The organism is Microcoleus sp. w1-18aA5 (genome assembly GCF_036701705.1).
GTDB lineage: Bacteria > Cyanobacteriota > Cyanobacteriia > Cyanobacteriales > Microcoleaceae > Microcoleus.
Map to the genome: position 1 here is coordinate 57,672 of NZ_JAUPTE010000016.1, position 43,606 is coordinate 101,277.

A 43,606-nucleotide genomic window follows, 5' to 3' on the forward strand; every position below is an offset into this window, starting at 1 on the left:
CACGCAAGGCGGAGGCATCATGATTATAATTACTGCTACCGATCCCAAGAAAACAGGGAACTATATCCGCAATATTAAAGTTGTTCACTCCCAAGATGAACAGCTTTTTCAACGTGGTGAAATATTTAATCCGCTGTTTATAGACAAGATTAAAAAATTTAGAGTCTTGCGTTTTATGGACTGGATGGGGACAAATGGTTCAGAACAAAAAGAATGGTCAAACAGACCTAAACCAGAGAGTATATCCTATGCTGACAGAGGAAATGTTCCCATAGAAGTTATGGTGAATTTAGCTAACAAAGTCCAAGAAGAACCCTGGTTTAATATGCCACATCAGGCTACGGATGAATATATGACTAACTTTGCTAAAATGGTCAAAGATAGTTTAGATACCAAGCTGAAAGTTTATGTAGAGTATTCTAATGAGGTTTGGAATTGGTCATTTCCACAATCGAATTATGCTTTGGAACAAGGTAAAGCGAAGTGGGGAGATAAAGGCGATGCTTTTATGCAATGGTACGGAATGCGTACGGCTCAAATGTGCGATATCTGGAAAGGTGTTTTTGGGGATCAAAAGAATCGAGTTGTCTGCGTGTTAGGAACTCAAAGAGCCTGGAGAGAGTTAGAAACTTATGCTTTAGAGTGTTCCTATTGGGTAGCTGAGGGCAATAAACCTTGTTATCAACACGGGATTGATGCCGTAGCCATAGCGGGATATTTTAGCGGAAACTTGGGCGCGAAAGAAAGTGTTAGTACAGTAGAGTCTTGGTTGAATGACGCAGATGGCGGATTTAGCAAAGCTTTTAAGCAATTAAGAGAGGGCGGGTTACTGCCGGGGTTCAAAGATAGTTTGCCCGATGTTGAGAATGACTTTAAGTATTTCTTAGATGTGGCTCAAAAAAAAGGCCTCAAGTTATTTGTTTACGAGGGCGGTCAACATATTGTAGGTATTGAAGGAGTTGAGAATAACGAAAAACTGACTCAGTTTTTTATGGAATTAAATAGGCGTCCAGAAATGTATGATATCTACACCCAATTACTGAATAGTTGGAAACAAGCTGGAGGGAGTCTTTTCATGCACTTTGTGGATGTGAGTTCATTTAGTAAGTGGGGAAGTTGGGGCGCTTTGGAGTATGTGGAACAAAAGGGTTCGCCTAAGTATGATGCTTTGATGGATTTTATTGATAAGAATCCTTGCTGGTGGGATGGCTGTGCTGTCGAGGGATGATCGGGAATTGGGTGCAATCAAGAATCGTTCGATCGCACTTCCTCAAACTCTTCAGCATTCCCCGGCAAACCCGAACCCTCGCTACTCCTCAACCTGGGCGATTCCCCATTACTCGCACCGGCACCGTAACCCCCAGAATATCTGTCCTCCAAACCCGACTCCCTCAGCGCCAGCGCACTTCTTTGACTCGGCGACAATCTCTCTGTTGAACGGCGATTTGTCCCAGACATCGGTGGCTTGCGAGTTAAAGTTTTCCAAGCAGCCTTAATCCCAGTCACCACGCTGCGAGTAGTTACCTGCACGTTTTGCGCCTGCTTTTTGGCGCTACCAATACTTCGATCGACCTGTTTGACAACCTCGCCCGCACTTTGCACTCCCTCGCTGACATCATCCGTCAACTCGCTAATTTCCAGCCCCGTCAACCGAATCGCCTCCAAAGTGGGCGGAAATTCGCGAGAAAGCGTGTCAGCGAGCTTTTCCACGCTGCGGGCTGCGCGTGCCAGCGCTTGCACCGCAGGTATTAAAGTCACTAAAACAGCAGTCAGGCTAACTGCTACTAGCAAAATTGAAAGTCCTAGCCAAAATATGGGATCACTCACTTGAATCTGGGATTGGGGGTTGAGAATTTCATGCCATTTAGCGGATGGGAGGGCGCGACGGGGGACTCACTTCAGTTTCAGCTTCCGACAGTGTTTGCCGTTCCCGCTGAGTCGCTTCCAAACCCGCCGCGATCGCCTCTTTGAGTCTAATCAAAGTTTCGTCCCAATTTCGGATTGCAGTTTCAGAAAGTCGATCGGCCTGCAACTGCACGCTAGTGGATAAATCCTCCGCCAACTCCGGCAAAGCATCGGCCGATTTTTTCAATATCTGCCGCGTCTCCTTGCCTGGTCGCGGTGCCATCAGCAAGCCAGTCACGGCCCCGATCGCAGAACCTACAAGTAAACCGCCAATAAAGAATCCTGAACGTTTAGTTGACATTTGTATAACTTCTCTCCATACACCAATTTTAGGGGCGTTTGCCCGATCGCAGCCATTTACAAAGGTAGAAATATTGTTGAAAATCCTAGGGAGTCAGCACGGGCGGCAATTTTAGGATAGCTTACCTGAAAGGTCGATCGCGCCTGGACCAAAGCATCCGCCCCAAACCCAGCAATCCCAAAAGTTGCTGAACCTGTTGCAGTTGCAATTCTAGTTGTTGATAACGTAGTCGCAGTTGGTGGGTACCTTGCTGCCTTTTACCAAGGAAATCCGGCGACATAGTGAGGACATTGCTGCTACAGCGTTCGATTGCTGCGATCCGAAGTTCCAAACGTGCGATCGTCCGCCTGATTTTCCACACTTTCGCAGCGATATAAAAACAGACCAGAGATATCATTAAATTGATAATTACCACACCAGCCAGCATTATTTTACCTGCTTTCAACTAATCCCTTTTACCATCTCAATAACCTTTCAGTCGTCTTCAGACGACTTAAGCTTTGAGGCAGGGGTTTAAACCCCTGCCAGACTGCCGGAGTATTGCCACCGCCTCAAAATACCCCTTGTAAAAGTTTTAAGCCTGAGACATAGCAGGCAAACAAACCTTCGTACCGCCCAAACCGCAATAACCATTCGGGTTTTTAGCAAGATACTGCTGATGATAGCTTTCTGCGTAATAAAACTCAGGAGCATCAATAATTTCAGTAGTAATCTTGCCGTAACCGGCCGCCGTCAAAGCCTGCTGGTAAGCATCTCGCGAAGCTTCAGCTAACTGCATGTGGCTGGCTGAATACGTGTAAATGCCCGATCGATACTGAGTACCAGAATCATTGCCCTGACGCATTCCTTGAGTAGGATTGTGACTTTCCCAAAAAACTTTGAGCAGCGTTTCGTAACTAATTACTTTCGGATCGAACACAACCAGGACTACTTCATTGTGTCCCGTCATCCCGCTGCAAACTTCGTTGTAAGTAGGATTCGGAGTAATCCCGGCTGCGTAGCCAACAGCAGTCGAAAAAACTCCATTTTGCTGCCAAAATTTGCGTTCCGCTCCCCAAAAACAGCCCAGGCCAAACAACGCAGTCTCCATGCCGTTTGGAAAGGGAGGTTTGAGCGGATTGCCGTTAACAAAGTGACTTGCCGGTACCGACATCGACTCTGCCCGTCCTGGTAATGCCTCTTGGGGAGAGGGCAGGCTCGACTTTTTGCCAAATCCAAATAGCACCATAAGTTTGTGAGGGGATCTATGATAAACGTCTTTACCTTACTTAATAATATCAGATGTATACTGAAAATAGTGGCCCTCTTAAAGGTAGAAGGTAAAAACCAGAAGGCAGATTTTTTTTACGGAAGGTTTTTGGTGATACTGCTCACTGCCAACGCAGTTTTAAATCACATCATGCAGTGTTCTATGTCACCAAAATATACCTAAAATATCACCTATTGTTCAGGTATAAATCACGCGGATTTGAGGCAAAATAGCCGATTATTAAAGGTATGGTGTTGTAGTAGTTATTCAATACCATTTATTGGGAGTGTGTAGAAATGGCCGCTAAACCTTGCAGTCAACCTTTAAAATCTAATCCGTTTATTACTTATCGCGACCCACTTACAGGCAAGTGGATTGTGGTAAATCAGACTTTGCCCAAAGCAGCAGAACAAGCACAGCTAGCAGCAGCTTGAGTTCTCATATTAATTCTTGACCTAAAAATTAACCATTATTTCAAACTGCAGGACTTACGCAAAAAGTTATTGGACGCGCTACTTATATTCGTAAGGTGCTTACCTAAGCACCTTACTTTGAAACATTTCTCATCTCTTTTTGCAGTTCCAAATACCGATAGAGATATTCCGAAATTATCCCGTGCAAAAACAAGTCGCGTGCCGCATTAAATGGACTGTTGGGCGCTAGCGGATGGCGATTGACAATTACATGATTCCAGTCGCAATTTCCGGTAATCTCGCTGACGTACACTCCGAAGTTTTCATCTAACTGAAGCGACATCACTGCTCGCGCAAATTCGTCGCTAGTCAAACACAGAGAATAAAATACTTTAAACAATTCGATCGCCGATTCTAAATCCAGAATGTTTAGCCATCTGCGTTTTTCAAAATCTATAGCAACTTCTACTGGTTGAATGCTATCATAATTTATTCCCCGTTTTTTGACGAGTTGCAACCAGTTAGGATGTGTCAGCATTGCCTGGTTGTAATCCCAGACAAAATTATAGAGAATTAAGTCGTGTTCGAGAAACGCATTTTCAGCTAAATCGTTAACAGTGCGCGGATAAAGCTTTGACTTTTCTATCTGGGTGTCGGGCCCGTTGTCAATCAAGAAGTTGATAATGTTGGAGCCGATGCAGATGTGTCGGACAATTAAATAACAAGCTTCTGGCGAGACAAAGTTATTCAGGAAAAATGCAGCCGATTTGTGCATTAAAGTGTAAGCGCGGAATTGAAATGGCAACAGGCGCTTTGTTGTCATAATTACCGCCAGCAACAAGTTAGCAATTACTTTGATCGGGATGAGTAAATAATTGCGAGTCCAGTTTTGCAAATCCCGCATCATGTATGCTTTTGCCACTAAATCGACGGGAATAGATCGATCGCAAAACAACACATCCCAAACATTCGGATCTCGGCGGTTGTAGGGTTTGGTAGCGTAAGGGACTTTTCGCTCATCAGGGAGATTTTCGGTATCTTGTTTTTGCAGCTTTTGCATTAGCGAATTTCCTCCAATTGCAGCAAATATAAACGAGCAGTGACGCGAGCAGTTTTGACAATGCGGCGGGCAATATCCTCTGTCATCCATTCGGCATTAATCAAATTTTCTAGTTTGGCTAAGTGCGACTCGTCATTAGAGCCGTGATAAGCTAAAAACGATACTTGTTCGGATTGCAAACCGAGAGTTTCTTGAATTTGTTTTGCCCACTTTCTCGCCAACCGATTGCCCAATCCTTCGATAATAAACATACTGCCAATTAAATCAACCGGATTGTCCCGCGATGCTTGGTGGAAGATAAAAGCTGATAGTGCTTCGCTGCCAATATTCTTATCATATTCCACAATTTTTGCCAATTCACCGCCCACAGAAACATAATTTTGTTCTAGCATTTGATAGTCGCGGTGTTCGTCTTGAGCGTGGCCGATAAAAGTCGATCGCAGGCGAAAGTCACTCATGTTAGAAGCAGCGCGAGCAATCCAGCGAGCTCCCTCTACAACTTGCGGCCGGAGATTGCACAGCAAAGCTTGATAATCTTCTATTGTAAACTCTCCCCGGTACAATTTGCGGACAATAGGAACAGAACGAATTTCGCGATCGAACTTCAGCCAAATCCATGCTAACTCCCGCAACAAATAAGCTTGCGGAGAGTTGGGGTGTTCGGGTTTAACGCTTTCGAGAGGCGAAGCTTCGGGAACCTCATGAAAGTTAGAAAATTGAGAACTCATAGGCTTATGGGTATTTTCCACAGCAGTTAACATCATATATGCCGTTGTAAAGCGCCCGCTTTCCGGGACAAAACAAAAGATTTTCTGTCCCGGCTGCAACTTGCCCGAATTGAACAATTCCTCTAACATCAAATAAATCGAGGCGCAGCCTGTATTTCCCCGTGTGTATAAGTTGGTAAACCATTTTTCTTGAGGAATCATGCAGCCTGCTTGTTCCAGAAGTTCTACAATTTGCCCCCGGAAAAAGTGAGACGAATAGTGGCACAGCAGCCAGTCGATTTCCTGCGGACAAACTCTCCCGCCTTTAATCAACCGCAGCCAACCTTCAACGCCTAATTTCATTACATTGTCCAGCAAGCGAATATTTTGCCGCAAGTCAAAAGCTCCTGCTGTGGCTGCATCGAGGTAGGAGGAATAATCCAACCAGCTTTTAGTTGATGTTTCGTTGGCTAATCCTGAATACATACAAACAGGATAAGCATTGGCGTGAGAAACGAGTTCAATCCATTCTATTTTTAAACTAATTCCTGTTGCGCTAGGATGGTTTTGGAGCAAGAATGCTCCGGCACCGTCGGAGAGCATCCAGCGCAGAAATTCTGTATCGAAAGGCAGGGGTTTTCCCGTTTGCACTGAAGTCTCTGTTTCAAATTTGGTGTTTTTGAACAGGCGCGAGGGAAATTCGGAAGCGACGGCAATTGCTGTTTGTTTTTTGCCGAGTTCGATTTGAGAGGCGGCGTAATTTAAAGCACTAACTCCGGCACAGCAAACTCCTTGAGTTGACACTATTTCTAGGGGAGATAATTCGGAAAGTTCCCCATGTACTGTGCTGGCAAATCCCGGTACTAATAAATCTGGTAAAGTAGTAGCGCAGGCCAGTAAGTCGATCGCCCCTGGTGCCAAATTTGCCTGGGCGATCGCGTCACGGACGGCCAAAGCTGCCATTTTGCTGTTAGAATATAGTGTTTGCTGCTGTTTGTCGATCGCGTAGTAGCGCTGTTGAATGCCGTTACTGTTGAGAATTCGCTGCCTGACTCTCGAAGGGCGCGAGGCAACTTTACCGAGATATTCTTCCATCTCATCATTATTAATCGGTTCTCCCGGCAAAAATTTTCCCATCCGATTGATATAAGCACTGTACATGGGGTAAACCTCCAAAGTTGCTAATTTACTCAGGTTCGTTGCTTTGTTAAATCAAGCCATAAAATATCTAAAATTGATGGTGCTTTGTGAAGCAGTGAACTTGCAAGGAGGAAGCAGCTATCTTGTAGAGTCGCCGGAAATCAGGCAAGTTGAGCAACAGCGACAACAAGTTACCTGAAGCGGGGTGAAGTTTTATGTAATTGAGCCAATATGTAACTAGAGTTCCTTCGCAGCTTCCGGACTGAAATGGATATTGCAAAACTAGATACTTGGTATTCTTCTTCTCAACGCCGCACGGCTGTTTCGCTGTTGATGAAACGAGTAGGCGTAACTCGCACTAGGGCTGAATGCTTTATCAGGCTTTGGGTTTACTTATCGGTGAAACAGCTTCAGGAAAGCCAGCCCCGTCTCAAACCACCGCTGGCAAAACTGGAAGTGCCAGCAACAGAAGTGCAGTGCACTCACCGGGAAGCCGCCGAACTATTTTACTCCGATTCCGATCGCGGGAGCGATCGCGCCGCCGGAATGATGTTAGATAAATTAGCAGCACTCGGATTAATCGCAAAACACTTTGATGGTAACGCTACGGCAATTCAAATTCAACCAGTTTCAGAAATTTTAGAAACCGCCGAACCTCAAAAGCCAGTACAACTCCAATTAGATGACTTCAACCCTCGGTGCGACGCGATTCCCGTTGCCAATTTATTAGCCACAAATTACAACTGGATGAACCGCAACACTAACGCCGTTCCCCACAAAATTGCTAAAATTCTCCGCCTTTTTGCCAGTCAATACTCAAAGGGAATGCGAGTTTTACGCCGTTCAGATAATTTCAATCCAGTCGGATTTTACTTACTTTATCCCACAGCTAGCGAATCTGAAGTAAATTTTTTTAATGCTCCTAGTAAAGGGCTTCATTTAAGTTCTATTTCCGATATCGATCCTTTCAAGATGGCGCTACCAGGAGATATAAATTGCCAGTCAGTATTTGTCCGCAGTTGGATGATCGATCCGCAGTATTTGTCAGAATACCGCATTGCTTTTCTCGAAGACGCACAAAAAGTTTTAGGCGAAATGCAAACAGATTTTCCAAATCTTTGCGACTTGTACACGCTGATGATTCACCCCATGTACGAAAAACAGTCCCTGGCTTTAGGATTTCATAAGACTAGCAGTGATAGTCAGTTATCTGTTTACTGGATGTATCTAGCATTGGATAGATTTTTGGCATTAAATATCAAAGAAGCGTTGCTCAAACTGTAATAGACATCTGGTAAATAGCCAGTCAATGGCAGGCAGGATGCCTACACCACAAGAGTTCTACTCGTTACCAGGCTCTGCCTCCAATTTTCGCAAGCAAGCGAGGCAGAGCCTCTCGACATCGGTTCCCAGGCATAGCCTGGGCAACCAGTTAATTGCCGAATCATCTTGTTGTCTATAAAACTTCCCGTCCCAAATAGGGTTGTAAGGCTTCCGGCACTTTTACAGTTCCGTCTGGCTGCTGGTAATTCTCCAAAATAGCCGCCATTGTCCGGCCCACAGCTAAACCGGAACCGTTAAGGGCGTGAACGAATTGAGTGCCTTTTTTACCAGCTTCTTTAAAGCGAATATTTGCCCGTCGCGCCTGAAAATCTGCGACGTTGGAACAACTGGAAATCTCGCGGTATTTGCCCGCAGATGGCAGCCACACCTCTAAATCGTAGGTTTTTGCCGCCGCGAAACCTAAGTCGCCCGTACACAGTGCGATCGCCCGATAAGGCAATTTCAACGCCTGCAAAACTCCCTCAGCATCCTGCACTAACTTTTCGTGTTCTGCCTCGGAGGTACTCGGATGCACGAGTTTTACCAATTCAACTTTATTAAATTGGTGCAATCGAATTAATCCCCTCGTATCTTTGCCGTAACTGCCAGCCTCGCGCCGAAAACAAGGAGTATAAGAACAGTGATAAATGGGCAACTGTTCGGCTGTCAAAATTTCACCTCTGTACAAATTGACAACCGGAACTTCGGAAGTAGGAATTAACCACAAATCGTCTTGGTCGCACTTGAAACTTTCTTCAGCAAATTTGGGTAATTGACCCGTAGCTGTGAGGGATTCAGTGTTAACTAAAAATGGGGGAATAACTTCTACATAACCAGCTTTTGTGTGGCGGTCAAGCATGAATTGAATAATCGCTCTTTCCAGGGCTGCCCCGGCTCCCATTAAGCTCACAAAGCGGGGCTGAGCAATTTTTACTGCCCGTTCAAAGTTGATAATTCCTAATTTTTCGCCGATTTCCCAGTGTGGCAAAATTCCCGTATTTTGGGGAATGTATTCGTCTCCCCAGCGCCGGATTTCGACGTTTTCTTCTTCATTTTTGCCGATCGGCGTTGAGGAACCCGGCAAGTTTGGCAGCGGTAGCAATAAAGCTTCTATTTGAGCTTTTAGCTCTTTTTCCTGTGCTTGCAATTCGTTCGACTCGGTGCCGACTGCGTTGCCTTCTGCCTGCAGTTCCTGAATTTCGGGTGATTCGAGGGGTAAACCCGATTTTCTTTTTTGACCGATGAGTTTGGCAATTTCGTTGCTGCGGGCTTGTAGTTGCGATCGCTTGCCTTCCAACTCCCGCTGCTGTTTGTCTAATTGCAAAATCGGCTCGATTTCATAGTTACCTCCGCGCAGGTTGAGGCTTTCTTGCACGGCTTGCGGGTTTTCTCGGATTAATTTGAGGTCTAGCACAGATTTATTCTAAATCTTAAATTTTAGAGCGGCTGGGACAGAACGAGATGATATAGCAGCTTTGTTAATCATTGGCATATTGAATCATAATTTATTCTGACTCAAAATCTTCGTTGGGTGTCACCCCTGGAGGGTGACACCCCACAAATGTATGTTATAGTTGCAAATATTAGTAGATGCACCCTGATAATTTTCTACCCCAGCCAGCGATGGTAGGGGTTTTTTGTTGTGTGGCATGGAATTGAAGCCTTGGATGCACTCTCAGTCTAAAAAACCCGGTTTCTCGCGATTATCGTCTCAAATGAGGCAATTACGTCAAGAAACTGGGTTTTTGCGTCCAAGACTAGGTTACTAAAATATCTTTCCGCTTAAAAGTTAAAGCCAGTGCGAAGCAACCAAACCCATTGAGTGTCGTTGCGGCTGTCATTCTCTGGATTAACAACGGCCCAAACACCAGGGGTGATGGAAATGTTGTCGTTGACCTGAAAGCGATAGAAAGCTTCAATGTGATAGGAAGTATCTCGCTCGCGGCGCACATTACTGCTCGTCACGCGACCTGGTAAACCCACTAAAATCCCCGGTAGGTTGCCTTGACCTCCGACATCTGGGAAACTGATCCCGATCGCTGCATACACAATATCGGCGCGATCGTCCCCGTCAACATTTAGCAAAACCACGCCACCTCTACCATCAGAAACGCTGCTAACACCAGAATTTTCGGCATTGGCGCGAGTATAAACGCCCCAACCGTGAACTTGCAACCGAGGAGCAAGGCGGTAAAATCCTTGTACGCCTACAGAATCGCTGGAGGTAGCAATATTGTCCCCAAACGGTCGCGCAGCCAGAAAACTGCCCGTACCGCCGGTGAGGTCGGCTTTACCGCTTGGTGCAAAGGTTCGAGAATAGGCTACGCCAATGGCTCCGCGATCGCCCCGGTAGGCAAGCTGAACCAGAGCATTGTAGGAACCGTTGAATAAACCGTTACTTTGCTGCGAGAGATTGGGATTGCCGGCAACATAGCCCACAGTCAGGGTGAGGTTTTTGACGATCGTCCAGTTGACAGCAGCACCGCCACCTCCCCGGCGGTAGAGGGGATTGTATTGTCCGAACTTCGAGGGAATTCCCTCACTATCGCTGGCGATCGTGGGAGGAGTCAGCAAATCCGTAATATCGGGATACCCGACACCTGTGGGGCCGACGGTCAGCGCCAGATTAGAGGTCAGCGGGGTGACATACAATACGTGAGGGACGGTGATTGTGTTATCGACATTGCCATCAAAGTTCAAGGCCGTCATATTTGTACCCGTCTCATCGGCAATCCTGCCCAAGTTGCCGAATTCCAAACGGGTTCTCAGCATATCGCGACCGGTGAAGCTGGTTTCAAAATTTAATCGCCCCCGGTTGGCAACAATAGTGTTGGTGCGATCGCGCGAATCCCCAACACTGTTGCCGGAGGTATCTGTTACCACCACGATAATTTCCGCATTCAGCTTCGTCGTAGTCGAGAACTGATTCGTTTCTAGTTCGGCTGTGCGTGCATTGAGAGCATCGACTCGACCCCGCAACACCGATAATTCAGTGGCAAATTCTGCTTGCAGCTTTTGGACGATCGCTAAATCTTCCGCAGTAATCGGGTTGGTTGTTCCTGCGGCAATTAGTTCGCTGACTCGATCGAGACAGCTATTCAATCCTGCGGCAAATTCGTACCGCGTCAGCGCCCGGTTTCCTCTGTAAGTTCCATCGGGATAACCGACAATGCAGCCGTAGCGTTCAACTAAAGATTGCAGCGCCTGAAACGCCCAGTCAGTGGGTTTTACATCCGAGAGTTGAGAGACAGAATTCACCTGCGCGAAGGGTTTTTCTGTCAAGGTATTTAACGGTTCAGGAGCAACTAATCTATCAATTGGGGCCGCCAAACTTGGGGATGATGTTAGTAGAAATACACCAGGTGTTCCGAGTATAAAAGCAGTAATCAGGTGAAAAAAATGCTGGATGTGCATAGGACAAAGCTCCGCATAAGGAACCGATCGCCAGAATGAGCAATACAGCCACCTTCTAGACTGTTAGGACGTTCTTAATAGCTGTAACCCTTGGTATTATTGCATTTGCCTTTTTCCTTCTTCCTTCCCCCCAAGGGGGGCAGGGGACTTCTTCCTTCTTCCTTCTTCCTTCTTCCTTCTTCCTTCTTCCTTCTTCCTTCTTCCTTCTTCCTTCTTCCTTCTTCTATACCTTTACGCTGCGCTTGAACCGGTGCGAACTTTGTCAATCGTCACGGCGATAATTATCACCAGACCTTTGACAACTAACTGCCAGAAGAAAGACACATTCATGAGAGTTAGTCCATTGTTGAGCAGGGCAATAATTAAAGCCCCCAGCAAAGTACCCCAAATAGTGCCAATTCCACCTGTAAAACTCGTTCCTCCCAAAATTACAGCAGCGATCGCATCTAATTCGTAGCCTTGCCCCAACATCCCCGTCGCACTGTAGAGGCGCGACGCGCTCATAATTCCACCTAAACCAGAAAGCAACCCACTCACGCCATAGACAAATAACAGCACGCGACTCACCTTAATACCTGTCAATCGTGCTGCCCGAATGTTGCCTCCCACGGCATAAATATGCCTCCCCAGAACAGTCCGCCGCAAGACAAACCAACTCGCTAAAACTGCTAGAAAAGCGATAATAACCAACCAGGGAATTGGCCCGACATAATTGTTGCCTACCCACGCGAAATTCAAATTTCTATTGATAACTGTAGTGCCGTTAGCTACTAAATAAGCAACTCCCCGTAAAGCAGTGTAAGAACCCAGGGTTACGATGAACGGAGGCAAACCCAAATAGGCAACTAGGGAGCCGTTAAGCAATCCCAAAAATACTCCGGCTATTAACGCCGCCGGTACGGCAAACCAACCCAGACCTGGGACTAAGGAAACCAGTACCCCGACTACGGCAGTGACACCCAAAATCGAGCCGACAGAAAGATCAATTCCGCCAGTCAAAATCACAAAAGTCATGCCGGTAGCTAGGACAATATTGATCGATGCTTGCCGGATGACATTGATCAAATTTCCTACGGAAAGAAAGTTGGGCGTTACCAGGGAAAAAATTATACAGATGCCAACCAAAATCGGCAGGATACCGGCCACTTGGATAAAATTTCTCCAAGCTTGAGATTTACTGGCTTTTTGGCGATCGCTCCCTGAACTTCTGCTGGTTTTTGTTTGCGTTTGACTCATGATTTTACTACCTCTTTTGCACCAGTGGCATAAGCCATAATGTTTTCTTGCGTAATCTTTTCCCCAGTCGATCCGCCTACTTCACCGACAAGGCTTCCTGCGCGCATCACTAAGACGCGATCGCTCATTCCCACAATTTCAGGCAGTTCGCTGGAAATCATCAAAATAGCTACACCTTTGGCTGCCAAATCGCTAATAATTCGATAAATTTCGCTTTTTGCGCCAATGTCCACACCTCGCGTCGGTTCATCTAGCAAAAGTACCTTTGGGTTGATAGCCAACCAACGCGCTAGCAGCAACTTCTGCTGATTTCCCCCAGAAAGATCCATTGCCCTGATGCTCGGACTTGCAAGGCGAATCTGCAAATTATTAATAGCATCATTGACAACTTTTAACAGAAAATTTGAGTTAATAATGCCAGCTTTTGCTTCTCGATCGAGGACATTCATGGTAATATTCTCACCCGAACTAGCCTCTAAAAATAGTCCGAGAGCTTTGCGATCTTCTGGCACGTAAGCAATTCCTGCGGCCATTGCTTCATTGGGTGTCGAGACATTGAGAGGGCGACCTTCCAGTTTTATTTCACCACTTACCTTCCGATCTGCACCAAAAATTAGGCGAGCAAGTTCTGTTCTGCCAGCGCCAACTAAACCCGCCAAACCCAGAATTTCGCCCGCATGAAGTTGAAAACTGGCCGGCTTTACTTTGTGGCCGTCGCTTAAATTTGTTACCTCAAGAACTACTGCACCCGGTGTTATTTGATGCTTGTGTTCGTACAAATCCTGTAAAGAACGACCTACCATCATTTCCACCAGGCGTTCGGCAGAAATTTCGTGCTTTTCAAGAGAGCCAATATACCCGCCATCTCGGATGACGCTCACGCGATCGGCAAGGGCATAAATTTCTGCCATCCGGTGGCTGATATAAATAATAGCAATCCCCTCATTCCGCAAGCGGCGAACCACTTCAAAAAGCTTATCTGTTTCGCGGTCTGAAAGCGCGGCTGTCGGCTCGTCCATCACTAAAATTCGGCTGTTGTCTTTGAGCGCCCTAGCTATTTCCACTTGCTGCTGTTCGGCAATTGAAAGTGTCGAAACCAGGTCTCCAGCCTCAAAATTTGCATCGAGGTTTTTTAATACCTCAGCGGCCCTACGCCGCATTTCATCTTGGTCTAAAAATGTACCTCCTTTCTTCAGCTCGCTGCCCATAAAAATGTTTTCAGCAACTGTCAGATTGGGGGCGAGATTGAGTTCTTGATAAATAATCGCTATCCCTAAATCTCTGGCTTGACCGGGGTCTGTCATCTTAACAGCTTGACCGTCTATTCTGATTTCACCTGCATCGGCTATGTAGGCTCCCGCCAGAATTTTCATCAGTGTACTTTTGCCCGCGCCGTTTTCCCCCATGAGGGCGTGGACTTCGCCTGGGTAAACGGTGATATTTACATCGTGCAAGGCTACAAAACCGTTAAAGGTTTTTTTAATACCTTGCATTTCCAGGACGGGCTTAGTTTTAATTGAAGGTTGAGTGCTATTTACCATCGTAAATACCGTAAGAAAATCTGCTGGACTATTAAACTTAGATCCCCCCTAGCCCCCCTTAACAAGGGGGGGAGAAGATTCTTCTCAAAGTCCCCCTTCTTAAGGGGGATTTAGGGGGATCTAGACTCGGGAAAAAACGGGATTCCTCAAGGGTTTTAGTCTTAACTTGACACGAAGAAGGTCACTCACTTGTCCAGCCTTTATGTTGATTGACGTTTTCGCGAGTAATCAGCGCGACTGGAATCAGAATGTTTGGATTGGCTGGCTTTTTTCCTTTCAGAATGTCGTTCCCGACTTCAACGGCTTTGGCTGCCATGCGAAATGGATCTTGAGCTGCTGTAGCCACAAAGAGACTGTTGTTCTGCTTGAGCGCATCTAAAGCTTCAGGTGCACCATCAACTCCCACAATGAAAAACTCGCTTCTTTGTGCTTGTTTGGCTGCTAATTCTGCACCGATGGCACAGGGGTCATTAATTGCAAAAACAGCATCAATTTTTGGGAAGGAAGTAAGCAAATCGCTCATGACTCTCAATCCGCCATCGCGGCTGCCTTCAGCGTTCTGATCTTTGGAAAGAACCTTGAGATCGGGATATTTGGAGAGCACACTCTGGCAACCCTGAACTCGCTCGACCACTGAAGCGACGGGAGGCCCGTTGATAATCACAACGCTGCCTTTTCCTTTCAAGCGATCGGCTATATATTGACAGCTTACTTCGCCAGCTTGCACGTTATTTGAAGTAACTGTGGCATCAACGCCTCCCTCGGCAGCGGTATCAACTGCAATTATCGGAATTCCGGCTTGCTTGGCTTTTTCGACAGCGGGTGCAATGCCTTTGGTGTCCGCAGCATTGAGTACAATCATGCTGACATTAGAGGCAATAAAGTTTTCGATTTGATTAAATTGCTGATTTAAATCGTCGCCGCTGGAAACGAGAGTTGTCCTCACGTTTGGACCGCCGATTTTCTTGGCTGCGGCCTCAGCACCTTTGCCAACTTGTACGAAGAATGGATTGCCGAGGTCACGGACTGCTACAGCAACTGATGAAAGTTCGGAGTTGCTTGGTTGTGTGCTGTTTTGAGCGTTCTGGGAAGCTGCGGTGCAACTTGCCAGAGTGCTGCTGAGTAGACTAAAAAGACTGAGTGCGATCGTTACTCGTTTCACCTCAAACTCCAATGAAGGCTCGTTTGGAGAGAGTCGCTCGTAAATATGACGTTGCCAACCTAACATTAGCTTTGTTAGGTTTAAGCTCAAATACCTAATGTTTTAGGTGACAGGCTTTTCTTCGTACATGATTGTACCAAACCTTGTTTCTTTTCTTCTCGTAAAACTTTCTGCCTCGGCTCGTTAGACTGCTTTTGCAAACAGACAAGATACAAATATCCAGTCTCTGTCCTCCCTGCAAAAAAAATCAACGATGCTTGATTTTTTTTAAATGCTTTATGAGCATTAAATTTTGCAGTGGTTGAGAAAATTTTAGGAGAATATTTTCGACAAAATTTTTCAGAAATTGTTTTTAAAACCTGGCAGAGTCATATTGAATTTAACTCTCTATGTTTGCTGATGATAACAGTTCAATACTGGCTCGATATCTATCTTTGGATAGACAAAACTTTTAGCAAAAACTAATGATGGGAGAGCCTCAATCGACACCGATATGCTGCTCCGCAGTCTGGTCGGATGCACCGCACCAACTCAATAAATCTTAAATTTTGGTTGGGGTAGGATATTGTAAAAAATCATTAAGTTTACAGTCAATTACGGTAGATTATAGTAAACTGCAAACAAAGTTTCGCACTCACCCATGCCACCCGTTAAAAAGCCATAGTAAAAAAGCAGATTGTCGCTCAAAACCAACGGTGAGAGTGGGGGAGTCTAATATTTGTCTGTAAAACCTGCAATTACAGTCATCATGACATGGTTTAAAAGCTCTGGACAATGCCGATCGCCCTTTTTGACAAAATCACTATAATTCAATAATTGTCTGCGCTGTCAATAGGTAAATCAGAGATGCGATCGACAAATCACCTATTCTGTTTCCTAGAAATATTTGCCAGCGAAGGCGGCATTCAATCCTACGTTAAAGACATTTTCAAAGCTTACGTGTCAATAACCGGAAACACGAACTCGCCGCCGCAAGCTGAAGTTTTGTTGTTGCGAGATTCCCCAGACTGCAACAATCCTTACGAGTCAAAAAATCTAAAATTTTCTTACCTCAAAACCGAGAATCCCTGGTTGGGCCGTCTTAAGTTTGCTACAGTATTACTAACTCGCTTGCTGCAAAAACGACCGGAACGGGTTTTTTGCGGTCACATCAAACTCGCACCGCTGATTCAAACTTTATGCCAGCCGCTGGGAATTCCCTACACGATTTTAACTTACGGCAAGGAAGTTTGGGAACCGCTTGGGCCCAAATATCAAACAGCAATGAGACAAGCAGACAGTATTTGGACTATTAGCAGGTACACGCGCGATTCCCTACGGGATAGCTTCGCCGCGCGTACTTGCGAAATTAACCAATTAAATCCCGACAAATTCCAAATAGTGCCTTGTACTGTAGATGAAAATATATTTACCACTGGGCCGAAGCCACAGGATTTATTAGAGCAGTACAATCTGGTTGGTGCTAAAATATTGATGACTGTAGCCAGATTGCGATCGACGGATATTTACAAAGGCGTCGATGTCACCATTCAAGCTTTGCCGCAAATAGCCAAAACTTTTCCGACTGTGAAATACTTAGTTATTGGCAGAGGAGACGATCGATCGAGATTAGCCAAACTCGCTGATGATTTGGGAGTTACCGAAAGAGTAATATTTGCGGGTTTTGTACCCACAGAAAATTTAGCAGCACATTACCAGTTAGCCGATGCTTATGTAATGCCCTCCCAGGAAGGCTTCGGTATAGTTTATTTGGAAGCGCTGGCTTGCGGAATACCCGTACTCGCGGGGGACGCGGACGGCTCGGCAGATCCGCTGGAAGATGGTAAACTGGGATGGCGAGTTCCCCACCGAGATTCAGCAGCAGTAGCGCTTGCTTGTGTGGAAATGCTGCGAGGAGAGGATAAAAGGTGCGATCGCCACTGGTTGAGGGAACAAACCCTCGCAAGATTTAGTTTTGAAACCCTTTGTCAATCATTACAAGGAATTTTTCAACCCTCTGACTCAGATAAGCTTATGCCGTAGAGAGCGGTTTCTGGGTGTACAATGGGAAAATTAACTCGATCGACCGCCTGAATTTCTGAGTAGGATAGAGTTATGCCTACCTGCAAAGACACCCAAGGAGACCACCGTGAACCAAGGCAGCCCCAAAATATCTTTCAAGCTACCCCGTATTAGTAATTGGCTGATACTGCTGGGCATCGCGTGTTTGTTGGTGTCTATTGGTTTGGGTTGGATAGTTAAATCAGTGTTGATTGTAGTAGCTTTTTTGTTGCTGACACCTGTGGTCGCATTTTTCGCGCTTCAGTGGTGGCTGAAACGCAATTTAATTGAAGATAAGTGTCCAGTTTGTCAATACGAATTTACAGCTTTAAATCAAACTCAGTTTCAGTGTGCCAACTGCGGCGAACCTCTGCAAATAGAGGAAGGTCATTTTAGTCGCTTGACACCGCCCGGTACGATCGATGTTACCGCAGTAGAAGTATCATCGGTTCAACAGTTAGAAGATTAACCATTGGGAATGGGGAATTGGGAATTGGGAATCGGGCATGGGGCATCGGCCATCGGCCATCGGCCATCGGGCATAAGTTATTTGTTGGTTGTTATTTGCTATTTGCTATTTGTTACCTGTTGGTTGTTATTTGTTACTGGTTGGTTCTAATAACCAATGCCCGATGCCCAATGCGCGATGCCCGATGCCCGATTCCCAAAATTACTTTTCTAAGCGCACTGCATACCACTGCAAAAATTTTCCAGGCCCGACATCTAATTCACAATAAGTATCAATCAAATACTTCGCTTGAGCTTCCACGCCAGATATTTTATGCAAGTCCTGCGGCAAATCTTCGTGTTCCTCAGTTAACACGGCTTTCAGCTTTTCTAACAGTTCCGCCGCAGTCAAAAACTGCTCTGGCTGGTTTGTTTCTAACACCACAAAGGTGTCTTCGTCATACAGTGACATAGTTTCAAAGGTTGAGGTTAATTATTTCTAAAGTTTCGTACACTTAAGCAAACCAAAGTATAAACTCTTAATTACAATTTTTCAGGCCCGGCTCGATCGTGTTACAATTGAACAACATCAGAATTCCTACCGGATTACCGTTATTAACTTACTTGTTAACTGACTTGTTAACCGAGTTGTCAACATATCCGACACAGCATTTCTGAGGAGATTTGTCAAGTGCAAATTTGTCAAGTGTCAAATTGTCAAGAAATATTCGATCGGCTGTATCTAATTATAACTGGCACTATACATTCCCATGATCACATCTTCCACTTCAACCCCAGTTGCGCGCAAGCCCTCTAAATCAGAAGGTCTCAAAGAACGCAGCAATTATTTACGAGAACCCGTTGCGACTGAACTGTTACAAGAAACTACCCACTTCACCGAAGAGGGGCTTCAGATTCTCAAATTTCATGGCTCGTACCAGCAAGACAACCGCGACAATCGAGTTAAAGGACAAGAAAAAGACTATCAGTTCATGCTCCGCACCCGCAATCCCGGCGGGTTCACTCCGCCGCAATTATACCTAGCCTTAGACAAGCTATCTGAAGAATACGGCAACCACACACTCCGCGTCACAACGCGCCAAGGTTTCCAACTTCACGGCGTGTTGAAAAAAAATCTTAAAGCAGTGTTTTCCTCAATTATTAAAAATATGGGGTCAACCTTGGGAGCTTGCGGCGACTTGAACCGCAACATCATGGCACCTCCAGCACCGTACAAAAATCGCCCAGAATACAAGTATGCGCTGCAATACGCTAACAATGTCGCCGATTTGCTGACACCGCAAACCGGTGCTTATTATGAACTTTGGTTGGATGGCGAAAAAGCTGTTTCGGCTGAGGAAGACCCCGCAGTGAAGGCCGCGAGACAGAAAAACGCCAACGGCACAATCTTTAGCGACGACAAAGAAGAACCGATTTACGGCAGCCATTATATGCCGCGCAAGTTCAAGTGTTCCGTTACCGTGCCGGGAGACAATTCAATAGACTTGTACTCTCAGGATTTGAGCTTGGTGGTAATTACCAATAAAGCTGGCGAGTTGCAAGGTTTTGACGTGTTTGCTGGCGGCGGTTTGGGCCGTACTCACAACAAAGAAGAGACTTTTGCGCGGGTGGCGGACGAGATTTGCTATGTTGCCAAGGATGATGTTTACGATTTGGTCAAGGCAATTGTAGCAACCCAAAGAGATTTTGGCGATCGCACAGACAGACGGCACGCGCGACTAAAGTACCTGATTAACGACAAAGGCGTACAGTGGTTCCGCGAAAAAGTAGCCGAATATTTTGGCAAGCCGCTAGAAGCCTTTAAACCGCTGCCTGAGTGGAAGTATTTTGATTTCTTGGGCTGGCATGAACAAGGAGACGGTAAACTGTTTGTCGGCATTTCTGTGGATAATGGCCGGATTAAGGATGAAGGTTCATTTCAGCTAAAAACAGCTTTGCGGGAAATTGTGCAGAAGTACAACTTGCCGATACTGGCGACGCCACACCAAAACGTGCTGATTTACGATATTTCGCCGGATATTAAAGAAGAAATTCAGGGAATACTCGATCGATGCGGCATTCAGCGGGAAACTGCGATCGACCCCTTGGTGCGCTATGGGATGGCGTGTCCGGCAATGCCGACTTGCGGGCTGGCGATTACCGAGTCTGAGCGCGTGATGCCGAGTATTTTAGAGCGGATTCGGGCACTTTTGACCAAAGTGGGCTTGGAAGACGAGCATTTAGTGGTGCGGATGACTGGTTGCCCAAATGGATGCGCCCGCCCTTATATGGCAGAATTGGGGTTTGTCGGGAGTTCGCCGGAATCCTACCAGGTTTGGCTGGGCGGTTCTCCCGACCAAACGCGGCTGGCAAAACCAATTGAGGAAAAGCTGCACGTCAAGGATTTTGAAGCTTTTCTGGAGCCAATTTTTGTTTATTTCAAGCAAAAACGGCAACTGAGCGAGAGTTTTGGCAATTTTTGCGATCGCGTCGGGTTAGAATCTATCCGTCAATTTGTAACCAACTACCAATCTGCTGACTCGATGACAACTGAGATTAATGAATTAGAAGTTACGTCTAGTAACGGCGATGAAAACGAGACTGCCACTGCTGGCGGTGGCAAAGTCCGCCGTCGAATTAGCGTCCGCGATGAAATTTACAACGAGCTCAAGGAAGAAGCAGCCCGTCAGGGCAAGCCAATCACGCAGCTAGCTACAGAAGCCATTTCCACTTATTTAAAGAAGATTAAGGAGGAAGGATAAGCCGATTTTCGATTTTCAATTTGTGATTTTCGATTGTATTCAATAGACTTCTGGCAAAAGTAATATAAAGGCAGAGCATTTGCAAAAAAAAACTTGAATTTGTAAAATAATTCGGGTTGTAGATGCTTTGCCTTTATTGTTTTTTGAACAGTTGAAACCCCGCCTGCCTATCTCCTCTCATTCTCTCTTCCTCTGCGTTCTCTGCGTTCTCTGCGGTTAAATAAAAAAAATCTCTAATAGAAAACTAACAATCCCAAATTCAATGCCTCAATTACAAAGATTAGCAATTACTGCCGCTCAAATTTGCGATCGCCAAATCGACTTAACTAGAGAACAGCAGCATTATTTAAATCGAGTGCTACGTTTGCAAGCGGGCGATCGATTTATTGCGATGGACGGTCGAGGGCATTGGTGGTTAGCAGTCCTAGAAGTACGGGAAACCGGGCTATTTGCCTTGATAGTCGAGGAGATTGCTGTGAACAGGGAGCTACCCGTGGAAGTGACTTTGATGGCGGCATTGCCCAAAGGAAACGGCTTTGACGAGGTTGTGAGACAAGCCACGGAGTTGGGTGTGGTAAGTATTGTGCCGGTGACGAGCGATCGAACTTTGCTCAAACCAAGCGATCAAAAAGTTGAGCGGTGGAGAAGAATTGCTGCGGAGGCGGCGGAACAGTCGGAACGTCAAATTGTGCCGACGATTTTAGAGCCTGTTTCGTTTGATGTTGCTATGAAAGATTGCGGTCAAAAATATCGATATATTTGTGTTGCTCGCGGGGAGAATCGGCATTTGTGGGATTGTTTGATTGGTATTTTCTATCCCCCCTTTGTAGGGGCGGTGCCCCCGTGCCCGCCCCCTGGGGGAGAATTATCGATTGTCATAGCTATTGGCCCGGAGGGTGGATGGACTGAGGGTGAGGTGAAAAGGGCGATCGAATTGGGCTTTGAAGCTGTTTCTTTGGGCAGTAGAATTTTAAGAGCGGTGACAGCACCGATTGTGGCTTTATCTTTAGTTGGAGCGGCTTTTGAGAAGTGCTAATATCCACCAAGCCGATCGGAGACTTGATGGGCTTGGCGATCGCAGCTAAAATGTAAATAGATAATTATCAGAGGAGTAATATGTTACAGTCAGTAGAGGGGATATACCGAAATGGCAAAATTGAGTTATTGGAAATGCCCGCCGACATAGAAGAAGCACAAGTTATTGTTACTTTCATGCCAAAAGTAGGGTTAGTAAACTTGCAATCTCGCGGTATCAACCAGGAACAAGCAGCAGATTTACGGGTTCGGTTGAGTAGATTTGCTCCTGATTGGGAACTACCGGAGATGGATGCTTACGATGCCTTATAGTCGCGGTGATGTGGTTTTGGTTTTGTTCCCCAGTTCGGATTTGCGTACTGCCAAACGCCGTCCAGCTTTGATAGTTCAAGCTAATAATCTGGGGACTGGTTTAGGGCAAACAATTACGGCAATGATTACTAGCAACTTAGCCCGTTCATGACACCCAAGCCGGGTTTTTGTTTCCCTAGCAACACCGGAAGGGCAGCAAACGGGATTGCTAGCTGACTCGGTAATTATGACAGACAATCTTGTGACGCTTCTAGAAGTTGAAATCGATCGCAAAATTGGTATTTTGTCGGATATGGTGGCAGTAGATGCAGCACTCAAGCACACTTTGGGAATCTGATAAAAAAAGGCGTTTTTATTCAGTGAATATAAAAAAATACTTAAATTAATCAAATCCACTCTGTCTCGTGTTAAGAGGAATTATCAGATAAATGGGTTGACGAGTCATGAAAATAGAGTTGAGGAAAAGTCGCTGGCCCTTTTGGTCGATCGCACTTTTGGCAAATTTCGGTACAACATCAGTTTCTGCACAATCTCCGATTTTTCCCATTGCTCAACAGATTAATTGCGATCGCCCCCAAGGAGATGCACAAGTCAGAACTTGTATTCGGTTGAAGTATGAGGCCTCGGATCAACGACTGAACGAGGTTTACAAACAACTGATGTCGCAATTGAGCGAAGAAGAGCGATCGCTACTTTCCGAAGCACAATTAGGGTGGATTCAGTTAAGAGATAAAACCTGTGAATTTGAAGTTTATAAAAGTCGTGGTGGTAGCGGTTATGGAGGTTTCCTCACTGAATGTTTGGATCGGATGACGAAACAGCGCACTGCGGAACTAGAACAGTATGTAAAACAGAGATAAAATAGGAAGTACAGCGTACAAAACCTGACAACCATAAAGAGAAACAAGTATTTATGAAAAGCCGATCGACCTTCACCCTCACCCTCACCGTCATCTCAGCAATTTTAACCACCATCGTACCAGCAGTTTTGGCCCAGCAACAGCCATCAGCCAACCCAATCTACATCGATAAAAATTGCCAGCGCAACCAGCAATTACCGCAACTTGAAAGATTCACTATCTTTAGCAGAAACGAATTTACAACTAACGGTCAAAACTATTGGTTCTACGCCGCCCGCTATCAAGATGGAGGCGTACTTCTCTGTATATCGAAACCAAATTTTAATCAACCAAAACCTATAAATGAACAAAAAATACAAGCCAATTTTATTGACAAAATAGTCCGAGATATCAACAACAAAACAGCTTTTATCATCGTAGTCAGAGAAGGAAATGGCCCTGAAGCACCCGTGACCAATTACGGCTTAGAATTGAGCAATGTCGATCGCCCCAAACTCACCTCCCTTTCCATCCTACAGCAGCGGGGAACCCTCAAAGACGGCGGCCCCAGCGAACACACCTTTCAAGGACGGGCAGGTCAATCTATTACGATCGACCTTAAAAGCAGAGCATTCGACCACAACATAACACTGTTCGACACCAGCGGCAAAAATATTGCCCAAACAACAGGTAACTCCCAGAATCGCCGAGAGTCTCAACTCACCATAAAATTGCCTAGTAACGGCACTTATAAAATAGTTTTTAAAGGAAGCGATCGCACAAGCAAAGGTACTTACACATTAAGCGTTAATTCCAATCAGCTTTAACTCAATTTAAACTAAGTGCTAAGCAAACTCAAAAACAGGTGTTTCAATCACCCTAATAGGCTTTCTATCTTCCCAAATCATCTTCTGCAAATGTTCCACAGTTTCAGGTGAAAAAAAACGCTCTCCCGTTTCCACACACACTCTAGCAGGAACGTTTTCAATAATAATAAACTTACCATTGATTTCCAGGGTATAACTTACTTTTTCTTGCACCATTGTTTCTTGCCAAACATTATTGTTCATTTTGATTTATCCTTAACTTAAAATCAATCCAAATTTTCGGATCTGGTTCGTATACAGTAATGATTTTTACCAAAGGACGAGATGGATAACTGCACTGAACGTGCAAAGGTCTATTGGCAATGGTCAAACCGAAAATTAAACAGCTTGGGCCATATTTGTCATCGGGATACTCTTCGATAACTTCACCAGCCATTATTGCTTCCCGGAGTTCTTGTACCCTGATACGGCGAACTATGCTTTGGTTTACTGCGTGTTGTGAAAGCTCAAAATCATTTTTGACAATTTTGACACGTATTTTTTCAATGATTGTCATAGTTTCATATCATATCTATAAGTTAACACAACAGCAAAAATTTTTAACCAGTGGCGGAACCAACCAAACATCAGCCAAGATAGAAACAACGCCATTCCCACAATCGCCATGACAGACATCAACCAAATAGCCGCCGCCCTAGAGGGTAAAGACTACAAACAAGCTGCCCAACTCATCAAACAACTACAAAAAGAATCCCCCGAAAGTCCGTGGGTGCAATACTATATCGCCCGCTACTACGAACTCACCAACAACCTCGAAAAAGCCCAAACAACCTATAAACAAATACTCCGCGACATCACCAACCCCAAAATTGTCTCCCAGACCCGCCAAGCTATTCAACGGATTGAAATCGCACAACAAAACCTCCGCCAAAAAGCCATAGAAACTGCCAAAAACGACCCCAGCAACCTCGAACCTGGACTCCTCATCCTCGAACCCGTGAGTCCCGAAAGCAAACCCGCCGCCATTCAAAATATCAGCAGAATCTTTAAAATCGACGCCTACACAACCCGGATGCAAATCCAAAGCCGCGGCTGGAGACTCTACAAAACTGGCCCCATCGCCGAACTCCGAATTTATGGTCAAGAACTCCTCAACGCAGGCATTCCCGTATTTTGGGCAACCCTAAGCAATCTTCAAAAAATCCAAATCTTCCGAGTGCAACACTTCCAGTCTCTCTCTTCCCCAGCCGTTGTTTGCAAAGATAAATTTGATCGACTCGGTGCGATCGAATTTAGCTGGTCAGAAGTTACCCAGAGAGTAGAAGGTTTGTTGCCGATGTTCATCGAAGTCATGGACTACTCGCCCAACCGAAGAAAGGATCAATTTCGCCACAGAGAAATCAGGCAAGATTACGCTCAAATCTGTGACTTGCACATTCCCAGCAGAAACTGCATTCTGCGAATTTGCGACCAAAGTTACGAATTTCAACAAGGAGTTGACTTCACCAAAGCTTCTGCCGAACTTCCCACTTCACCGAACCCGAAAAACAAAATATCCAGAGTCAAAAACTCTCAACAAATGCCTCAAAGTACCACCCGAATTAACTGGAATAACTTACTGGAAATATTCGATCGCCAGATTGACGTTACAGTTTGGTCAGAATTTACGCCCTTTGCCGAGACCGTGCTCGATTACACTAATATGTTGAGCAAGATAGAATCCCATATAGAAGTCGAGCGGAAATCCGAAACTCCTTGGGACTCAGCTTTTCAGCTATACAGCGGATTAGCCTTCCTCAGAAACCAAGAAAATAGGGAATAGAACCAAGAGTTAAAATTAAAAATGAGTAATACCATTTTTAAAATTTTTAACGCCCGCATTGGGAATTATCCAATGCCCAATTCCCTATTATCAATTCCCAATTTTCTACTTCGTTTTTACCTGACGAGCCATTTCCCGGAAATTGTTCATGCTAGGGCCGGGGGTGCGACGACTTGCTGTTGGTGTCGGCATTAAATTATTAGGAGCAAAAGTCCCATTCGATTCAGCTTTACTCGGCACTTTGCCGTTAGTTGCTGCCGCTGCCGGTACCTTCGCGGGTGCTGCATTATTAGCAGGAACGCTAGCGACTGGTTCGTTTTCTTTCTGCGACTTTTTCTCTACCTTAGCCTTTTTAGCTGGTTCAGACTTCTCAGACTTAACAGACTCAACTTTTGCCGGTGCGATCGCAACAGGCTCAGCTTTCGCAGGCGCAACTTTTGCTGGTTCCTTCGCTCCCGATTCGCCCAAATCTAGGAAATATTCAGACTTTTTCAAGCCCAACAGTCTGGCAAAAAAGCCGAAAATACCGCCGAAGAAATTTTTGATAAAACCAAACATTAGACTTACTCCTTTTGTTCTTTTAGAGAAATTTGTACAAGCTTGTCAACAAAGTTAGATTACGAGCTAGGGCAACCTTTGTCTACATTTATTCATCAAAATTTACATTGGGCTATATCTAAGCTAGCTCATCAAAGCAAATTTTAGGTATAAATACTCGCAGTGCTTTGCACTTATTTACAAGTATCTCAGAATTTGTTAGCGATTCCCACTAATTGTCGATCGTACCTCGATCCGATTCGCTAGCTGTCCTAGTACGGGTAAAACTGCCTAGGGGAGTGATTTATGCTGTAATCAGCCAGCAATTTTCTTTTCAAATGAACAGTTCGCTCGATCGCAATCCCGTCATCCTCCTACACGGCATCTGGGACACAAAGCTTATTTTCAACACAATGTCCGCCCGCCTCACCCAACTCGGATGGTCAGTCCACAGCCTCAACCTCACCCCCAACGACGGCAGCCTCGGGCTCGACTTACTGGCCAAGCAACTCGCAGACTACATCTCTGAAACCTTCGATCCAGAACAGCCTTTAGACATAGTAGGCTACAGCATGGGCGGCATCGTCAGTCGCTACTACGTCCAGCGACTCGGAGGAATCAACCGCGTACAGCGTTTCATCACCCTATCATCCCCTCACCACGGCACCATCACCGCCTATTCCCTACGCCTACCAGGATACCTGGATATGCGCCCCGATAGTGGCTTGCTGCGCGATTTGAATCAAGATGTGACAATGCTCAAACGCATAAATTTTACATCAATGTGGACGCCATTTGACATCATGATTGTACCGGCGAACAGCTCCCAAATGCCAGTAGGTAAAGAAGTTAAAGTCAACGTTTTGCTGCACCGCCAAATGGTGACAGAACCCCTAAGTATTAACGCATTAGTTGAAGAACTCAAAGCACCTATAGAAAATAAAATTCCCACTTAAAAATGAATAGCAATTTCAGCCGCAATCCAGTCTTGCTAATTCACGGAATTTTCAGAAAATCGGGAATTTTTCACAAAATGTCTGCCTACCTGACCCAACTGGGATGGTCAGTCTACACCCTCAATCTCTCGCCCCATTGGGGCAACGCCAGCATAGACGAATTAGCCAAACAAATAGGAGATTATATAGACAAAACCTTTGCGCCAGAACAGTATATAGATATAGTAGGATTGAGCATGGGCGGTTTAGTAACTCGCTACTACCTGCAAAGGTTAGGCGGCATTAAGCGAGTGCAGCGCTTTATTGCCATATCTTCTCCTCACAGCGGTACTTGGATGGCTTACACTCTCTGGGGAAAAGGCTGTATCCAAATGCGTCCTGGCAGTGCTTTTCTGGAAGATTTAAATCGAGATTCTGCCTTGTTGGAAAAGCTCAATTTTACTTCGATTTGGACAGATTGGGATTTCATCATCGTACCGGCTTCTAGTTCCCAAATATCTGTTGCCAAAGAAGTAAAATTGTCGGTTTTTGCCCATGCCATGATGGCGAGGCATTCCAGCAGTTTAAAAGCGGTCGCTGAAGCACTGTCAGAACCATTAAAGATTGATAAATAGCTGGCTGTAAAGTAAAACGCTCTGCTTTGAAAACCTCGATTTTTTTTTAAAAGTAGGGGTTCGGTCTTCGGTATTTTCGAGTCTAGCTAGACGGATTTAAAATTTATTGATATAATCTTAATTGACACCCATAAAATCAACAATTATGATCGTCCTGCCAAAACTGGAAAAGCTGCGAGACACTCTGCCTATAGAAGGAGCCGTTCGCATTGAATTAGTGGAAGGAATACCGATTTTTCGAGCCTCTACAACAGTCAAAAATCGCATAGAAGAACTGTTGGAAAAACAACAAAATTTGCAACTCAATCCCGAAGAAGACCAAGAACTGAATCTTTACGAAGAAATCGACGATTACCTCAGTTTTGTCAATCGAACTGTCCGCAATCTTTTCTTGGGCCAGATTCAGCCTACAGTATAGAAATGTCAGCTCGCCGTCAAATTCCTGAGAATATCCAAAATCAAGTTCGTCAGAGAGCAAACTGTCTGTGTGAATATTGCCATGCTTCCGAACAATGGCAGTATGTAGAGTTTACGATCGAGCACATCATTCCTCTCACTAAAAAAGGGAGTAACAATATTGACAATTTGGCACTAGCTTGCTTTCATTGCAACCGTCAAAAATCCGATAAAACTACAGCCATAGATACCCAGTCGAGTGTAGAAGTACCATTGTTTAATCCCAGACTAGATACCTGGAACGAACATTTTATTTGGTCGGCGGATGGATTATCAATAGTTGGTTTAACTACAATTGGACGAGCTACAGTTACAGCATTAGTCTTAAATCGAGAAAGAGTTATTAATATTCGTACTGCTGACAAAGCTATAGGGCGACATCCACCAGTAGGTGATTTGATTCAATCCGAAAGTTGATATGCTGAAGTGCATTTAAATTGTATAGTCAAATTTAAGAAAATTCTTGTGGGGTGGGCGTCTCGCCCGCCCCAAAAAGACAATTTAGATGCCCAACAGCTTATGCTGCAACTGGTTGTTATTTCGCGCAGCAATCAAACAGCATCCCCAACTTCAGCGTATTCGCTGCGACCAAAAATTGCTTCAGCTTCGCAGTAATACTTGAACTCAAGTATATTGTGGAAAGGGTCTTCTAAGAAGAAAGTACGGTGTTCTGTAGGCAAACCGACAAATCGCCGTCTCGGTTCTTGATAGAAATTTAAGTTGTTTTGCTGGGCTTTTTCTAGCAACCCTTCCCAGTCAGCTTCGGAAGTAAAAATTAACCCAAAATGCCGGGGATAGATGCCTCGCTGAGGCGTTAAAGGTTCGCGACTGACATGGGCGACAATTTGATGGCCACACAAACCCATAATCGCAGAATTCGGGGATTCGCGACCTAGTTCGCAGCCCAGCCCGTCTACGTAGAACGCTTTGGTTTGGGCAATATCGGTCACAGGGAAGGCAAGATGAAATAAGACTTGGTTCATAGAGGTACTAAATGCAGAATTCAGAATTGTTCTTTAATTATTTATCTTGGTCTAATCCTTGGTTGGTGGCGATCGCCCTAAATACAGTTTTACTCGCGATCGCCACCATTGCCCCTAAAAAATTGCTCACTCCCGCTGGCCAATTTCACGGCTGGGTATTGGGCGTCCTCATCTGGGGCTGTTTGGGATGGCAAGGCTATGCTGTCGTGATGTTTTACTTTCTTGTCGGATCGGGAGTTACCCGCATCGGAAAAGCCCAAAAAGAAGCAGAAGGCATAGCCGAAAAGCGTTCAGGCGCGCGAGGCCCGGAAAATGTCTGGGGTTCTGCTTTGACCGCTACTATGAGCGCTGTGGGAGTTTTGGTATTATCTATTTTAGGAGAGACAGGCAAGATGCCTGTGCCACAAGATGCTATTTACCTGTTATTGCTGGGTTACGCGGCGAGTTTTTGCACCAAACTTTCCGATACCAGCGCCAGTGAAATCGGCAAAGCTTACGGGAAGCGGACTTTTTTGATTACCAGTTTGCAGCCTGTACCTAGGGGTACTGAAGGAGCCGTAAGTTTGGAAGGAACGATCGCAGGTATTGTCGGCTCAATTTTGATTGCGCTTTTAAGTTGGGCCGTCGGTTTAATAGACTTGACAGGAATGGTTTTTTGTGTTATTGCAGCTTTTATTGCCACGAACATCGAGAGTGTGATTGGGGCGACGGTGCAATCAAAGTTTGAATGGCTGACGAACGAGGTGGTAAATTTTTTCAATACACTCATAGGAGCGATCGCAGCGATTATTTTAGCGGCGACCTGGAGAGCTTTTTTAGCTTAGTTAAGCTAGGACGCATTCGCGACCCAAGAAACCGGCTTTGTTACGATAATTCAAGGTCTTAACGCAGTATTTTTCCAGAGAAACCAGGTTTCTGCCTTGCGAGCTATTAGCTATTAATCATTAGTCATTAGTATCAAGCAATCAACTCATGACTAATGATTAATAGTTAATCAAACTAAGCGTCGTCTTGCGGCCCAAAAACCATTTGTAAAATCATCGTCGGTTCGCCCCGCTTATGATAGCGATCGGCCCAATTGCGAATAATTTCATCTAATTCTTCAAGAGCTTGGTCGAGCCGTTCCGGCGGAATATCCAAAGTCTCCATAATTCGCATCACCTTCGGTTGTTTTTCCGCCCAATCCTTCATCAGCCGGAAATATCTAGCCGTATCCTCCACCATAGTAAATGTCCGCTCTTCCTGCTCTGCGGGAGAGTAAGTAGCGCGGGTGAGGGCATAAAACGGCATTCCCCAAGGAGAATCAATGCGAGTGACTGTCCCAGAATATATCAAGCGCCGCTTAATGTGTTCTGCTAGAGCTTCGCTCAAAGGCATTCGCCTTTCTGGAGACATATCTTCTTGCGATCGCCTGTGCAGAAACTCGATCAACTCCATAAACTGAAAAGAATTGATCAGTTGAGCGTCTGGGGGATTCGGAGGAATCTTGCTTTCGAGATATTTTTTTTCATCTACAGTCAAATTGTTTCCCGGAATGCGAGGGCGTCCCGGCATCCAACCATACTGTTCCAGCCAGACATAAGGAAACTGAATCAAATATCTAGGTTCTTGGGAACCCAACATTTTCAGCAATTTTCCCTGAGTCAGAGCTTCCCGGACTTCCTCAACAATCACCTTCACCCGTTTAGGCTCAATGTGATGCAAGTGTCCGGTCATCCGCAGGTTGTTATCCTGCTCCATATAAGTCATATAAATGGCACACTTAGCCGCCGTTGCGGCCGCGTCTAGAAACGCCCCGTGCCTGTGCCCACTGGTTCTCATGGCGCTAAACGCCAGATATAGCATGATCTGATCCATTGCACTAGGGCTGAGGCTTTTGACCAGATCCAAAGAGTCATTTTTCATCACTATCCCCGAAATAGCCAAATTTGGAGGCATTTTGTCATCCTCCATTAAATTATTGCGAGAGCGCCGAATCAAGCATAGCCGACTGTCGCCGGAAAGCTTGCCAGCTACCCTAATATTCAGGTTAGTTAATTTCCCTGAGGTAACAGGGGCATGGGCTTAAAGGCTATCCACACCGCATAAGTGGTTCTTATTGGTGGCCAATTTAAGTAGATTGCTGCACCCTCTGCGCTGACAGTTTACCTATATATAAGTTAGTTATCGCAAGTTAATTATAGTGCAGCGGTTGAAAATTAAACCCTACCTGTGGGGGGGAGAAGGTAAATAACTGTTGCGATGCCAGGAATTTGAGGTGACTGCGAGCCCCTAATTCTTGAATAGTCATGGAGGCCGAAACCCGGTTCGATCGACTAAAATAAGGCTGTTGCATAATTGCGGGAAGATTTTGATGGTTTTGTGGGATGGGATCTCGTAGCCCGTCCGCTGTATTTTCACAGCAGGCAGGACACCCCACAAAAATCCTCGTCAAATTGTGCAACGCAAAAATAAGGCGTGGAAGGCGAGGGATATTGGTTGAAAAACCCAGATGCTCAGAGGCCTGTGGTTAGTGCTTGTTTAATTGAAGCGTTTTCAATACAAAACCGCCACATACTAAAATCTATCTCTAGGTAGATGGCGGTTTCCCGTTTATATGCTAACATTTCTTACACTAAAAAGAATCTCCTCAGAACTGTCCACAAAAAGTGCAGTTGTCGCTTAACCTGAAAAACTAGAATTCCAGAAAATCCGATCGAGTGATCCAATGAACGGCCCAAAGCAACTCAGTTGTGGTCATCACTTGCGTCCGATGCCCTTAGAAATCTTGTAGCGGATGAGTGTAAACAGTAGGCTCAGTAAAATTTCTGCGGATGCGCTTTCTCTCAGGACCACGCTCGCCCCTTTGTTGAGTTTGGGCTGATAACATATATTGGGCGGTGGCAGTTTCGACAATGGGGAGTGGAGATTCAAAAGCTTGAGCGGCGCTGGCACTCAAGGTAATGCCCAACAGGCTCAGTAAAGCAATTGCAGTGTAGGTTTTCATGGGTAGTATTCGTCTCAGTATCTATTTAGAGATACGAGATTACCCAGGCTGATCAGGATTAATTTTCCTGAAATTATCAAACTATAGAATCAGGAATCAGGAATCAGAAGGAAGAAGAAGAAAAAGAAGGACAAAGGAAGAAGGAATCAGGCTTTAGTTAAGCTATCGCGCATTTAAACTGTCTCCTAAAATCCTTGTATAAAAAGCGGAAAATTATCGTTCCCTCTCCCTTTCTCACCATCTCCCCCTCCCGAAGCAACAGACACTTTAGATGCGTAGCATCTGATATATGAGAGCTGTCTTAAGTCGATGTAAAAGCGAATAAATACAATCTCTGGCTTCACTAATAAAACAATTCCTAATTGCACTACCCAGACGGTTGCAATAATTACAAAACCGCCAAATAGGAGATTCAATCTCTCTATAGATGGCGGTTTAAGGTTTATATGCTATCATCACTCACATAAAAGAAGAGCCTAATGACTGTAAACAAGAAATGCAGTTGCCTTGGAAACCTAAAAAACTAGCATCCCAGGAAATCAGATTGAGCGCTCGACACGGGCGGCAGAAACTAACTCAATAACGGAAATAGCTTTCGTCCAATGTCATTAAAATGCTTGTAGTTGATGAGTGTAAAGATTAGGCTCAATGAACTCTCGGCGTCCGCTGCCTCTTTCTGGAGAACGATCGCCCCTTTGTTCGGTTTGGGCGGATAAAATGTATGAAGCGGTGGCAACTTCGAGCAGTCCGACTAGGGATTCAAAGGCTCGAACGACAGTGGCGCTCAAAGTAACGCCCAAAAGACTGTGTAAAGCAATTGGTGTGTAAGTTTGCATGGGGTTAGTATCCGTGTCAGTGTCTATTAACTGATACGGGCCCTCCCCGATCGATCAGGATAAATTTCTGTGAATTTTTCGGATCTCTGCAAAAAACCTTACCTCTTCAATTCTATGGATTCCACCAGCAGCCAAGCACCTGCCGAATTCAGCTTGCCCCATACTGTCAGAGGCTTTTCGGTTTCGCAACTGTGTAAAAATCTGTCGGTTTCCGAGTTCAAAGTCACGAGTTGCCAAGTTTGATCGGCTAAGGATGGGGGGCTTGTCAGCGTTAGTGTCCAGTCTTGTTCGCCGAGGCGACGGAAAATGCCCGAAAATTGGCTGTGGGTATTTGCTGTTTGACTGCTTTGTTTCTCTACTGACTCCTGACATTCGCCGCTGGCGGGATATGCTTGAGGTCGATCGAGATAATAGCGTTGGCAATCCAGCCAGTCCGATCGCCCCCGTGTCAAATTAAATAAAGGAATAACTGCCGCACTCGCCTCGGAATCTTGCAGCAAAGCTTCCTGCAAAACTCTCACCGGCAACTCCCGCGGCTGACATCCAGATTCGGCGCACAAAGCCGCCGCCATCCCCGCCGCCTGTCCAATATTCATTACCGTCGGTTGCAAGCGAGTTGCACCGTTGGCGATGTGAGAGACGGAAATATTTTTTTCGCAGACTAGCAAACCGTCTGTACTCGCAGGAATTAGGGCGCTGTAAGGAATGGTAAACGGAGTTCCCGTCCAGCGCCCGCCCCAGCGGATCGATTTTGGCTGCAGAGGAATGTCGCCACTGGTGTAGTGGTGGTCATTGGCATAGTTGCCGATCGCAATTGTTTCACAAATGCCCTCAGAATTTATCGGCAACTTCGCGACTCTGCCACCGACAATAGGCAAAATATCTTTTTCTGTGACTGTACTTATCCCTCGCAAGCGCCGACTTTCTCGGTAGTAAGGATGTAAGGCAAAGGAAGAAAGAAGGGAAGATTTTTTTTGATGTTCGATCGTTGAAATCGGGAAAATATTCTGTGCTAAGCCGTACCGGCGGCCAAGTTGCGTTTGAATGAAGCGGGCGAAACTTTGAGTGTGCCACAGACTTTCTTGCAGGAATTCTTGTCGAGATGCTTCAGATGCAATTAGTCGATCAACTCCTTCACCATAATCATTACCTCGAATCGGCCAATTAATCATCAACAATCCCCCCGGCAGCCTGCCGTAATTGAGAAATTGTTCGGGAGTGTAACCGTCCCAAGCACCGATAAATTGATCGGGATTTTCAACTGGCGGCGCGGGAATTTCTGGCCCGGCCGCACCTTTACCAAAATCCTGCATAATTGCCACCCAAGTCGGAGCTTGCACCGAATACCGCTCTGTCAGAGCATTAGAGGCTGTCGGCGCACTGGGTTCTCCCCACTCAGCTTGGAATTCCCAACCCCAGCGGTGCCAAACCTCCGCTAAAGCCAGCAAATCTCCCAATTCCGTTGCATCCAAAGTGATTTTGGCCGAAACCGTAAAATCTGCAAACCGGACGCCAGAAATGCGAGATTCTTCGTACAGCACATCTTGAGCTTTTTGTCCCGAAATCCAGCGCAAGTTCGGCAAACATTTAACCCAATCAGCGAAAATTTCAGCACCGATGCGGGGATCGTAAGTAAAAAAACTTACCCAGCCCCAATCCAAACCTCCCGGCTGTCGCTGCTGGAGTTCCCGCAAAAACGCGCCCCACAAACCGGTTTGAAAAGCTGCTAATTCATTGCCATCGGGGGCAGAAACGCCTGCGGAAGTCAGCATTCCTCCCAGCCAGGGGAATTCGCTTACTAAAATAGTTTTGGCACCTCGGCGGGCTGCTTGCACGGCTGCTGCAGTGCCGCCGGTGCCGCCACCGACGACCAAAACATCTGCTTTCAAGGTTGGGGACATGGGGAATAGGATTTTAGATTTTAGATTTTAGATTTTAGATTGCAAGAGGCTCATTTATCATGTAAGGTGCGACCACAAGCACCCAGAGGATAGATGTTCGGCGTTGGCGATCGCGAATTAAATTTTACTGTCTAAAGACTTGACAAATAATAAATCGGGAATTATGCAGCGCTCACACAATTTTGTTACTAAATGACCGCAGGAGCGATCGCAAATTTTGATTTCTCACTTTTGGCGCGCCAATATTGGCAATATGACACCGCGAATAACGATAATAGAAAAAAGGGAACTGCATCTATAAAGTTTTACGTCTTAATAATTTCCGAGTTACTAATTAACGGCTGAAAATGGAAAAAGGTTTTATTTTGTGGTTCACCGGGCTCAGCGGTTCCGGCAAGACAACTATCACCAAAGCTCTCGAACCTGAATTGAAGGCAAGAGGTTGCAAAGTTGAAATATTGGATGGAGATGTCGTTCGCACCAACTTGTCAAAAGGTTTGGGATTTAGCCAAGAAGACCGAGATACTAATATTCGGCGGATTGGATTTGTCGCCAACTTACTGAGTCGCAATGGAGTTGTGGCAATTACGGCAGCTATTAGCCCCTACAGAGCAATTCGCGACGAAATTAGAGCAATGGAGCCAAATTTTGTGGAAGTATATGTCACAGCGCCGTTAGAAGTGTGCGAAGTTCGCGATGTCAAGGGGCTGTACGCTAAGGCCAGAGCCGGAGAAATTAAGGGTTTTACGGGAATTGACGATCCTTATGAAGAACCGCTCAATCCTGAGATTATTTGTTACACAGAGCGAGAAAGTGTGGAAGAGAGTGTTAAAAAAGTTCTGAGCAAGTTAGAAGAGTTGGGTTACATTTGATGGTGGCGGGGTAGGAAGCGGATAGGGGCAAAAGGCGATGGCGAGCAAAAACTATTCAAAATTCAATACTGTCAAAGGTTTCACGGTCAAATTTTTAACAGTGTCAGTGCTCGCGGCGGTGGGTTCATCTCCTGCGGCGGCCCAGTTTATGCCTCCTCCTCCTCCTCCTGCTGCTGATGCGGGTTCTCCTGTTCCTGTACAAGTACCCGCAACGCCGGGATTTCCGGGATTTCCGGCAAGTGAACCTTCAAGTGTACGATCGGAAGTTTACACTTTAGGCGCGGGCGATCGTATTCAAATGGACATCTTCAACGTCCCGGAATACAGCGGCCCCAACGGTCAACACCAAGTACAGGCAGACGGTTCCCTGAGTTTGCCGTTAATTGGCAGCGTTTCGGTGTACGGGATGACCTTAGAACAAGCTTCTAATGCTGTTAAAGACAAATACGGCAAATACCTCAAACGTCCTTGGATTACCCTCAAACTGCTGGCGCCGCGTCCTTTGCAAATTGCGATCGCGGGCGAAATTAACCGCCCCGGAGCCTATACAATATCCTCAGCAGCAGGCCCCGGAGGCACAGCAGAGCAAATGGGAACTCAAATGCCAACAATATCGCGGGCTCTGCGAATGGCCGGGGGAATTACCCAGTCAGCAGACGTGCGGCAAATCAAAATCCGCCGCCCCCAGCGCAACGCACCGGAAGAAATTATTAGTGTGGATTTGTGGGAATTATTGCAAAACGGCGATTTGCGGGCCGATATGACTTTGCGCGACGGCGATACTATATTTATTCCCACTGTAACTAGCCTCAACCGCCAAGAAGCACCGACTTTAGCAGTAGCTAACATTACCGGACAAAGCACTCAACCAATTAATATTGCTGTGGTGGGCGAAGTAACTCGCCCCGGTACTTATACTTTGGCAAAAGAGGCTCAAAGTAGGGTACAAGAGAATGAAATGGGGGAAAATTCTGGTTTGTTTGCTGCCAGGGAAACCAACGGCGGGGAAACTGTTTTGCAGCAAACTGTAACGAGGGCAATTAAAATGGCGGGCGGCATTACGCCGGTAGCTGATATCAGACAAATACAAGTTCGCCGCCTGACGCGGGCGGGTACAGAACAAATTATTAATGTGAATTTGTGGCAACTTTTGGAAGGGGGAGATGTATCTCAAGATTTAGCGCTACAACAGGGAGATACAGTAATCGTCCCCAAAGCCGAAAATCTCGATGCAACCCAAGACGAACAAGTTGCTAATTCTAATTTTTCACCGGATACGATTAGGGTGAACATTGTAGGAGAAGTCGTGAAACCGGGAGCAATTGCGGTGCTGCCCAACACTACTTTAAATCAAGCGCTGGTAGCAGCGGGAGGTTTTAATAAAGCGCGGGCCGAAATGGATTCGGTGAATTTAATTCGCCTCAATCCTAACGGCACCGTTTCGCAGCTAAATGTTAAGGTTGATTTTTCCGCAACTGCCAATGAAGAAACTAATCCCAAATTGCAAAATAATGATGTAATTATGGTAAGGCGATCGGGTCGCGCTACGTTCTCTGATAATGTAGGCGGGACTCTCGCTCCCCTCAGCCCGCTGTTAGGAATATTTCGGTTGTTCGATATTTTTCGGTAATTTGAATAGACTGGCATTAAGACCTCAGAAACCCGCTTTATAAAAAAAATTGCGGTTTGGTAATGAAATATCTAGGAATCAACCGATTTCCTGAAACTCCGCTACCAATACAGACGTTTAAACTAATAAGTTGTAGAAATCAAATGAAACCAGGGAAACAATCTCAAGTAGCACTGTTTAATCATAAAAAAGCCGCTAATCTGCAAAAACTGTCTTCTGGGCTTTATGAAGAAGATCAATTTTTAGGCAGAAACAAAACCGAGGCAGAAGAGTTAAGTTTTTGGGAAGTCTGCCGCAGTCGCTCCATCTTAGTCATCGGCGTAGCAGCGGCAGTAACCACCGGGGTTTTTGCCTGGACGCTAAATCAAAAAAGCGAGTACGAAGGGCGGTTTCAATTATTAGTAGAACCAGCCGTTACGGAAAATACTTTAGCTAAAATATACTCGGGTGAGCTGAAACTGCAACCAGCGGCCCCCGCGACGCAAGAAAAGGGCGGTTTTGACTACGAATCCCAAATTCAAGTTTTGCAAAGCCCGCAAGTAATGTCGCCGATTATTAAACAGTTGCAGGCTAAGTATCCCGAAATAAATTACAACTACCTCTTGAACCAAAAAGCAGATAATTTGCCGTTGTCTCAGGAAACCAGGCTGTCAATTAATCGATTCAAAAATACCAAGATTATAGAAGTTAAATATCGGGATTATGACCCGAAAAAGATTCAGTTTGTTTTGGAAAAAGTTGCGCTAGGCTACCGCAACTACAGCGTGCAAGATACCACAACTCAAATTAGTCAGACTCTGGATTTTGTGAAATCGCAAATTCCCAACCAGCAAAAGCGCCAACAAGCTCTGCAAACAGAAATTCAAAAGTTGCGGCAGCAGTACAATTTCATCGACCCGCAAATTCAAACCCAACAACTGGCGCAGCAAATCAGCCAACTGCAAGCGCAAAGATTGGACGCGCAAACGCAGCTAAATCAGCAGAGATTGCTCTATTCCAATCTACAAAATCAGCTCGGACTGAACCAGAAGCAAGCGCTGATGGCCTCGGCTCTAAGTCAAGCTCCCCGCTATCAAGCGATGCTGACTCAATTGCAGCAATTAGAAGGGCAAATTGCGATTAACTCGGCTACGTTTACAGACGAAACTCCGCAAATGCAATTGTTGCGAGAACAGCGCAAGAACCTGATTCCTTTGTTGAAGAAAGAAGCCCAACAGGTTTTGGGAACTGATTTGGCTAAGGTAAGTTCGCAAGTGCTAACTTTTCAAGATCCGGTGCGGATTAAGTTAATCGAGCAGTTTATTGGTACTGCTAATTTAATTCAGGTGCTGGGCGTGCGGAATCAAGTTTTGGAACAAGCTGCTAAGCAGTTGAATCAATACTCTCAAGGATTACCGGTGATTTTGCGGCGCTATTCGGATTTGCAGCGCGAGTTGGATTTAACTAACAGTACGCTGAATGGTTTGCTGGCAAAACAGCAAGCTTTGCAGCTTGAAGCTGTGGGTAAAAAAGAGGTGGCTTGGGAAGTTATTGCTAAGCCGGAAATTCCGCGTAACAAAAATGGCGAGTTGATGGCTGTTGCTCCGATTATGCCTTTGAATTTGGCTTTGGGGGGATTGGCTGGTTTGCTGTTTGGTATGCTGGCGGCGCAGTTGGCGGAACGGTTTAAAAATAAAACGGTGTTCCAAACTCCAGAGGATGTTAAACAGTCGATTCGCCTGCCTTTGTTGGGGGTAATTCCTGCTAGCGATAAAATTTTGAGACTTCCTCCTGCTGAGACAAGCCCGGTGGATGTGGCAATTTCGCCGATGCCGACGGATGCTTTTCAAGAAGCTTTTCGATCGCTCAATGCTAATATTCGCTTACTAAACGTTGATACTCCGATTAATTCTTGCGTAATTACTTCTTGTCAAGTAGGTGACGGCAAGTCTACGGTAGCAGTAAATCTGGCGCGGGCGGCCGCTGCAATGGGGCAGCAAGTGCTGTTAGTGGATGGGGATTTACGGCGCCCGCAGGTCCACGAAATGCTGGGTTTACCGAATTGGCAAGGCTTGCACAATGTTATTGCTGATGATGTGGATGTGCAACAGGTGATTGTGCGATCGCCCCGCGATGAAAATTTGTTTGTGTTAACTTCCGGCCCGGTTCCTCTCGATCCCACAAAGGTGCTTTCTTCCCGAAAAATGCAGCATTTAATGACAGCTTTGTCAAGTCATTTTGACTTGGTTATTTACGATACTGCGCCGCTTTTAGGTTTGGCGGATGCGAATTTGTTGGCGGCTCACACTAATGGATTGATGCTGGTAGTAGGCCTGCATCAAACTGAGCGGGAGGCGCTGGTGTTGGCTTTTGAAGATTTGAAAATGGCGGGGATTCCGCTGTTGGGAATGGTGGCGAATAACGATAAGGGCAGCAGGTATTACTATCAGTCTTACGTGCAGGATTACGTCCAGGAACAGTCTGTTTGAGGGAGAGGAATTGAGAAATTTGTAGTGGAACAGGCCGGAAAGCCTGTTCTTGAGAATGCAAGGCGGGCGGGATACCCGACAAGATATTTCCTCCCTCTTGCACCTTTAATTGTGAATCAAGCTGTCAGGGGCGGGCGGGACGCCCCACAAGAACATTTAACTTTTGTGGAACAGAACAGGCCGTCTAGCGTGTTCTGGTGATTTGTGCGTGATTTCAGAAAGACAAATTTTCTTAAGATTTGCGATCGAGACTCTGAACTATAATTAAAAGTAGAGAAATTTAAACAAATCGCGGCAGTTGCAACTTGGCAACATCTGAAAGAAAACGTGGCTGGTAAATTCCTATTTTGTAATACCTTGATACAACTCCCTGCCTCGGCTCAAAACTAGCAGGGAGTTTTGTGTTTTTCACACAGGAGATGAAACAATGGCTATTGCTACTATCAACCCGGCAACGGGAGAAACGCTGAAAACTTTCGAGCCGATCGCGGATGAGGTAATAGAAGCTAAGCTGGAATTAGCACAGCAAGCTTTTAAAAAATACCGCCAACTGCCGTTTGAGCAGAGGGCCCTGTGGATGCAAAAAGCTGCCGACATCTTGGAGCGCGATCGCGAAATTTACGCTGAAATAATGACCTTGGAAATGGGCAAAACGCTCAAATCTGCGCTCGGCGAAGTGGAAAAATGTGCCTTAGTTTGCCGCTATTACGCCAAAAATGCCGCTCAATTTATGGCAGACGTACCCGCAACCACCGACGCTAGCAGCAGCTTTGTCCGCTACCAACCGCTGGGTCCTATTTTAGCCGTTATGCCCTGGAATTTCCCATTTTGGCAAGTTTTTCGGTTTGCGGCGCCAGCACTGATGGCGGGCAATGTCGGCTTGCTCAAACACGCTTCCAACGTGCCTCAGTGCGCTTTGAAAATCGAAGAAATTTTTACGCTTGCTGGCTTTCCCGAAGGAGTTTTTCAAACTTTGTTAGTAGGCGCCGACAAAGTAGCTGATATCGTTGCGGACGATCGCATAAAAGCAGCAACTCTCACCGGTAGCGAACCAGCGGGTGAAAGTTTGGCAGCAAATGCGGGCAAAAATTTGAAAAAAGTAGTCCTGGAATTGGGAGGAAGTGACCCATTTATTGTGATGTCCAGCGCCGATTTAGCAGCAGCTTTATCAACTGCTGTGACATCCCGGATGCTCAATAACGGTCAATCTTGCATCGCCGCCAAACGCTTTATTTTAGCAGAAGAGATTGCCGACGAATTTATCACAGGATTTGTCGAAAAATTCGAGCAATTAAAAGTAGGCGATCCGATGTTGCCAGAAACAGATATCGGCCCTTTAGCTACTCCTGCAATCCTCAAAGACTTGAACAATCAAGTGCAAACTTGCATCCAATCGGGAGCAAAACTTCTGACAGGTGGCAGCCCATTGTCAGAGAATGCCGGCAATTTCTACTTGCCAACTATTCTGGCAGATATTCCGCCGAAAGCCTCTGCCCGTCAAGAAGAATTTTTCGGGCCCGTAGCTTTAGTATTCAGGGTTGCAGGCATCGATGAGGCGATCGAACTGGCAAATAGCACATCTTTTGGCTTGGGTGCGTCAGCTTGGACTACAGTAAACTCAGAGAGCGATCGCTTTATTTCCGAACTAGAAGCCGGCGCGGTATTCATCAACGGTTTAGTAAAATCCGACCCCAGATTGCCCTTTGGTGGCATCAAACGCTCCGGTTACGGACGCGAATTGAGCATCCAAGGAATGCACGAATTTGTTAACATAAAAACAGTGTGGGTGAAATAAGCTCCCACTCTATCAACCGATCGCACAAATCTACATAAATCTGCGTTTATCTGCGTTTACCTGCGGTTAAAAATTGCCATTTAGTATTTTTGCGATCGGTTAAAAAAGACCCAAAACCCCCATAAACCGAGGAAAAAAACGGAAATGAACACAGCTCAACTATTGGTAAAATGTTTAGAAAATGAAGGAGTCGAATACGTCTTCGGACTTCCTGGAGAAGAAAATTTAGAAGTTTTAGAAGCCCTGAGAAACTCTTCAATTAAATTTATTACTACTCGCCACGAACAAGGCGCCGCTTTCATGGCAGACGTTTACGGTCGTCTCACTGGCAAAGCCGGCGTTTGCTTGTCCACCTTGGGCCCTGGCGCAACTAACTTAATGACAGGAGTTGCTGACGCCAACTTAGACGGCGCTCCTTTAATAGCAATTACCGGACAAGTCGGCACAGACAGAATGCACATAGAATCGCACCAATATTTAGATTTGGTCGCCATGTTTGCGCCAGTTACTAAGTGGAATGCTCAAATTGTTCGCCCCAGCACGACGGCAGAAATTGTCCGCAAAGCCTTTAAAGTAGCTCAAAGTGAAAAGCCGGGAGCAGTTCACATTGACTTACCTGAAAACATCGCAGCAATGCCTGCTGAAGGACAGCCACTCACCAAGGACAACCGCGAAAAAACTTTTGGCGCTTACCAAAGCTTGAATAAAGCCGCTGTGGCAATTTCCAAGGCAAAAAGTCCTCTGCTTTTAGTAGGAAACGGCGCGATCCGCGCTAACGCCAGCGATGCTTTGACACAATTTGCTACTCGATTGAATATTCCTGTAGCTAATACTTTCATGGGCAAAGGTGTAATTCCTTACACTCATCCTTTGGCGCTTTGGACGACGGGCTTGCAAAAACGCGATTACATTAGCTGTGCTTTTGAAGAAACGGATTTAGTGATTGCTGTCGGCTACGATTTGATTGAATATTCCCCGAAGAAGTGGAATCCAGAAGGAAAAATTCCGATTATTCACATTGGATCTTTGCCAGCAGAAATTGACAGCAGTTATATTCCTATTATAGAAGTTGTGGGAGATATTTCTGATTCCCTCAATGAAATTTTGCAGCGGGCCGATCGCATGGAGAAAGTAGACCCTTTTGCTAAGCAATTGCGGGCGGATATTCGCGCTGGCTACGAACAATATGCAGCCGACGACGGTTTCCCGATTAAGCCACAAAAACTCATTTACGACTTGCGGCAAGTCCTGGGCCCGGAAGATATTCTGATCTCTGATGTGGGAGCTCACAAAATGTGGATCGCGCGGCACTATCATTGCGATCGCCCGAATACCTGTTTGATTTCCAACGGATTTGCGGCCATGGGAATTGCGATTCCCGGTGCGGTGGCTGCAAAACTCGTTTATCCCGATCGCAAAGTAATAGCAGCCACCGGCGACGGTGGTTTTATGATGAATTGCCAAGAGTTAGAAACTGCTTTGCGAGTCGGTACTAATTTTGTGACGCTGATATTTAATGACGGCGGTTACGGGTTAATTGAATGGAAGCAGCAAGATTATTTTGGTCATTCCGATTTCGTCAAATTTGGCAATCCCGACTTTGTGAAATTTGCGGAAAGTATGGGTTTAAAAGGCTATCGAGTGGAATCTGCAACCGATTTTATTCCGATTCTGAAAGAAGCCCTGGCTCAAGATGTCCCTTGCGTGATTGATTGTCCGGTAGACTATCGGGAAAATGCCCGTTTCAGTCAATTATCTGGGGATATGAGTTGCAATTTGTAAAAGTAGCTAGAGTCCCGGCTTCTTTAAGAAGTCGGGACTCTAATAATGAATACTCTTGGAGATAGAGTTTTGTAGCTTGTTTCTGGGGGGGTGACAAAGAGGTCTACGAGATAGACTGTAGAAGGGTTGCAGCCCGCATACCTTGTTGATTGATAAAAGCGGCGTTTAGAAGGAGTTAAGGAATGAAAAATAAATAACTTAATGAATTACTCAGGTTGGGGTACGGCTCGATAATTCCATTTGGGCAAATATTCG

Annotated in this window: 43 protein-coding genes (1 of these 43 running past the window's edge); 22 read left to right on the forward strand and 21 right to left on the reverse strand. The window is 45.6% G+C overall.

Translation table 11 applies throughout. The annotated features are described in order from the left end of the window. On the forward strand, positions 1 to 1,228 hold the 3' portion of the coding sequence (locus Q5691_RS08560; protein ID WP_333344473.1) for a cellulose-binding protein. Its footprint begins 560 nt before the window's first position; 1,228 of the gene's 1,788 nt are visible here — the last part of the coding sequence; its start codon lies beyond the left edge, outside the window; the stop codon is at positions 1,226 to 1,228. A 17-nt stretch (positions 1,229 to 1,245) separates the two neighbouring features. Here the strand turns inward: Q5691_RS08560 and Q5691_RS08565 are convergent, their stop codons facing one another. From Q5691_RS08565 to msrA, 4 genes are all read right to left on the reverse strand, one after another. Then, a complete protein-coding gene (locus Q5691_RS08565; protein ID WP_333082968.1) occupies positions 1,246 to 1,827 on the reverse strand; it encodes a DUF948 domain-containing protein in 582 nt (193 codons plus the stop codon). Between the two features lie 37 nt (positions 1,828 to 1,864). After that, positions 1,865 to 2,206, reverse strand: coding sequence for a YtxH domain-containing protein (locus tag Q5691_RS08570; protein ID WP_333210522.1), 342 nt, complete (start codon positions 2,204 to 2,206; stop codon positions 1,865 to 1,867). 121 nt (positions 2,207 to 2,327) lie between these two features. Further along, on the reverse strand, positions 2,328 to 2,651 hold the full coding sequence (locus Q5691_RS08575) for a hypothetical protein (RefSeq protein WP_333210520.1): 324 nt from the start codon (positions 2,649 to 2,651) through the stop codon (positions 2,328 to 2,330). A gap of 129 nt (positions 2,652 to 2,780) precedes the next feature. Further along, positions 2,781 to 3,434: a peptide-methionine (S)-S-oxide reductase MsrA gene (gene msrA / locus Q5691_RS08580; RefSeq protein WP_333210518.1), complete on the reverse strand. Its 654-nt coding sequence runs from the start codon at positions 3,432 to 3,434 to the stop codon at positions 2,781 to 2,783. A gap of 317 nt (positions 3,435 to 3,751) precedes the next feature. Between msrA and Q5691_RS08585 the strand changes: the two genes are divergently transcribed. After that, on the forward strand, positions 3,752 to 3,889 hold the full coding sequence (locus Q5691_RS08585; RefSeq protein WP_333210516.1) for a hypothetical protein: 138 nt from the start codon (positions 3,752 to 3,754) through the stop codon (positions 3,887 to 3,889). A 112-nt stretch (positions 3,890 to 4,001) separates the two neighbouring features. Here Q5691_RS08585 and Q5691_RS08590 read toward each other — a convergent pair whose 3' ends face one another. Beyond that, positions 4,002 to 4,928, reverse strand: a complete 927-nt coding sequence (locus Q5691_RS08590; RefSeq protein WP_333344476.1) for a DUF6999 family protein — start codon at positions 4,926 to 4,928, stop codon at positions 4,002 to 4,004. Then, on the reverse strand, positions 4,928 to 6,796 hold the full coding sequence (locus tag Q5691_RS08595) for a 3-oxoacyl-[acyl-carrier-protein] synthase III C-terminal domain-containing protein (RefSeq protein ID WP_333344478.1): 1,869 nt from the start codon (positions 6,794 to 6,796) through the stop codon (positions 4,928 to 4,930). The genes Q5691_RS08590 and Q5691_RS08595 overlap by 1 nt, the downstream gene beginning before the upstream one ends. A gap of 246 nt (positions 6,797 to 7,042) precedes the next feature. On the opposite strand from Q5691_RS08595, the gene Q5691_RS08600 reads away from it, so the two are divergent. Beyond that, positions 7,043 to 8,059, forward strand: coding sequence for a hypothetical protein (locus tag Q5691_RS08600; RefSeq protein WP_333210511.1), 1,017 nt, complete (start codon positions 7,043 to 7,045; stop codon positions 8,057 to 8,059). 172 nt (positions 8,060 to 8,231) lie between these two features. Here Q5691_RS08600 and serS read toward each other — a convergent pair whose 3' ends face one another. The 6 genes from serS to Q5691_RS08630 form a co-directional block, all read right to left on the reverse strand. Then, on the reverse strand, positions 8,232 to 9,512 hold the full coding sequence (gene serS, locus Q5691_RS08605; protein WP_333210509.1) for a serine--tRNA ligase: 1,281 nt from the start codon (positions 9,510 to 9,512) through the stop codon (positions 8,232 to 8,234). A gap of 368 nt (positions 9,513 to 9,880) precedes the next feature. After that, a complete protein-coding gene (locus tag Q5691_RS08610; protein ID WP_333344480.1) occupies positions 9,881 to 11,512 on the reverse strand; it encodes an iron uptake porin in 1,632 nt (543 codons plus the stop codon). A 74-nt stretch (positions 11,513 to 11,586) separates the two neighbouring features. Continuing rightward, positions 11,587 to 11,778 (reverse strand): hypothetical protein, encoded by a 192-nt coding sequence (locus Q5691_RS08615; RefSeq protein WP_333210505.1) that lies wholly within the window; start codon positions 11,776 to 11,778, stop codon positions 11,587 to 11,589. Next, positions 11,744 to 12,748: an ABC transporter permease subunit gene (locus tag Q5691_RS08620; protein ID WP_333210503.1), complete on the reverse strand. Its 1,005-nt coding sequence runs from the start codon at positions 12,746 to 12,748 to the stop codon at positions 11,744 to 11,746. The genes Q5691_RS08615 and Q5691_RS08620 overlap by 35 nt, the downstream gene beginning before the upstream one ends. Further along, positions 12,745 to 14,289 (reverse strand): sugar ABC transporter ATP-binding protein, encoded by a 1,545-nt coding sequence (locus tag Q5691_RS08625; protein ID WP_333344483.1) that lies wholly within the window; start codon positions 14,287 to 14,289, stop codon positions 12,745 to 12,747. The genes Q5691_RS08620 and Q5691_RS08625 overlap by 4 nt, the downstream gene beginning before the upstream one ends. Before the next feature lie 181 nt (positions 14,290 to 14,470). Further along, positions 14,471 to 15,517: an ABC transporter substrate-binding protein gene (locus tag Q5691_RS08630; RefSeq protein ID WP_333310672.1), complete on the reverse strand. Its 1,047-nt coding sequence runs from the start codon at positions 15,515 to 15,517 to the stop codon at positions 14,471 to 14,473. 780 nt (positions 15,518 to 16,297) lie between these two features. On the opposite strand from Q5691_RS08630, the gene Q5691_RS08635 reads away from it, so the two are divergent. Together Q5691_RS08635 and Q5691_RS08640 are read left to right on the forward strand one after the other, a co-directional pair. Next, positions 16,298 to 17,473: a glycosyltransferase family 4 protein gene (locus tag Q5691_RS08635; protein ID WP_333344485.1), complete on the forward strand. Its 1,176-nt coding sequence runs from the start codon at positions 16,298 to 16,300 to the stop codon at positions 17,471 to 17,473. A 106-nt stretch (positions 17,474 to 17,579) separates the two neighbouring features. Further along, the gene (locus Q5691_RS08640; protein ID WP_333210495.1) at positions 17,580 to 17,960 is read left to right on the forward strand and encodes a hypothetical protein; all 381 of its coding nucleotides are present in this window, start codon (positions 17,580 to 17,582) and stop codon (positions 17,958 to 17,960) included. A gap of 201 nt (positions 17,961 to 18,161) precedes the next feature. Here the strand turns inward: Q5691_RS08640 and Q5691_RS08645 are convergent, their stop codons facing one another. After that, entirely contained in the window at positions 18,162 to 18,410 is a 249-nt protein-coding gene (locus tag Q5691_RS08645) for a chlororespiratory reduction protein 7 (RefSeq protein ID WP_333210493.1), read from the reverse strand. A 298-nt stretch (positions 18,411 to 18,708) separates the two neighbouring features. On the opposite strand from Q5691_RS08645, the gene sir reads away from it, so the two are divergent. The 6 genes from sir (at position 18,709) to Q5691_RS08675 (ending at position 23,713) form a co-directional block, all read left to right on the forward strand. Further along, entirely contained in the window at positions 18,709 to 20,700 is a 1,992-nt protein-coding gene (gene sir, locus Q5691_RS08650; protein WP_333310675.1) for a sulfite reductase, ferredoxin dependent, read from the forward strand. 262 nt (positions 20,701 to 20,962) lie between these two features. Then, positions 20,963 to 21,736, forward strand: coding sequence for a 16S rRNA (uracil(1498)-N(3))-methyltransferase (locus Q5691_RS08655; protein WP_333344487.1), 774 nt, complete (start codon positions 20,963 to 20,965; stop codon positions 21,734 to 21,736). Positions 21,737 to 21,816: 80 nt separating this feature from the next. Beyond that, positions 21,817 to 22,047 carry a hypothetical protein gene (locus tag Q5691_RS08660; RefSeq protein WP_333147873.1) on the forward strand — a complete coding sequence of 77 codons (231 nt, stop codon included), beginning with the start codon at positions 21,817 to 21,819 and terminating at the stop codon, positions 22,045 to 22,047. After that, on the forward strand, positions 22,037 to 22,198 hold the full coding sequence (locus Q5691_RS08665) for a type II toxin-antitoxin system PemK/MazF family toxin (protein WP_333344489.1): 162 nt from the start codon (positions 22,037 to 22,039) through the stop codon (positions 22,196 to 22,198). Before Q5691_RS08660 ends, Q5691_RS08665 begins: the two co-directional genes overlap by 11 nt. A gap of 292 nt (positions 22,199 to 22,490) precedes the next feature. After that, positions 22,491 to 22,907, forward strand: coding sequence for a lysozyme inhibitor LprI family protein (locus Q5691_RS08670; RefSeq protein ID WP_333210485.1), 417 nt, complete (start codon positions 22,491 to 22,493; stop codon positions 22,905 to 22,907). 53 nt (positions 22,908 to 22,960) lie between these two features. Then, positions 22,961 to 23,713, forward strand: a complete 753-nt coding sequence (locus tag Q5691_RS08675) for a PPC domain-containing protein (RefSeq protein WP_333210484.1) — start codon at positions 22,961 to 22,963, stop codon at positions 23,711 to 23,713. A gap of 18 nt (positions 23,714 to 23,731) precedes the next feature. Here Q5691_RS08675 and Q5691_RS08680 read toward each other — a convergent pair whose 3' ends face one another. Together Q5691_RS08680 and Q5691_RS08685 are read right to left on the reverse strand one after the other, a co-directional pair. Further along, complete coding sequence (locus Q5691_RS08680; protein ID WP_333210482.1) at positions 23,732 to 23,956, reverse strand: YgiT-type zinc finger protein; 225 nt, start codon at positions 23,954 to 23,956, stop codon at positions 23,732 to 23,734. Further along, a complete protein-coding gene (locus Q5691_RS08685; RefSeq protein ID WP_333210481.1) occupies positions 23,946 to 24,269 on the reverse strand; it encodes a DUF4258 domain-containing protein in 324 nt (107 codons plus the stop codon). The genes Q5691_RS08680 and Q5691_RS08685 overlap by 11 nt, the downstream gene beginning before the upstream one ends. Positions 24,270 to 24,377: 108 nt before the next feature. Here Q5691_RS08685 and Q5691_RS08690 point away from each other — a divergent pair, with 108 nt between their 5' ends. Then, entirely contained in the window at positions 24,378 to 25,535 is a 1,158-nt protein-coding gene (locus tag Q5691_RS08690) for a tetratricopeptide repeat protein (protein WP_333344491.1), read from the forward strand. Between the two features lie 105 nt (positions 25,536 to 25,640). Here Q5691_RS08690 and Q5691_RS08695 read toward each other — a convergent pair whose 3' ends face one another. After that, positions 25,641 to 26,093: a hypothetical protein gene (locus Q5691_RS08695; protein WP_333210477.1), complete on the reverse strand. Its 453-nt coding sequence runs from the start codon at positions 26,091 to 26,093 to the stop codon at positions 25,641 to 25,643. A 317-nt stretch (positions 26,094 to 26,410) separates the two neighbouring features. Here Q5691_RS08695 and Q5691_RS08700 point away from each other — a divergent pair, with 317 nt between their 5' ends. From Q5691_RS08700 to Q5691_RS08715, 4 genes are all read left to right on the forward strand, one after another. Then, the gene (locus Q5691_RS08700) at positions 26,411 to 27,028 is read left to right on the forward strand and encodes a triacylglycerol lipase (protein ID WP_333210475.1); all 618 of its coding nucleotides are present in this window, start codon (positions 26,411 to 26,413) and stop codon (positions 27,026 to 27,028) included. Positions 27,029 to 27,030: 2 nt separating this feature from the next. Next, on the forward strand, positions 27,031 to 27,642 hold the full coding sequence (locus Q5691_RS08705) for an alpha/beta fold hydrolase (protein WP_333210474.1): 612 nt from the start codon (positions 27,031 to 27,033) through the stop codon (positions 27,640 to 27,642). Positions 27,643 to 27,787: 145 nt separating this feature from the next. Then, entirely contained in the window at positions 27,788 to 28,060 is a 273-nt protein-coding gene (locus tag Q5691_RS08710) for a hypothetical protein (RefSeq protein ID WP_333044472.1), read from the forward strand. 2 nt (positions 28,061 to 28,062) lie between these two features. Continuing rightward, positions 28,063 to 28,515, forward strand: coding sequence for an HNH endonuclease (locus tag Q5691_RS08715; RefSeq protein ID WP_333210472.1), 453 nt, complete (start codon positions 28,063 to 28,065; stop codon positions 28,513 to 28,515). A gap of 134 nt (positions 28,516 to 28,649) precedes the next feature. Here Q5691_RS08715 and Q5691_RS08720 read toward each other — a convergent pair whose 3' ends face one another. Continuing rightward, on the reverse strand, positions 28,650 to 29,081 hold the full coding sequence (locus tag Q5691_RS08720) for a VOC family protein (RefSeq protein ID WP_333044474.1): 432 nt from the start codon (positions 29,079 to 29,081) through the stop codon (positions 28,650 to 28,652). 11 nt (positions 29,082 to 29,092) lie between these two features. Here Q5691_RS08720 and Q5691_RS08725 point away from each other — a divergent pair, with 11 nt between their 5' ends. Further along, entirely contained in the window at positions 29,093 to 29,905 is an 813-nt protein-coding gene (locus tag Q5691_RS08725) for a TIGR00297 family protein (RefSeq protein ID WP_333344492.1), read from the forward strand. A gap of 175 nt (positions 29,906 to 30,080) precedes the next feature. On the opposite strand, the gene hetR is transcribed toward Q5691_RS08725, so the two are convergent. The 4 genes from hetR to Q5691_RS08745 all read right to left on the reverse strand — a co-directional run bounded on the left by hetR (position 30,081) and on the right by Q5691_RS08745 (position 34,804). Continuing rightward, positions 30,081 to 30,986: a heterocyst differentiation master regulator HetR gene (hetR, locus tag Q5691_RS08730; protein WP_333210583.1), complete on the reverse strand. Its 906-nt coding sequence runs from the start codon at positions 30,984 to 30,986 to the stop codon at positions 30,081 to 30,083. Positions 30,987 to 31,839: 853 nt separating this feature from the next. After that, positions 31,840 to 32,067, reverse strand: coding sequence for a hypothetical protein (locus tag Q5691_RS08735; RefSeq protein WP_333210469.1), 228 nt, complete (start codon positions 32,065 to 32,067; stop codon positions 31,840 to 31,842). A 608-nt stretch (positions 32,068 to 32,675) separates the two neighbouring features. Continuing rightward, on the reverse strand, positions 32,676 to 32,903 hold the full coding sequence (patX, locus tag Q5691_RS08740; RefSeq protein ID WP_190663642.1) for a heterocyst-inhibiting protein PatX: 228 nt from the start codon (positions 32,901 to 32,903) through the stop codon (positions 32,676 to 32,678). A 98-nt stretch (positions 32,904 to 33,001) separates the two neighbouring features. Then, the gene (locus Q5691_RS08745; protein WP_333310687.1) at positions 33,002 to 34,804 is read right to left on the reverse strand and encodes an FAD-dependent oxidoreductase; all 1,803 of its coding nucleotides are present in this window, start codon (positions 34,802 to 34,804) and stop codon (positions 33,002 to 33,004) included. A 347-nt stretch (positions 34,805 to 35,151) separates the two neighbouring features. On the opposite strand from Q5691_RS08745, the gene cysC reads away from it, so the two are divergent. The 5 genes from cysC to Q5691_RS08770 all read left to right on the forward strand — a co-directional run bounded on the left by cysC (position 35,152) and on the right by Q5691_RS08770 (position 43,351). Next, complete coding sequence (cysC, locus tag Q5691_RS08750) at positions 35,152 to 35,676, forward strand: adenylyl-sulfate kinase (protein ID WP_333210465.1); 525 nt, start codon at positions 35,152 to 35,154, stop codon at positions 35,674 to 35,676. 37 nt (positions 35,677 to 35,713) lie between these two features. Then, positions 35,714 to 37,306, forward strand: a complete 1,593-nt coding sequence (locus Q5691_RS08755) for an SLBB domain-containing protein (RefSeq protein WP_333344494.1) — start codon at positions 35,714 to 35,716, stop codon at positions 37,304 to 37,306. Positions 37,307 to 37,449: 143 nt separating this feature from the next. After that, complete coding sequence (locus tag Q5691_RS08760) at positions 37,450 to 39,774, forward strand: polysaccharide biosynthesis tyrosine autokinase (RefSeq protein ID WP_333344496.1); 2,325 nt, start codon at positions 37,450 to 37,452, stop codon at positions 39,772 to 39,774. Between the two features lie 427 nt (positions 39,775 to 40,201). Beyond that, entirely contained in the window at positions 40,202 to 41,569 is a 1,368-nt protein-coding gene (locus tag Q5691_RS08765) for an NAD-dependent succinate-semialdehyde dehydrogenase (RefSeq protein WP_333344498.1), read from the forward strand. Positions 41,570 to 41,713: 144 nt separating this feature from the next. Next, positions 41,714 to 43,351, forward strand: a complete 1,638-nt coding sequence (locus Q5691_RS08770) for an acetolactate synthase large subunit (RefSeq protein ID WP_333210458.1) — start codon at positions 41,714 to 41,716, stop codon at positions 43,349 to 43,351. Positions 43,352 to 43,606 lie beyond the last annotated feature (255 nt).

What these genes read in the sequence shown, in the direction of transcription:
- Q5691_RS08570 (WP_333210522.1), bottom strand. Translation starts at nt 2,206, where the DNA reads ATGTCAACTAAACGTTCAGGATTCTTTATTGGCGGTTTACTTGTAGGT.
- msrA (WP_333210518.1), bottom strand. Translation starts at nt 3,434, where the DNA reads ATGGTGCTATTTGGATTTGGCAAAAAGTCGAGCCTGCCCTCTCCCCAA.
- Q5691_RS08585 (WP_333210516.1), top strand. Translation starts at nt 3,752, where the DNA reads ATGGCCGCTAAACCTTGCAGTCAACCTTTAAAATCTAATCCGTTTATT.
- Q5691_RS08590 (WP_333344476.1), bottom strand. Translation starts at nt 4,928, where the DNA reads ATGCAAAAGCTGCAAAAACAAGATACCGAAAATCTCCCTGATGAGCGA.
- Q5691_RS08595 (WP_333344478.1), bottom strand. Translation starts at nt 6,796, where the DNA reads ATGTACAGTGCTTATATCAATCGGATGGGAAAATTTTTGCCGGGAGAA.
- Q5691_RS08600 (WP_333210511.1), top strand. Translation starts at nt 7,043, where the DNA reads ATGGATATTGCAAAACTAGATACTTGGTATTCTTCTTCTCAACGCCGC.
- Q5691_RS08610 (WP_333344480.1), bottom strand. Translation starts at nt 11,512, where the DNA reads ATGCACATCCAGCATTTTTTTCACCTGATTACTGCTTTTATACTCGGA.
- Q5691_RS08620 (WP_333210503.1), bottom strand. Translation starts at nt 12,748, where the DNA reads ATGAGTCAAACGCAAACAAAAACCAGCAGAAGTTCAGGGAGCGATCGC.
- Q5691_RS08625 (WP_333344483.1), bottom strand. Translation starts at nt 14,289, where the DNA reads ATGGTAAATAGCACTCAACCTTCAATTAAAACTAAGCCCGTCCTGGAA.
- Q5691_RS08630 (WP_333310672.1), bottom strand. Translation starts at nt 15,517, where the DNA reads ATGTTAGGTTGGCAACGTCATATTTACGAGCGACTCTCTCCAAACGAG.
- Q5691_RS08635 (WP_333344485.1), top strand. Translation starts at nt 16,298, where the DNA reads ATGCGATCGACAAATCACCTATTCTGTTTCCTAGAAATATTTGCCAGC.
- Q5691_RS08645 (WP_333210493.1), bottom strand. Translation starts at nt 18,410, where the DNA reads ATGTCACTGTATGACGAAGACACCTTTGTGGTGTTAGAAACAAACCAG.
- sir (WP_333310675.1), top strand. Translation starts at nt 18,709, where the DNA reads ATGATCACATCTTCCACTTCAACCCCAGTTGCGCGCAAGCCCTCTAAA.
- Q5691_RS08655 (WP_333344487.1), top strand. Translation starts at nt 20,963, where the DNA reads ATGCCTCAATTACAAAGATTAGCAATTACTGCCGCTCAAATTTGCGAT.
- Q5691_RS08660 (WP_333147873.1), top strand. Translation starts at nt 21,817, where the DNA reads ATGTTACAGTCAGTAGAGGGGATATACCGAAATGGCAAAATTGAGTTA.
- Q5691_RS08665 (WP_333344489.1), top strand. Translation starts at nt 22,037, where the DNA reads ATGCCTTATAGTCGCGGTGATGTGGTTTTGGTTTTGTTCCCCAGTTCG.
- Q5691_RS08670 (WP_333210485.1), top strand. Translation starts at nt 22,491, where the DNA reads ATGAAAATAGAGTTGAGGAAAAGTCGCTGGCCCTTTTGGTCGATCGCA.
- Q5691_RS08675 (WP_333210484.1), top strand. Translation starts at nt 22,961, where the DNA reads ATGAAAAGCCGATCGACCTTCACCCTCACCCTCACCGTCATCTCAGCA.
- Q5691_RS08680 (WP_333210482.1), bottom strand. Translation starts at nt 23,956, where the DNA reads ATGAACAATAATGTTTGGCAAGAAACAATGGTGCAAGAAAAAGTAAGT.
- Q5691_RS08685 (WP_333210481.1), bottom strand. Translation starts at nt 24,269, where the DNA reads ATGACAATCATTGAAAAAATACGTGTCAAAATTGTCAAAAATGATTTT.
- Q5691_RS08690 (WP_333344491.1), top strand. Translation starts at nt 24,378, where the DNA reads ATGACAGACATCAACCAAATAGCCGCCGCCCTAGAGGGTAAAGACTAC.
- Q5691_RS08695 (WP_333210477.1), bottom strand. Translation starts at nt 26,093, where the DNA reads ATGTTTGGTTTTATCAAAAATTTCTTCGGCGGTATTTTCGGCTTTTTT.
- Q5691_RS08700 (WP_333210475.1), top strand. Translation starts at nt 26,411, where the DNA reads ATGAACAGTTCGCTCGATCGCAATCCCGTCATCCTCCTACACGGCATC.
- Q5691_RS08705 (WP_333210474.1), top strand. Translation starts at nt 27,031, where the DNA reads ATGAATAGCAATTTCAGCCGCAATCCAGTCTTGCTAATTCACGGAATT.
- Q5691_RS08710 (WP_333044472.1), top strand. Translation starts at nt 27,788, where the DNA reads ATGATCGTCCTGCCAAAACTGGAAAAGCTGCGAGACACTCTGCCTATA.
- Q5691_RS08715 (WP_333210472.1), top strand. Translation starts at nt 28,063, where the DNA reads ATGTCAGCTCGCCGTCAAATTCCTGAGAATATCCAAAATCAAGTTCGT.
- Q5691_RS08720 (WP_333044474.1), bottom strand. Translation starts at nt 29,081, where the DNA reads ATGAACCAAGTCTTATTTCATCTTGCCTTCCCTGTGACCGATATTGCC.
- Q5691_RS08725 (WP_333344492.1), top strand. Translation starts at nt 29,093, where the DNA reads ATGCAGAATTCAGAATTGTTCTTTAATTATTTATCTTGGTCTAATCCT.
- hetR (WP_333210583.1), bottom strand. Translation starts at nt 30,986, where the DNA reads ATGAAAAATGACTCTTTGGATCTGGTCAAAAGCCTCAGCCCTAGTGCA.
- Q5691_RS08735 (WP_333210469.1), bottom strand. Translation starts at nt 32,067, where the DNA reads ATGAAAACCTACACTGCAATTGCTTTACTGAGCCTGTTGGGCATTACC.
- patX (WP_190663642.1), bottom strand. Translation starts at nt 32,903, where the DNA reads ATGCAAACTTACACACCAATTGCTTTACACAGTCTTTTGGGCGTTACT.
- Q5691_RS08745 (WP_333310687.1), bottom strand. Translation starts at nt 34,804, where the DNA reads ATGTCCCCAACCTTGAAAGCAGATGTTTTGGTCGTCGGTGGCGGCACC.
- cysC (WP_333210465.1), top strand. Translation starts at nt 35,152, where the DNA reads ATGGAAAAAGGTTTTATTTTGTGGTTCACCGGGCTCAGCGGTTCCGGC.
- Q5691_RS08755 (WP_333344494.1), top strand. Translation starts at nt 35,714, where the DNA reads ATGGCGAGCAAAAACTATTCAAAATTCAATACTGTCAAAGGTTTCACG.
- Q5691_RS08760 (WP_333344496.1), top strand. Translation starts at nt 37,450, where the DNA reads ATGAAACCAGGGAAACAATCTCAAGTAGCACTGTTTAATCATAAAAAA.
- Q5691_RS08765 (WP_333344498.1), top strand. Translation starts at nt 40,202, where the DNA reads ATGGCTATTGCTACTATCAACCCGGCAACGGGAGAAACGCTGAAAACT.
- Q5691_RS08770 (WP_333210458.1), top strand. Translation starts at nt 41,714, where the DNA reads ATGAACACAGCTCAACTATTGGTAAAATGTTTAGAAAATGAAGGAGTC.